Origin of the sequence: Pseudoalteromonas sp. G4, from assembly GCF_028875915.1 — a bacterium.
Classification (GTDB): Bacteria; Pseudomonadota; Gammaproteobacteria; order Enterobacterales; family Alteromonadaceae; genus Pseudoalteromonas.
Genome location: NZ_JAPEHW010000012.1, coordinates 1 through 57,671, shown reverse-complemented (window position 1 = coordinate 57,671; position 57,671 = coordinate 1). Strand labels below are relative to the sequence as shown.

50 protein-coding genes and 2 pseudogenes (1 of these 52 running past the window's edge) are annotated in these 57,671 nt (G+C 40.4%); 22 read left to right on the top strand and 30 right to left on the bottom strand.

Features of this window, described 5'->3' with window-relative positions:
- Positions 1 to 1,050, top strand: partial view of a PAS domain-containing protein gene (locus tag ON073_RS06360; protein WP_274761031.1) — the 3' end only. It extends 1,224 nt beyond the left edge of the window; 1,050 of the gene's 2,274 nt are visible here — the last part of the coding sequence; the start codon falls outside the window, past its left edge; the stop codon is at positions 1,048 to 1,050.
- Positions 1,051 to 1,066: 16 nt separating this feature from the next.
- On the top strand, positions 1,067 to 2,512 hold the full coding sequence (locus tag ON073_RS06355; RefSeq protein WP_274761030.1) for a putative bifunctional diguanylate cyclase/phosphodiesterase: 1,446 nt from the start codon (positions 1,067 to 1,069) through the stop codon (positions 2,510 to 2,512).
- A gap of 34 nt (positions 2,513 to 2,546) precedes the next feature.
- Here the strand turns inward: ON073_RS06355 and gpsA are convergent, their stop codons facing one another.
- The 4 genes from gpsA to ON073_RS06335 are packed head-to-tail and all read right to left on the bottom strand — an operon-like array spanning position 2,547 to position 4,756.
- Positions 2,547 to 3,560 (bottom strand): NAD(P)H-dependent glycerol-3-phosphate dehydrogenase, encoded by a 1,014-nt coding sequence (gpsA, locus tag ON073_RS06350; protein ID WP_274761029.1) that lies wholly within the window; start codon positions 3,558 to 3,560, stop codon positions 2,547 to 2,549.
- A gap of 6 nt (positions 3,561 to 3,566) precedes the next feature.
- Positions 3,567 to 4,046, bottom strand: coding sequence for a protein-export chaperone SecB (gene secB, locus ON073_RS06345; RefSeq protein ID WP_274761027.1), 480 nt, complete (start codon positions 4,044 to 4,046; stop codon positions 3,567 to 3,569).
- A 21-nt stretch (positions 4,047 to 4,067) separates the two neighbouring features.
- On the bottom strand, positions 4,068 to 4,322 hold the full coding sequence (gene grxC, locus ON073_RS06340) for a glutaredoxin 3 (protein WP_274761026.1): 255 nt from the start codon (positions 4,320 to 4,322) through the stop codon (positions 4,068 to 4,070).
- 2 nt (positions 4,323 to 4,324) lie between these two features.
- Complete coding sequence (locus ON073_RS06335; protein ID WP_274761025.1) at positions 4,325 to 4,756, bottom strand: rhodanese-like domain-containing protein; 432 nt, start codon at positions 4,754 to 4,756, stop codon at positions 4,325 to 4,327.
- Positions 4,757 to 4,960: 204 nt separating this feature from the next.
- Here ON073_RS06335 and gpmM point away from each other — a divergent pair, with 204 nt between their 5' ends.
- From gpmM to ON073_RS06315, 4 genes are all read left to right on the top strand, one after another.
- Positions 4,961 to 6,502: a 2,3-bisphosphoglycerate-independent phosphoglycerate mutase gene (gene gpmM, locus ON073_RS06330; RefSeq protein ID WP_274761024.1), complete on the top strand. Its 1,542-nt coding sequence runs from the start codon at positions 4,961 to 4,963 to the stop codon at positions 6,500 to 6,502.
- A 3-nt stretch (positions 6,503 to 6,505) separates the two neighbouring features.
- Positions 6,506 to 7,630 (top strand): murein hydrolase activator EnvC family protein, encoded by a 1,125-nt coding sequence (locus ON073_RS06325; RefSeq protein ID WP_274761023.1) that lies wholly within the window; start codon positions 6,506 to 6,508, stop codon positions 7,628 to 7,630.
- Positions 7,631 to 7,669: 39 nt separating this feature from the next.
- On the top strand, positions 7,670 to 8,851 hold the full coding sequence (locus tag ON073_RS06320) for a S41 family peptidase (RefSeq protein ID WP_274761022.1): 1,182 nt from the start codon (positions 7,670 to 7,672) through the stop codon (positions 8,849 to 8,851).
- 112 nt (positions 8,852 to 8,963) lie between these two features.
- Positions 8,964 to 9,677 carry a divergent polysaccharide deacetylase family protein gene (locus ON073_RS06315; protein ID WP_274761044.1) on the top strand — a complete coding sequence of 238 codons (714 nt, stop codon included), beginning with the start codon at positions 8,964 to 8,966 and terminating at the stop codon, positions 9,675 to 9,677.
- Between the two features lie 67 nt (positions 9,678 to 9,744).
- Here the strand turns inward: ON073_RS06315 and ON073_RS06310 are convergent, their stop codons facing one another.
- Positions 9,745 to 10,584, bottom strand: coding sequence for an HDOD domain-containing protein (locus tag ON073_RS06310; protein WP_274761021.1), 840 nt, complete (start codon positions 10,582 to 10,584; stop codon positions 9,745 to 9,747).
- A gap of 170 nt (positions 10,585 to 10,754) precedes the next feature.
- The gene (locus ON073_RS06305) at positions 10,755 to 11,153 is read right to left on the bottom strand and encodes an HIT domain-containing protein (RefSeq protein WP_274761020.1); all 399 of its coding nucleotides are present in this window, start codon (positions 11,151 to 11,153) and stop codon (positions 10,755 to 10,757) included.
- A 107-nt stretch (positions 11,154 to 11,260) separates the two neighbouring features.
- On the opposite strand from ON073_RS06305, the gene ON073_RS06300 reads away from it, so the two are divergent.
- Entirely contained in the window at positions 11,261 to 13,474 is a 2,214-nt protein-coding gene (locus ON073_RS06300) for a S9 family peptidase (protein ID WP_274761019.1), read from the top strand.
- 142 nt (positions 13,475 to 13,616) lie between these two features.
- The gene (locus ON073_RS06295) at positions 13,617 to 15,254 is read left to right on the top strand and encodes a methyl-accepting chemotaxis protein (protein ID WP_274761018.1); all 1,638 of its coding nucleotides are present in this window, start codon (positions 13,617 to 13,619) and stop codon (positions 15,252 to 15,254) included.
- Between the two features lie 49 nt (positions 15,255 to 15,303).
- Here ON073_RS06295 and ON073_RS06290 read toward each other — a convergent pair whose 3' ends face one another.
- Together ON073_RS06290 and dinB are read right to left on the bottom strand one after the other, a co-directional pair.
- Complete coding sequence (locus ON073_RS06290; RefSeq protein ID WP_274761017.1) at positions 15,304 to 16,830, bottom strand: M17 family metallopeptidase; 1,527 nt, start codon at positions 16,828 to 16,830, stop codon at positions 15,304 to 15,306.
- A 90-nt stretch (positions 16,831 to 16,920) separates the two neighbouring features.
- Positions 16,921 to 17,959, bottom strand: a pseudogene (gene dinB, locus ON073_RS06285) (DNA polymerase IV).
- Between the two features lie 220 nt (positions 17,960 to 18,179).
- Here dinB and ON073_RS06280 point away from each other — a divergent pair.
- The 4 genes from ON073_RS06280 (at position 18,180) to ON073_RS06265 (ending at position 21,771) form a co-directional block, all read left to right on the top strand.
- A complete protein-coding gene (locus ON073_RS06280; protein ID WP_274761016.1) occupies positions 18,180 to 18,545 on the top strand; it encodes a DUF3192 domain-containing protein in 366 nt (121 codons plus the stop codon).
- A 145-nt stretch (positions 18,546 to 18,690) separates the two neighbouring features.
- On the top strand, positions 18,691 to 19,443 hold the full coding sequence (locus tag ON073_RS06275; protein WP_274761014.1) for a LytR/AlgR family response regulator transcription factor: 753 nt from the start codon (positions 18,691 to 18,693) through the stop codon (positions 19,441 to 19,443).
- A gap of 54 nt (positions 19,444 to 19,497) precedes the next feature.
- Positions 19,498 to 19,881, top strand: coding sequence for a BlaI/MecI/CopY family transcriptional regulator (locus ON073_RS06270; protein WP_274761013.1), 384 nt, complete (start codon positions 19,498 to 19,500; stop codon positions 19,879 to 19,881).
- A gap of 9 nt (positions 19,882 to 19,890) precedes the next feature.
- Entirely contained in the window at positions 19,891 to 21,771 is a 1,881-nt protein-coding gene (locus tag ON073_RS06265) for a M56 family metallopeptidase (RefSeq protein WP_274761012.1), read from the top strand.
- A gap of 71 nt (positions 21,772 to 21,842) precedes the next feature.
- On the opposite strand, the gene nqrM is transcribed toward ON073_RS06265, so the two are convergent.
- From nqrM to ON073_RS06195, 14 genes and pseudogenes are all read right to left on the bottom strand, one after another.
- Complete coding sequence (gene nqrM, locus ON073_RS06260) at positions 21,843 to 22,055, bottom strand: (Na+)-NQR maturation NqrM (protein WP_010561776.1); 213 nt, start codon at positions 22,053 to 22,055, stop codon at positions 21,843 to 21,845.
- 162 nt (positions 22,056 to 22,217) lie between these two features.
- Complete coding sequence (locus ON073_RS06255) at positions 22,218 to 23,240, bottom strand: FAD:protein FMN transferase (RefSeq protein WP_274761011.1); 1,023 nt, start codon at positions 23,238 to 23,240, stop codon at positions 22,218 to 22,220.
- Between the two features lie 93 nt (positions 23,241 to 23,333).
- On the bottom strand, positions 23,334 to 24,560 hold the full coding sequence (nqrF, locus tag ON073_RS06250; RefSeq protein WP_274761010.1) for an NADH:ubiquinone reductase (Na(+)-transporting) subunit F: 1,227 nt from the start codon (positions 24,558 to 24,560) through the stop codon (positions 23,334 to 23,336).
- A gap of 20 nt (positions 24,561 to 24,580) precedes the next feature.
- Positions 24,581 to 25,169: pseudogene (nqrE, locus tag ON073_RS06245) on the bottom strand (NADH:ubiquinone reductase (Na(+)-transporting) subunit E).
- A gap of 10 nt (positions 25,170 to 25,179) precedes the next feature.
- Positions 25,180 to 25,809 (bottom strand): NADH:ubiquinone reductase (Na(+)-transporting) subunit D, encoded by a 630-nt coding sequence (locus ON073_RS06240; protein ID WP_054980658.1) that lies wholly within the window; start codon positions 25,807 to 25,809, stop codon positions 25,180 to 25,182.
- Positions 25,809 to 26,585: a Na(+)-translocating NADH-quinone reductase subunit C gene (locus ON073_RS06235; protein ID WP_274761008.1), complete on the bottom strand. Its 777-nt coding sequence runs from the start codon at positions 26,583 to 26,585 to the stop codon at positions 25,809 to 25,811. Before ON073_RS06235 ends, ON073_RS06240 begins: the two co-directional genes overlap by 1 nt.
- A complete protein-coding gene (locus tag ON073_RS06230) occupies positions 26,578 to 27,777 on the bottom strand; it encodes an NADH:ubiquinone reductase (Na(+)-transporting) subunit B (protein ID WP_274761007.1) in 1,200 nt (399 codons plus the stop codon). Before ON073_RS06230 ends, ON073_RS06235 begins: the two co-directional genes overlap by 8 nt.
- Before the next feature lie 4 nt (positions 27,778 to 27,781).
- On the bottom strand, positions 27,782 to 29,125 hold the full coding sequence (locus ON073_RS06225; protein WP_274761006.1) for a Na(+)-translocating NADH-quinone reductase subunit A: 1,344 nt from the start codon (positions 29,123 to 29,125) through the stop codon (positions 27,782 to 27,784).
- Positions 29,126 to 29,501: 376 nt separating this feature from the next.
- Positions 29,502 to 30,689, bottom strand: a complete 1,188-nt coding sequence (gene fabV / locus ON073_RS06220) for an enoyl-ACP reductase FabV (RefSeq protein ID WP_274761005.1) — start codon at positions 30,687 to 30,689, stop codon at positions 29,502 to 29,504.
- 133 nt (positions 30,690 to 30,822) lie between these two features.
- Positions 30,823 to 31,920, bottom strand: coding sequence for a TRAP transporter substrate-binding protein (locus tag ON073_RS06215; protein WP_274761004.1), 1,098 nt, complete (start codon positions 31,918 to 31,920; stop codon positions 30,823 to 30,825).
- 30 nt (positions 31,921 to 31,950) lie between these two features.
- Entirely contained in the window at positions 31,951 to 33,330 is a 1,380-nt protein-coding gene (locus tag ON073_RS06210) for a TRAP transporter large permease (protein ID WP_274761003.1), read from the bottom strand.
- Positions 33,330 to 33,872, bottom strand: a complete 543-nt coding sequence (locus ON073_RS06205) for a TRAP transporter small permease subunit (RefSeq protein ID WP_274761002.1) — start codon at positions 33,870 to 33,872, stop codon at positions 33,330 to 33,332. Before ON073_RS06205 ends, ON073_RS06210 begins: the two co-directional genes overlap by 1 nt.
- A 115-nt stretch (positions 33,873 to 33,987) precedes the next feature.
- A complete protein-coding gene (locus ON073_RS06200; RefSeq protein WP_274761001.1) occupies positions 33,988 to 34,296 on the bottom strand; it encodes a BolA family protein in 309 nt (102 codons plus the stop codon).
- Positions 34,297 to 34,324: 28 nt separating this feature from the next.
- A complete protein-coding gene (locus tag ON073_RS06195) occupies positions 34,325 to 34,936 on the bottom strand; it encodes an alpha-ketoglutarate-dependent dioxygenase AlkB family protein (protein ID WP_274761000.1) in 612 nt (203 codons plus the stop codon).
- A gap of 41 nt (positions 34,937 to 34,977) precedes the next feature.
- Here ON073_RS06195 and ON073_RS06190 point away from each other — a divergent pair, with 41 nt between their 5' ends.
- The 4 genes from ON073_RS06190 to ON073_RS06175 are packed head-to-tail and all read left to right on the top strand — an operon-like array spanning position 34,978 to position 38,743.
- Complete coding sequence (locus ON073_RS06190) at positions 34,978 to 36,147, top strand: methyltransferase (protein ID WP_274760999.1); 1,170 nt, start codon at positions 34,978 to 34,980, stop codon at positions 36,145 to 36,147.
- A gap of 2 nt (positions 36,148 to 36,149) precedes the next feature.
- Complete coding sequence (locus ON073_RS06185; protein WP_274760998.1) at positions 36,150 to 36,710, top strand: YajG family lipoprotein; 561 nt, start codon at positions 36,150 to 36,152, stop codon at positions 36,708 to 36,710.
- 12 nt (positions 36,711 to 36,722) lie between these two features.
- Positions 36,723 to 37,343: a peptidylprolyl isomerase gene (locus ON073_RS06180; RefSeq protein WP_274760997.1), complete on the top strand. Its 621-nt coding sequence runs from the start codon at positions 36,723 to 36,725 to the stop codon at positions 37,341 to 37,343.
- 35 nt (positions 37,344 to 37,378) lie between these two features.
- Positions 37,379 to 38,743, top strand: a complete 1,365-nt coding sequence (locus ON073_RS06175) for an AmpG family muropeptide MFS transporter (RefSeq protein ID WP_274761043.1) — start codon at positions 37,379 to 37,381, stop codon at positions 38,741 to 38,743.
- 44 nt (positions 38,744 to 38,787) lie between these two features.
- Here ON073_RS06175 and ON073_RS06170 read toward each other — a convergent pair whose 3' ends face one another.
- The 4 genes from ON073_RS06170 to erpA form a co-directional block, all read right to left on the bottom strand.
- Positions 38,788 to 39,027, bottom strand: coding sequence for a helix-turn-helix domain-containing protein (locus ON073_RS06170; protein WP_038642742.1), 240 nt, complete (start codon positions 39,025 to 39,027; stop codon positions 38,788 to 38,790).
- A 589-nt stretch (positions 39,028 to 39,616) separates the two neighbouring features.
- Positions 39,617 to 42,733 carry an efflux RND transporter permease subunit gene (locus ON073_RS06165; protein ID WP_274760996.1) on the bottom strand — a complete coding sequence of 1,039 codons (3,117 nt, stop codon included), beginning with the start codon at positions 42,731 to 42,733 and terminating at the stop codon, positions 39,617 to 39,619.
- 9 nt (positions 42,734 to 42,742) lie between these two features.
- Positions 42,743 to 43,831 (bottom strand): efflux RND transporter periplasmic adaptor subunit, encoded by a 1,089-nt coding sequence (locus ON073_RS06160; RefSeq protein WP_274760995.1) that lies wholly within the window; start codon positions 43,829 to 43,831, stop codon positions 42,743 to 42,745.
- A gap of 181 nt (positions 43,832 to 44,012) precedes the next feature.
- Positions 44,013 to 44,351, bottom strand: coding sequence for an iron-sulfur cluster insertion protein ErpA (gene erpA, locus ON073_RS06155; RefSeq protein WP_274760994.1), 339 nt, complete (start codon positions 44,349 to 44,351; stop codon positions 44,013 to 44,015).
- A gap of 218 nt (positions 44,352 to 44,569) precedes the next feature.
- Between erpA and ON073_RS06150 the strand changes: the two genes are divergently transcribed.
- The 4 genes from ON073_RS06150 to hemL are packed head-to-tail and all read left to right on the top strand — an operon-like array spanning position 44,570 to position 49,088.
- Positions 44,570 to 46,276 (top strand): chloride channel protein, encoded by a 1,707-nt coding sequence (locus tag ON073_RS06150; RefSeq protein ID WP_274760993.1) that lies wholly within the window; start codon positions 44,570 to 44,572, stop codon positions 46,274 to 46,276.
- Positions 46,277 to 46,288: 12 nt separating this feature from the next.
- The gene (locus ON073_RS06145; protein ID WP_274760992.1) at positions 46,289 to 46,723 is read left to right on the top strand and encodes a CopD family protein; all 435 of its coding nucleotides are present in this window, start codon (positions 46,289 to 46,291) and stop codon (positions 46,721 to 46,723) included.
- A 48-nt stretch (positions 46,724 to 46,771) separates the two neighbouring features.
- Positions 46,772 to 47,788, top strand: coding sequence for an aspartate carbamoyltransferase (locus ON073_RS06140; RefSeq protein ID WP_274760991.1), 1,017 nt, complete (start codon positions 46,772 to 46,774; stop codon positions 47,786 to 47,788).
- Positions 47,789 to 47,807: 19 nt separating this feature from the next.
- Positions 47,808 to 49,088 (top strand): glutamate-1-semialdehyde 2,1-aminomutase, encoded by a 1,281-nt coding sequence (gene hemL, locus ON073_RS06135; protein ID WP_274760990.1) that lies wholly within the window; start codon positions 47,808 to 47,810, stop codon positions 49,086 to 49,088.
- Positions 49,089 to 49,161: 73 nt separating this feature from the next.
- On the opposite strand, the gene mrcB is transcribed toward hemL, so the two are convergent.
- Entirely contained in the window at positions 49,162 to 51,444 is a 2,283-nt protein-coding gene (mrcB, locus tag ON073_RS06130; protein WP_274760989.1) for a penicillin-binding protein 1B, read from the bottom strand.
- 215 nt (positions 51,445 to 51,659) lie between these two features.
- Between mrcB and ON073_RS06125 the strand changes: the two genes are divergently transcribed.
- Positions 51,660 to 52,712 carry an aldo/keto reductase gene (locus tag ON073_RS06125; protein ID WP_274760988.1) on the top strand — a complete coding sequence of 351 codons (1,053 nt, stop codon included), beginning with the start codon at positions 51,660 to 51,662 and terminating at the stop codon, positions 52,710 to 52,712.
- A 1-nt stretch (position 52,713) separates the two neighbouring features.
- Here the strand turns inward: ON073_RS06125 and ON073_RS06120 are convergent, their stop codons facing one another.
- Positions 52,714 to 53,406 carry a hypothetical protein gene (locus ON073_RS06120; protein WP_274760987.1) on the bottom strand — a complete coding sequence of 231 codons (693 nt, stop codon included), beginning with the start codon at positions 53,404 to 53,406 and terminating at the stop codon, positions 52,714 to 52,716.
- Positions 53,407 to 53,536: 130 nt separating this feature from the next.
- Between ON073_RS06120 and ON073_RS06115 the strand changes: the two genes are divergently transcribed.
- The gene (locus ON073_RS06115; RefSeq protein ID WP_274760986.1) at positions 53,537 to 53,959 is read left to right on the top strand and encodes a DUF3429 domain-containing protein; all 423 of its coding nucleotides are present in this window, start codon (positions 53,537 to 53,539) and stop codon (positions 53,957 to 53,959) included.
- 27 nt (positions 53,960 to 53,986) lie between these two features.
- On the opposite strand, the gene hrpB is transcribed toward ON073_RS06115, so the two are convergent.
- Positions 53,987 to 56,383 (bottom strand): ATP-dependent helicase HrpB, encoded by a 2,397-nt coding sequence (gene hrpB / locus ON073_RS06110; RefSeq protein ID WP_274760985.1) that lies wholly within the window; start codon positions 56,381 to 56,383, stop codon positions 53,987 to 53,989.
- A 30-nt stretch (positions 56,384 to 56,413) separates the two neighbouring features.
- Complete coding sequence (gene arsJ / locus ON073_RS06105; protein WP_274761042.1) at positions 56,414 to 57,622, bottom strand: organoarsenical effux MFS transporter ArsJ; 1,209 nt, start codon at positions 57,620 to 57,622, stop codon at positions 56,414 to 56,416.
- Positions 57,623 to 57,671 lie beyond the last annotated feature (49 nt).

Sequence of the window (57,671 nt, the reverse complement as noted above, 5' to 3'; positions counted from 1 at the left end):
AAAAGCCCGCCATACGTTGTCACCACAAAAGGCATTTACCGAAACACTGGCGATGTTACATTTGCGTTTTTTAATACGCCTCAACACGTTGGCGAAATCACATCTGCTAGTTTTTATAACGGCCTGTTTTTCTTAGCAACAAATAACGGTTTTTGGCAAATCAAAAAAACGGCAAATGAATGGCATTATGAGCTTTTATTAAACAACCCTGTACACAACTTTACGCATCAGCAAGAACGCTTTATTTGGCTTCATACAAATGAGCAAGTGCTATTATTTGATGTCGAATTAAAGCAACTTGCTGCCAGGTTCGATAACACAGCACTTTTACATAGCAGCTTTAACTTTTACTACGATAAGCAGCAACATTTTGTTAAGGATAATCAAATTTTTTCTTACCCAATTTCAAATTCAGCTGCTATCTATCCACTTAACGGGCTAGCAGTTAGAGAAATCTATTTAAATGAACAAAGCACTCATTTAAAAACCGATACTCTTGCCCTTACACAGCAAGAAACAAATATCGTTATTTCTCTTTTTGATAACGATGTACCCCCTAACGCCCTCGCCCTAAGCTATCGGTTTTCAGCGGATATGCCTTGGGTAAACTTACCACAAGGTCAAGATACGATTGCATTTCTAGTGAATAATAAAGCATTGCAACAAATCTCAATTTATAACCGTAATGGTTTAATTAAGCAGCCCATATCAATTAATTTTTCACACCATTATTTTCAATTTAATGTTTGGCAAGCTGCCACACAATTACTGCTTTTTAGCCTGTTTATCATCTCGTTTCTTTGGTGGTTTAAACACCGCAAAGATGCTCAATATGGGCTAACATCTGCGCTTCTTGCTCAAACCCAAGAAGCGGTTTGGATCAGTGATGAAGCACTCAAAGTACTTAATGTAAACAAAACGTTTTACACCATTACCGGCTTTAGCCAAGCAGATGTGAAAGGAAAACAACTCAAAGTATTTGATGGCGAATCCCGTAATACAAAACTTGAGCAAATTATTAAACACGCAATAAAAGATAAGGAACGCTGAGCTAATCGCAATTTCATTGAACATAACCAAAATCAAGCTGCCGAGTAAGTTAGGCCTTGATACAGAAATTCATTATGTTGGTATGTTTAAAGATATAACTCAGCAAAAACAACAAGAAAAACAACTAATGGACTTAGCCACGCGTGATCGAATTACCGGGTTACTAAACCGCACAGTGTTTATTGAACAACTTAACTTGGCAATTAATGCAAGTTCAAGTAGCCAGCCTGAATTCTGCGTCTTAATTGTCAATCTAGATAACTTTTATAAGATAAATGATGCTCTCGGTCATAGTTACGGCGATAGAGTCTTAAAAATGGCTGCCCAGCGACTTGAACAAACAATTTCACCAAATTTCACACTAGCGAGCTTAGGCGGTGATGAGTTTGGTATTTTATTGCCACCTCATGTTTTCACACCATTAAATATTTTTAATATTAAGCGTCTTTGTGAAAAGCTTCTTTCTGAGCTGTCGCGCACCATGCTATTAGATGATTTGGATTTATGTTTATCTGCCAGTATAGGCGCTGCAATTTACCCCGATAATGGCTATGATAGCGAATCAATATTGCGTAGCGCTGACTCTGCACTGCAACATGCAAAATCTAACGGAAAAAATACCTTTCAAATATTTAATCGTGCTGTAAAAACCCATTCGCCTGCATCACTTTCAATCGAAAATGAAATTAATCGCGCTATTGTTGAGAAAGAATTTATCTTGTATTACCAACCCAAATTTAATACCCGAACCAATCAAATTTGTGGTGTAGAAGCACTTGCTCGCTGGCCTGATGGCAATCAAGAGATCCGCAGCCCCGCTCAGTTTATCTCCGTTGCAGAAGCCAATAACGCCATTATTCCATTAACTAGAGTATTAATTGAGGTGTGCTGCCAACAAATAAAACAATGGCAACAAAAAGGGATAAAGCTCAACGGTCGTGTGGCATTAAATTTATCAGCTATTCATTTTCAGCGCTCAGATCTAATTGAAGACTTAACAAATTACCTGCAAAAGTACCAGATATCAGGGGACACCATGGAGCTCGAGATTACCGAAAGTGTCATGATGAATGACCCTGAATTTGCACTGCAGCAAATGCTCAAGTTAAAGCGCTTAGGGTTTACCATAGCCCTTGATGATTTTGGCACTGGCCATTCGTCATTAAGTTATCTTAAACAGTTCCCGATTGATCGCCTTAAAATAGACCGTTCATTTGTGATTGATATCGAAAAATCAGAACAAGATAGAAATATCACCGCAACCATTATCCGTTTAGCGAAATATTTGAATATTGATGTTGTTGCCGAAGGGGTTGAAACCGAAGCGCAATCATATTTCTTGCATGTAATGGGGTGTGATGTTGTGCAAGGTTACTTTTTTAGTAAACCGCTACCCTGCGATCAGTTAGAAAAGTTTATCGAACAAACTAAGGTACTAATAAATCATCCTAAATCAAATTAAAAAGGCTTTAACCTAAGTTAAAGCCTTTTTTAAATTAAGCTTCTGCTTTTTTCTGTCGACCGAGCAAATTCATTGCGGCCAGTTTTACATCCTGCCCTTTATAAAGCACATTATAAATCTGTTCACAAATTGGCATTTCAATGCCTGTTCGCTCAGCAAGCAAAAACACTTCTTTGGTATTGCGGTAGCCTTCAACTACTTGACCAATTTCTTGTTGTGCTTGCTCAACAGTTTGACCTTTACCAAGTGCTAAACCAAATCGACGGTTACGCGATTGATTGTCGGTACAGGTTAGGATTAAATCACCGAGGCCTGCCATACCCATAAAAGTTTCTTGTTTTGCTCCTAGGGCAACCCCAAGACGAGTCATTTCCGCAAGACCGCGCGTAATTAACGCAGTACGTGCATTGGCGCCAAAGCCAAAGCCGTCAGAGATGCCCGCGCCAATTGCTATCACATTTTTAATTGCACCACCGAGTTGCACACCAACCAAGTCATCATTGGAATACACGCGGAAAGAACGACCACAGTGCAGCATTTCAGAAACATCTTCAACTAACTTAGTATCCGCTGAAGAAAGAGAAATCGCGGTTGGTAATCCAATAGCCATCTCTTTGGCAAATGTTGGCCCAGATAACACACCTAGGCTAACATCATCACCTAGCACTTCTGCAGCTAATTGCTGTAATAAACGACCAGTGTTAGGCTCAAGCCCTTTGGTTGCCCATAAAACTCGTGCTGTTGGTCTTAAATGCGGTTTAATTGCCGTTAATGTTTCGGCAAACGCATGGCTAGGTACAACCACCAGCACCACATCTGATGATGAAACTGTGCTAGCAAGATCATCATTTAATGCCAAGGTATCTGGAAACGCTGCGCCAGGTAAATAACGCTGGTTTTCACGTGCTGTTGCGAGCTCTTCAATTTGTGCCTTATTGCGCCCCCAAAGAACTACATCATGTCCATTTCGGGCAAAACAAATAGCAAGGGCGGTCCCGTAAGAGCCCGCCCCTAGTACTGCAACAGCATTATCTGCTGAAGTAGTCATAACAAATTATGCGTCAGCAGCTTGTGATGCTTGTTGTTGCACATATTGCGCAAATAATGCATCAAAGTTAACTGGCGCAAGATTTAACTGCGGGAAAGTACCACGGTTAACCATGTTTGAAACAGTTTCACGTGCATAAGGGAATAACACGTTAGGACAGAAAGCACCTAGCATGTGTGCAAGTTGACCTTCGTTAGCAACGCCAATCGCGAAAATACCAGCCTGCTGTACTTCACATAAGAACGCAGTTTCTTCACCAATTGTTGCGTGAACAGTTACAGAAAGAACAACTTCAAAAACACCATCATCAAGCTTGTTTGAACGGGTATCTAAGTCTAATTTAACTTCTGGTGCCCACTCTTTTTGGAAAATAGCTGGTGAGTTTGGCGTTTCAAATGATACGTCCTTTACATAAATACGTTGAACTGCAAACTGAGGACCTTCTGCTTGTTGTTCTGCGCCTAAGTTTTGATTCTCTTCTGTCATTTTAATTTCCTAAAATTTATTTTATACAAGCAAACTGTCAAGACGACCAGACTGTTCTAACGCCATCATATCATCACAACCGCCAATGTGTTGGTTGTTAATGAAAATTTGCGGAACAGTGTAACCACCGTTTGCTTTTTCAATCATTTCATCGCGAAGTTCAGGCTGAGCTGCAATATCAAACTCAGTAAACTCAACACCTTTTTGCGTTAAAAGCATCTTCGCTCTTACACAAAATGGGCATGTTGGTTTTGTGTAGATAACAATATTCGCCATGATTATTTTCCTGTTGTAAGCGGTAAGTTAGCGTTTTGCCAAGAAGTAATACCACCTGATAAAACATTCACCTGCTCATAACCTGCTTTAACCAGTCCATTTGCAATAGACTGTGCAGTCATACCTGAAACACATACCAAGATAATTGGGTCAGATTTAAACTTTTCAAGGCCTACAAACTCACCTTGTTTTGCTTTTTCTGCTGCAAGGTGAACACTGCCTGCAATATGACCTTGGTTAAAGTCTTTTAAGGCACGAATATCAACAACATGGCCGTTTTCACGGTTGACTAAATGCGTCAGTTGTTGAGGGCTAACCTGTTTCACAGCTGAAAAGCGAGATTTAAACCACCCAAGTACAATGGCGCCCAATAAGCCAACCCAAATTAAACATAAAATCAGGTTGTTAGTAACAAATTCGACAAATTGTGCCATCACTTTCTCAATTTTTCTTTACATTAAAAGTGGCCAAGTATACACGGATGATATGAATAAATTCTAGCTCTGCTAGGGTTTCAATTGAAAATTTTAAAAGCATATGGCTTAACTGCTGAATCTGTGGTGAAAAAATGATATAAAAGACGCGCTATTTTGTGCGCTGTGCTTATACGCGCAATTCTATTTGAATGAGGAATGAGAATGTCGTTACAGAAAAAACCATTAGTACTGATTATCTTAGATGGTTGGGGATACAGTGAAAAAACCGAGAGCAATGCTATTTTAGCAGCTAACACCCCGGTAATGGATCGCTTGTGGAAAGAATACCCAAGCACACTTATTTCAGGTTCTGGTTTAGATGTAGGCTTACCTCATGGTCAAATGGGTAATTCTGAAGTTGGCCATGTAAATTTAGGTGCTGGTCGCATTGTTTACCAAGACTTTACACGAATTACTAAAGCAATTGACGATGGCGAGTTTGCCGAAAATCCCGCCATTGTAAACGCGATTGATAAAGCCGTTGCTAACGACAAAGCAGTTCATCTATTAGGCCTTTTAAGCCCAGGTGGCGTGCACTCTCATCATGAACATATTGTTGCAGCAATTGAAGTAGCAGCAAAACGTGGCGCTAAGAAAATCTACGTTCACGGCTTTTTAGACGGCCGTGATACAGCGCCGCGCAGCGCAGAACAACCAATTAAAGATATCATTGCAAAATGTGAAGCACTTGGCGTGGGTCAAATCGCCAGCTTAGTTGGCCGTTATTTCGCAATGGATCGTGATAACCGCTGGGATCGCGTTGAAAAAGCCTATAACTTAATGACACAAGGTAGCACAGAATACAGTTTCAACTGCCCATTAGCCGCATTAAATGCTGCTTATGAACGCGACGAAAACGATGAATTTGTGTCTGCTTCAGCTATTTTAGATGGCGACAAGGCTGCAACAATCAATGATGGCGACGCAGTGTTATTTATGAATTTCCGTGCTGACCGCGCTCGCCAAATGACACGAGCATTTGTTGATGCTGACTTTACTGGTTTTGCTAAACAAAAAGCCCCTGCACTTGCTGATTTTGTTATGTTAACTGAATACGCAGCGGATATTAAAACCAGCGTTGCTTTCCCACCAGAAAAACTCGCAAATGTGTTTGGTGAATGGTTAGAAAAACACAACAAAACCCAACTTCGCATTTCTGAAACAGAAAAATACGCACACGTTACCTTTTTCTTCAGTGGCGGTCGTGAAGCTGAGTTTGAAGGTGAGGAGCGTGTTTTAATTCCATCACCTCAAGTTGCAACGTACGATCTACAACCAGAAATGAACTCGGCAATGCTAACTGACAAATTAGTTGAAGCAATCGAGTCTGGTAAATACGATGCAATTATTTGTAACTACCCGAACGGCGATATGGTTGGTCACTCCGGTGTCTTTGACGCTGCAGTTAAGGCCTGTGAAGCCGTAGATAGCTGTATTGGTCGTGTAGTTGACGCGTTAGAAAAAACAGGCGCAGAAGCGCTTATCACTGCCGACCACGGTAATGCTGAGCAAATGGTTAACCCTTCAACGGGTCAAGCGCACACAGCACACACTAGTGAGCCTGTACCTTTTATTTATGTTGGACGAAATGCGACACCACTTGAAGGCAAAAAACTGAGTGATGTAGCGCCAACTATGCTTCATCTGATGGGCATGGAGCAGCCAAGCGAAATGACTGGCGAAACCATTATGAAGTTGAATTAAGCCATGCGCTGCTCTGTTTTATTAGCTGTTATATTTGTATTAGCTTGCCAAGTGCAAGCTAATACCGAGCGTACCAAAGACGATCTCAACCAAGTTCAGAAGCAACTTAAAGACACGAATAAAGCATTCAAAGAGCAGCAAATTCTGCTTAATCAAATTGAACAAGACCTCAAAAATGCTGATGCAGCTATTGCTGCCAGTTCAAAAAAGCTAAAACAGCTTAAATTTGATGTTGAATTAAACCTCACCGAACAGGCAACCTTAAAAGACAAAATTAAATCGCTAGAGAAAGATAAAGCGAATCAGCAAGCGGCTCTTGCTGCACAGCTTAAAAGTGCCTTTATGACCGGCAATCATGACTATGGCAAATTATTACTCAGCCAAGACCAAGTTCAACATGTAGAACGCACATTAAATTACTATCAATACCTTAATAATGCACGCATAAAAGAGCTTGAAAAATTAAAAGCAACACTCATTGAACTAGAAAATAGCCGCCAACTGCTTGCACAAAATCAATCGCAGCTCGAAGCTTTGCTAAAAACACAAGAAGAGCAGCAAAACGCGCTGCTAGCAGCTAAAAAAGAACAAAAAGAAAAATACCAAACATTAAAAAATACGTTGCAAAAAACCCAATCACAATTGGTTTATCTCAAACAAAATGAGCAAGTTTTAAAACAAACTCTAGAGCAGCTCAGCCGAGATTTAGCGCAAAGTGAAGTTAAGCTTAATGGCTTACAAGCGCGTAAAGGCAAACTCGATTGGCCTTCTCGCGGTAAACTTACCCATCGTTTTGGCCAGAAAAAGCATGGTAGCCTTAAATGGAAAGGCGTTTTAATGAGCGGCAAAGAAGGAGCGCCGGTTAAAACTATTGCTGATGGTCAGGTTCTTTTTGCTGACTGGTTAAAAGGGTTTGGCTGGGTAATTGTGGTTGATCATGGTAAAGGATTTATGAGCCTTTACGGCCATAGCCAAGCACTTTTAAAAGAAGTTGGTGACAAAGTGAAAGCCGGTGAACAAATTGCTTTAGTCGGACAAAGCGGTGGACAATCAAATCCTAGTCTATACTTTGAAATACGGCATAAGGGAAGAGCGGTAAACCCTGTTAAATGGTGTAGACGAATTTAGGATTCAAAATTGGCTACACCTCATTTGAGGAGTGAGCCAATGACTTTTTTTCTTAACACATTAAAAATAAGCATATTGGTCTGTGTTATTTCGATAACACCTGCATGGGCTGAATCAAAAGCAGCCGCACAAGTTTCAATTGCTGAAGTTTTAGCAAATATTCAACATTTTTATGTTGATGATATTGACGCTCAAAAACTCAATCAACATGCAATTGAATCTATTTTCAAACAGCTCGACCCACATTCTGAATTTCTCGATCAAAACGAACTTGAAGCGTTATTTAATGTTGCCAATGGACGCTACACAGGTCTTGGCATTGAAGTTGAACAACGTGAAGAACACATTGTTATTGTCGCAGCAGTGGAAAACTCTCCAGCTCATACAGCGGGATTAGCCAAAGGTGATATTCTGTTAAAAGTGAATGGCACTTCGGTAATTAACCAAACCATTAAACACGTTTCACAGTTAATCAATCAAAAACAGCAGCCACAAGTAACACTGACAATCGCTCGAAGTGGACATGTGGACCCGCTATTTTTTGAGGTAGAACGTAAAAAAATCGACCTTAAAAGTGTACGCGGTAGCATCAATAATCAAGGTATCGCTTACCTTCGCATTATAAACTTTAACAACCACACACTTTACGATGTGGCAAAAGAACTGGCTCATTTGTCACAAATTGTGGCGGGAGATATAAACGGCCTCATTATTGATTTACGTGATAACCCTGGTGGTATATTGGATAGCGCTATAGAAGTATCTGATTTATTTTTAGAAAGTGGCGTAATTGTCAGTACCAAAGGGCGTTTTGCTGAAGCTAATCAAGAATACTATGCACAAGAAGGTGATGTATTAAGTGGCGCACCTATCATCGTTTTAATTAATGAAGGCTCAGCATCCGCTGCTGAAATATTAGCGGGCGCACTGCAAGACAATCAAAGAGCGCAATTAGTTGGCACACGCTCTTACGGTAAGGGATCGGTGCAATCACTTATCCCACTTGGCGATGGTCAGACAGCGTTGAAACTAACCACGGCTAAATATTATACGCCTAGTGGTCGCTCCATCGAGGGCACAGGCATCTCGCCGGATTACCCAGTTTTACAAAATGAATTAGCACGTAATGAACGTTTTTCTGCGCTAAAAGCTGACACTTTCGTTAATGCGAAAGTGCATGATCTTCAACTTGAAAAAGCATGGCAATTATTGGAAAAATAAGTCATCATAACTTAGGTTTCGAGAGGGGCTCAGGATGAGCCCACACTAAAATAAAAGAATAATAAGAATACGTGTGCGCCCATTTATTTACTTCATTTTACTAATATTAAACATATATAGTGTGCAATGCTTTGCTGCTCGTGTTGCCATTCTCATTGACGATATCGGCAATCATGCGAATGATCTGACGGCATTAGATATATCAGGGCAATTGTCATACGCTATTTTACCTTTCACGCCGTATGCTGATTCATTTTCAAAGCGTGCCGCCACACTCTCTCGCGATGTAATACTGCACGTTCCGATGGAAGCAATAAGCGGAAAAGCACTCGGCCCTGGCGCTTTAACTTCTAATATGGACAAAGATGCACTGCAAAAAGAGTTAAATGCCGCTCTAGATAACTACCCTCAAGTGATTGGCGTAAATAATCATATGGGTTCGTTTTTAACGCAGAAAGTTGTGCCTATGGCATGGACAATGGAAGTGCTGCGCGACCGCTCTTTATTTTTTATTGACAGCAAAACATCTAAAGATAGCCAAGCACAAAATATGGCAAAGCTTTTTGGAGTTGCTAATGCCTCTCGTCAGGTATTTTTGGATAATATTCCGAACGAAAAACAGATGATGTTTAGACTTAGGCAGTTAATTCATATTGCTAAAAAATCAGGTTCAGGCATCGCCATTGCGCACCCCTACCCTGAAACGATCAAGTTTTTACCCAATGCTATCACGGCATTAAAAGAAGAAGGTATTGAATTAGTGCCAGTATCAGATTTGATTGTAGACAAACCGATTAGACTTGCCAATCAGTCAAATGCTGATTAAATAAACTGATTAACAAGTAGGTAAAGCAATAAGCGTTTACCTTATTGCTTTATTTGAAAATTAAACCTTACGCAAACATCGTCTTCGCGTCATTTAGCAAATCTTTGTAAACATCGCTTTCTAAAACACTGATATCTGCGAGTACACCCTTATCAACATAAGTTTGAAGTGCAGCTTCTTGGTCAGTGACATTGAGTAAACCTTCGCTGATTGCTGCAATACGAATAAAATCGACATAACACGGTTTTTCTGGCTTATACCCTGGGCTTGCCCAAAGTTCCGCGACTTCAACAAAGTCATCAGTGAAATCCCAAGCACGCATAATCTGACCACCAATTCGGCCGCCCAGCTTTTGAATGGCTTGCGCTAAAAATTGCGGGTTTGCAAATACATCCTGATGTCGTTCAGCTTCGGTAAGAATTGGTAAAATACCAATGTTATACACAAGCGATGCCAACGTGATTGTGTCGATATTAAGCGAACTATGTTTATTGTCTTTCAAATGTAAGTTCAACAAGGTAATTGCTGATGACGCAACATCAACGGTTTTTTGCCAACTTTTAGAAAGGTATTCTTTTACTATTTTGTTTTTAGAGACAAATAGTTGCTCCATTGCCATTGCTGTTGCAATGTTTTTAATTTGTCTTAAACCAATACGTGTTACTGCCTGATTTAGCGTTGACACCTTAACAGTGCGGCCTAAAAAAGCGCTATTCGCCACTTTTATCATACGTGCTGATAGTGCCGGGTCATGAGCAATTACATCACTCATTTCAATCAAATTAATTTCAGGATTGTCTGCAGCCTCTCTTACCTTAACTGCAACTTCTGGAAGGGTTGGTAACACGAGCGTATCGTTGTTAATTTTCTCAACTAAAATGGTAAGTAATGCGTTTTCTGTAGACATATAAAAATCGTCCTTTTTATAGTTTTCTGTTTGCCCGAGCGAACTCGTTGCTCCAAGTAACCAACTGGTTTCAACCAACATATTTAAGCAAATTTTGATTATAGTTTTATGTTATATTTCAAAGCTCTTCAAAATAAGCTTAGCCTAAATATCGCACTGCGTTAAACAATTTATTCGGTTAAATTAAATTGTTCAATTAATTTAAGTAATTGCTCGTTACGGTATGGTTTTGCTGGAAAAGTTCCCCAAACCGGTTTTGGCCATGCAACATCATTTTGGTAACGCGCAATATGATGAATATGTAATTGTTCAACAACGTTGCCAAGTGCAGCAACGTTTAATTTATAAGGTGAGAATACGTCACGGATCAAATGCTGTAGTTGACGTGATTCATGTTGTAATTCATTTTGCTCTTCATCATTTAAATCAATAATATCTCGCGCACCTTCAACCTTAGGTACCAAAATAAACCATGGGTACTGACTATCATTCATTAAGAGCACTTTACAAAGAGACCAATCAGCTATTTCAATACAGTCTCTTTGCAATTCTTTTGCTAACTCAAACATTACTTTACCTTCTTGAATCTTTACGTCGTTTATAGCAATTAGTTGCCATTAGATCTATATCTTCATACCATCAGGCAATCACACATAACTGTAACTAAGAGTAAATAATGAATAAGACATTGATTGCTTTAGCAGGGGCAAGTTTAATTAGCGCTTCAGCGTTTGCTGAGCCGCTAACCCTTGAGCGCATTTTTTCAGACCCAAGTTTGGCAGGTAAAGCTCCTGTAAAACTAAAGTTTTCCCCTGATGGAAGCCGTGTTACTTACCTACAAGGTAAAAAAGAAGACTATAACCGTTACGATCTTTGGGAATACAATTTAAAAGACAAAACCAATCGTTTATTAGTTGATTCAAATAGTATTTTCTCTGGCCCTGAAACTTTATCAGACGAAGAAAAAGCACGCCGTGAACGCATGCGTGTATTTGGTAAAGGCATCATGGAATACATCTGGTCTAAAGATGGAAAAGCACTTCTTTTCCCACTAAACGGTGATATTTATTACTACGACCTTGCAAAACAGCAATCTCGTAAACTGACTAACACACCTGAATTTGAAACAGACGCTAAAATTTCACCTAAAGGCAATTTTGTTTCATACATTCGAGCGCAAAACCTATTTGTACAAAACTTAGCTACAGGACAAGAAATTCAATTAACCAAAGATGGCACTGATACCATTAAAAACGGTATGGCTGAGTTTGTTGCACAAGAAGAAATGAGCCGAATGACAGGCTATTGGTGGAGCGGCAATGAAGAAAAAATTGCATTTACACGTATTGATGAATCACCTGTTGCGGAAGCGATTCGTAACGAGATTTACGCTGATGAAGTAAAGCTCTTTAACCAACGTTACCCGTTTACCGGTACCAATAATGTCGATATTCAACTGGGTGTTGTAAGCCTTAACTCACAGCAAATTGATTGGGTCGATATGGGTGAAGATAAAGACATTTATCTTGCCAGAGCACAATGGTTAAAAGATGATAAAACACTGTCTTACCAATGGCAAAATCGCTCGCAACAACGTTTAGAACTGCGTTTTTATAATAGTGATAGCAAAAAACAAAAAACAGCTCTGACAGAAACAAGTAACACCTGGATTAACTTGCATTTTGATTTGCGTTTTCTTGATGATAAAAAGCACTTTGTTTGGGCATCAGAGCGTGATGGCTTTAAACACCTTTACCTGTACAAAGTAGATGGCACCTTAGTACGCCAAATTACCCAAGGTGATTGGATTGTTGAGAGTATCAAAAGCATTGATGAAAAAAATGGCTTAGTTTACTTTTCAGGTCGTGCAGATACACCGCTTGAAAGTCACTTATATTCAGTAAAACTATTTGAAAAATCAAAACCTCGTCGTTTAACTGAAACAGGTAAATTCCATTCAGTTGTCATGGCAAAAGATAACCAAACCTTTATTGACCGAAGCTCTAGTGTAAATCAGCCTGCACAAGTATCACTGCGCGATAATTTAGGTAATTTTATTACTTGGTTAGAGCCAAATCGACTTGATAATAATCACCCATTAACACCTTATCTGAACGATTTAGTTGAGCCTGAATACGGCACACTTAAAGCAGATGATGGCCAGCTAATGCATTACCGACTATTTAAACCTAAGTCACTTGAAGCAGGCAAAAAGTATCCTGTAATGGTCAATGTTTATGGTGGGCCTCATGCGCAGCGTGTTACTAATAGCTGGCGTAGCAAAAACCTATATTTCCAATATATGGCACAACAAGGCTATGTTGTTTTTCAATTGGATAACCGTGGTTCATACAATCGAGGTAAAAAGTTTGAAGATCCTATCTACAAACACTTAGGTGAAATTGAAGTACAAGACCAAATTAAAGGCGTTGAATTCTTACGTACTCTAAATTATGTAGATCCAGAGCGTATCGGTATTTACGGCCATAGCTATGGTGGCTATATGGCACTAATGACCATGTTTAAAGCGGGTGACTACTTTAAAGCGGGCGTATCAGGAGCACCAGTGACTGATTGGGCACTGTACGACACTCATTACACTGAGCGCTATTTAGGTCACCCAGACACAAATGCTCAAGGTTACGAAAAGAGTGCTGTCTTCCCTTATGCAGAGGGCTTATCTGGTCCACTAATGATTTATCACGGCATGGCCGACGATAACGTATTGTTTACCCATGCAACTAAGTTATTTAAACAATTACAAGATAACGCTCAGCAATTTGAAATGATGACTTACCCAGGCTCTAAGCACAGCCTGCGAGGCAAGAAAGTGCAAACACATTTGCATCAGACAATTACTGATTTCTTTAATCGCCACTTCCAAAAATAACGACTAAACAATTAGTCTTATGGATTAAAAGCGGGCTTGCCCGCTTTTTCTATTTCTTTTATAAAAAGAATGTCTTAGGTCAAATTATATTTCAAAAAATATAGTCTAATATTAAAACAATAAATCAAATAAGGGTGGCATTATGACAACACTTCGCCGCATCACTATTCAACAACGTTTAGCCATACTGGTTAGCTTAATCATACTCGGCTTAGCATTATTAAGCGCCGCCACATTGAACTCTCAGTATCATTTATTAAAAGATGAGTCATATCAAAAAACCCGAAGTTTAGTCGAAGCTGCGCACAGTATTATTGAGGCTTATCACAAACAGCAAATAAATGGTGAACTCACTGAAGATCAAGCCAAACAAGCAGCAAAATCTGCTATTAGTGAAATGCGTTATGAAGGAAACAATTATTATTGGATTAATGATACGTCGCCTACCATGATCATGCATCCAATGAAGCCCGAACTAAATGGCAAGTCATTAGCGAATGTAAAAGATCCAAATGGTGTGGCCCTATTTGTTGAAATGGCCGATATCGTTAGGCAAAAAGGCGAAGGCTTTGTACCTTACCAATGGCCGATGCCTGGCGCTAAAGATCCTGTTGATAAAATATCGTATGTGAAAGGGTTTAAACCTTGGGGCTGGATTATTGGCTCTGGTATTTACTTGGATAACCTCGACGAACTTTTTGCCGAGCAAGCAACAAAATTATTAATTCAAACCATAGTAATCATTGCACTTGTTGGCTTGCTTGCTTATTTAATCGGTAAAAGCATTATCCTACCAACCATTGAGGCAACCAAATTAATGAAAGATGTTGCTCGTGGCGAAGGAGACTTAACCCGTAAACTTACTTCCGATGGCAACGATGAAATCGCCCGTTTATCAGCATACTTTAATGAGTTTTCAGACAAAATGCGTGACTCACTTAAGCAAGTTGCAAATACATCGCAACAAGTGTTACATCAAGCAAATATGGTGGCACAAACAAGCGATAACAGCCAAGAATATATCCAAATGCAGTCAGACAATACCACACAAGTTGCTACTGCTATGGAGCAAATGACTGCACAAATAAGAGAAGTAAGCGATAATGCTAACGCAGCAGAGCAAGCTGCAAATCAAGCTCGCGAAAATACCCAAGCAGGTAAAGGTGTTGTAACCCAAACAATTAGTCAGATTGAATCTCTCTCAAATAATATTGATCATGTTAGTGAAGTGGTTGCATCACTGGCCGCTGAAAGCGACAACATAGGTGCAGTGCTTGATGTTATTCGCGGTATTGCTGAACAGACTAATTTACTGGCGTTAAATGCAGCTATTGAAGCTGCTCGGGCCGGTGAACAAGGACGCGGTTTTGCGGTAGTAGCAGATGAAGTAAGAACACTTGCAAGCAGAACAGGACAAAGCACTGAAGAAATTCAACAGATGATTCAAAAACTGCAACATGGCGCTCAAGAAGCTGTTTCAGCGGTAACAGCTTCACAATCCACTTCAAAAGAAACGGTGACTCAAGCAAGTCAGGCTGATGAAGTACTCAATCAAATTGATGAGCTTATGAATGTGATTTCAGAAATGAACAGCCAAATTGCTCGCGCCACAGATGAACAAAGCCAAGCCGCAAGTGAGGCTAATATGCGCATAAATGAATTAGCAGGCATGGCCGATGAATCATTAAACAATACCCATCAACTCAACGCTGCAAGTAGTGAGTTAATTGCAAGCAGCGAAGAAATGAGCGCAGTGGTCAATCGCTTCAAATTAGATTAAACAAAAAGGCCAAACACTGTTTGGCCTTTTTGTTTCGCTTCTAATCTAATTAAGCACAAAATGTCGCATAAATACTCGCTAGTGATGCAGCGGTTGGTTTGCCATGTTGCCAATCGCCACCTTCAACGCCACTTCCAGCAATGTCCACATGTATATATGGAATAGGTAATTCAGAGCTTGCACCGTGTTTGTCTAAACCAGAAGCCACAGCTAAAAATGCCATTGGGAATTGGTGTCCACGTGCAGTAATTGCTGATGGTGCATTGTTACTTGAAAGTACATCATCTGCTAATGTTTTAGGTGCGATAAAGCTGTAATCTTCACGACGCTCACGTGAAACTTCTGAGCCATCAGCCCATAAATCACCTTGCGCTGCGATATTGTGCGATAAGTTAAGTACTTTTGATGCTCCATTTTCAACCAGCGCAGTATAAGGCCCCATAGCGCGTGCGGCGTGACCTGTTAGTGTTGCAACAGTAAATACCACTGGATTCACTTCACCTTTTGCAACATCTTTAATTTCACTTAGTAAATCACCCATTGCTAAACGACCTTCAGCATCGGTGTTACCAATACGTACGCGCACACCTTCACGACTTGTAATAATCTCATCTGGCACAAAACAGTCAGAACCGATTGAATTACGAACAACAGCTAAGTACGCGATTACTTTAACGCCTTTAGGTTGATGTTCAGCAATACTCTTCATAAAACCCGCAACAGATGCCGCACCACCTTTATCGCGACTCATACCCGCCATTGCACCACCTACTTTTAAGTCAGCACCACCGGTATCATAAACAAGCCCCTTACCAACAAATAAAAGTGTTCTTTCAATATCACCTTGTGGTACATATTCTAGCTTAATCACTCGAGGGTGATGACGCTCAACTGCATATGAAGCACGAGCAACCGTGCTTAGCATCGGGTAATTTGCATCAATGAATTGTGTGTCAGAAATGACTTCAACCGAAACAGCAGTGTTCTCAAATAATTCTTCACAGTAATCAGCAAACCTTGGAGGAGCCATACGCTCAGGCTCTGTACCACATAGATCACGCGCGGCGTACTGACCCATTGCAATTGCATGCGCATAATGGCTATCGAATTCACCAATCATGGTAATAGACTGCACTGGTTCAATTTCAGCACCATGATATTCTCGTGCTTCGAGTGGTTGCCATAATGCTTGGCAGGCACCTAAATAAGATACACTTATTGCTTGCTGATAGCGCGCATCTTGATGGCCAAGCACTAGAATCGCTGGATTTATTGAGCCAGCTTGTTTTGCTTCTAAAATCCCTTGCTTTGCTGCATCAAAATAACGACGCACGTCATCATAATCACGGTTTAATGGACCCGTTGGCGCTAAAATTAGACGTTTACCTGGCGCTTCATCATTTACCAATAAAAGTGATTTTTTCCCAATACGTCTGTCGTATTGAGCCGTTTTTAATACACTTTCTTTAAATTCATCTGGTAAAAGAGATAAGTCTGGCGAAATAACAATTAAGCCATCAATGTATTGAGGTAAATCTGAAATAGATGCCGCTTGAAGCGCCTTAGGTGAAGTCATTTTTAAACCTTACTGAACGAATAATAACGCATTGTAATGTCGCGTTAGTTTAGAAAAGATGGCTTAAATATGGGGTTAAATTTAGAAAATTCAAGTTTCAAACATTGCAAGCTGATCTTGAGTGGATTGGTTCTCAGAAATACCGACACCAATACCTAATAGCCTGACCCCTTTGTTAGCTCCTCGTCGGTAAGCTTTTTCAATTAAACGAGAAAAAATAGTGTCGTCTAAACGGTTTTGTACTCACAAAGTCATTAAACTTTACTTTAACTGACAGCTTTGAAATTCTATTTAACAACCCTTTTGCTGCGAGTCTTGCATCAAGCTCTGCACGAAGCTTAGGAAGCTCTTCTAAACACTGTGCAAGTGTTGTTTTGTCATATTCGTAAGTATGCTCTACCGACAGTGATTTTCGAATTCGTGACATATTAATACTGCCAATCACTTCACCGTTACACTTTTTAAAAAGCTCAGCCCCCCAATTGCCAAACTTTACCTGCATTTGATTTAATCCCAAATTAAGTACGTCTTCCCCAACAAATAAGCCAGATGCATTTAACTTCTCCAGAGTCACTTTTCCTACCCCTGGAATTTTTTTTAGGTTGAGCGACTTTAGAAATGTATGTACGCGATGGGGCGGTATTAAACAATAGCCATTAGGTTTATTTTCATCGCTCGCGATTTTAGCTACAAATTTAATTGGCGCAATTCCAGCAGACGCTGTTAATCCCGTTGTTTGATAAATTTCGTCTCGAATAGCATTGGCAATTAAAGTTGCGCTACCAGAATGAAGTTTGCAATCTGTTACATCAAGATAAGCTTCATCTAACGACAGTGGCTCTATTAAATCCGTATATTTAGCAAAAATATCGCGCACTTGGCATGATACTTCTTTATAAACCGACATTCGACCTGGCACAATCAGTAAGTCTGGGCACAATTGCAACGCCTTATAGTTAGACATAGCAGAGCGCACACCATACTGGCGCGCAATATAATTTGCAGTAGCTAACACCCCTCTTCGGTGTTTACCACCTATAGCAATGGGTTTATCTCTTAAGTCGGGATTGTCACGCATTTCAACAGCGGCATAAAAACAATCCATATCGATATGTATAAATTTTTTCAAAATAAAAACACTGTTTATATATACAGTTTAATTATGAACTATTTAAATAACTTTCAGCAAGACTTTATTTTTAGTCAAAATCACTAACATTTAGTTTTAAACACTAAACACATCACAAAACCAAAAAACCAAACCATTGATAAATAAGACAATAATTTGTGGCACCGTTTCTGCTATAGAAATGAAAAATATAATATTTGAAATTTATTCAAGGATTTTTATGAAATACTTAGTTTTAGCATCAGCACTTACTCTTCCATTACTAACAGGCTGCGTTGTCGCTGTTGGTGGTGACGGTAAAACCAGCCATACTTCTAGCTGGGAAAGAACCCATGAGAACAATCGTAAAGCAATCGCAAATATGGAACTTGGTAAAGAGTACCAACAAGTAATAAATAAATTGGGCACACCAAGTTTTTCTGAGTTAGTTAAACAAGGCGATACTGAATTTCGTGTACTTTATTACGCAACAAACTCAATTCATTCTGATGGAAAAACCACTAAGGACGAATGTACACCGCTTGTTTTTAAAAATAATCAGTTAACTGGTTGGGGCGAAAATGCGTTAAACCAACTTAAAAACTAGTCAATTCAAAGGAGCAATTAAGTTTGCTCCTCCCTTCTAAAAACCAAAAAAACTATTCATTTATAAGCATTTACAATTAACCATTGACTATTACGATAAGTTTCGTAATATTAAATACGAAAGGCATCGTAATTAGGTGGATAAAATGGATAGATTTAATCTGGTAATTGGTCATAACGACCCTGCATTCAAAGACATTATCTCAAAACAAATTGATAACTCGCTTTTTGCATTAAGTAATGTTGAATCTTGTTTTACGAAGTTAATAAAAGCCTGTAAAGAAACAAGCGCCAAAGTGCTCTTTATTCAACATGAGCTCATCAAAGAAAACGATTGGATTACATTACAATCGTTGGCAAGTTCAACTGAAATAGTACTGTTATCTAATAATCGAATTGATGCCGCTAAGGCATTTGAGTTTGATTTATTTGACTTTATATTGGAGCCTATTGCGAGCTCGCGTCTAGGCAAAACATTCGATAAATTATCGCGCTTGCTTTCCCCTGAGAAAAAGCAGTTTGACCTTGTGAGTTCATTAATGCAAAAGCTTACCCCAAATAAGCCAGATGATCGTCAAATTGTTCTAAAAGACGCTGGTCGCATTAAATTTTTAACACCTGATGAAATTTCATGGGTCGGCGGTGCTGGCAACTACGTTGAACTGCATTTAAGTGAAAACGAACGCACGATTCTTCATCGTCAAACATTGTCTTCAATGGAACAACAGCTATTGCCTTACGGGTTTATACGAATTCACCGCTCTGCAATTATTAAGAAGCAAGCTATTCGCGAAATACGCCCAACTGACAACGGTGACTATATTGTAACGCTTAAAAATGGGGCTAATCTCAACCTGTCTCGACGTTACAAACAAAATATGCACGAGTTAATTTGTTGACAAATTAACTCAATCACTTAGAGTAAAGATTAATCTACGAAAAGTGACGTAATTATGAATAAAAATAAACGCGTACCTACCAGTGCTGAGCTAAATATTTTAAATGTGCTTTGGCGTATTCAGCCTGCTACTGTACGAACGTTACATGAACATATCAGTGAAACGCAAAAAATTGGTTACACCACTGTTCTAAAAATGCTGCAAATTATGCATGAAAAAGGGCTTGTCACCCGTGATGAATCAACCCGAGCTCATGTTTATTCTGCAGCTAACTCTGTGGAGCAAACACAATCTTCTTTGCTGTCTGATATTGTCAATAAAGCATTTGGTGGTTCACGTTTTGACCTTGTTATGCGCGCACTTGGCGACAAAGCAAGTTCAGAAGAAATCAGTGAAATTCGTACTCTTTTAGACTCTCTTGAAAAAAATAATAAGTAAGCAAACACTATGGATATATTGCCCTCATTATTAGAAAGTGACCTTCTGCATTCTATTTCTCTAACTCTTTTACACTTTTTATGGCAAGGCTTAGCAATTGCTGGCATTCTTTTGTGTGTTAAAAAACTCACAAGCAATAAACACAGCGAACTTCGTTATTTAGTTTCGTTATTAAGTTTAACACTGTGCGTTATTGCCCCTACAATTACCTTCTTGCTTATATCACAACCTGAGCAGACAAGTTTCGCAACTCCCCCCCTTGCAAGTTCAAGCGTGATTTCCGTTGCAACTCAAGCTGATGTCATAGGTCAATTGTACCTATCCGATTTCACACCGCTGATTGCTGTCGCTTGGATGTGTGGTGTTGCCTTGCTAAGTGTGCGACTTGGCTGGCAAATGTTGCAAGTTCATAAATTGACTACAACTAACATCGTGCAGCCTTCAGATAAACTGGAACAGATCTTTAATCAACTTAAGCTGCAACTATCTGTTGCTAAACGCTCGCGCTTAGTTATTTCATTAACAGCACAAGTTCCTATGGCTATTGGTTGGATTAAACCTGTCGTACTTTTACCCGCGAATTTAGCGAGTGGACTTACTATTGCCCAACTAGAAATGTTAATGGCACATGAGCTTGCTCATATTAAGCGCTACGACTACTTGGTAAATTTGATTCAAACGTTTGTCGAATTAGTATTATTTTTCCACCCCGCAGTAAAGTGGATCTCAAAACAAATTCGTATTGAACGTGAATATTGTTGTGATGATATTGCGCTACATCATTGTGGTAATCATTTACACTATGCACGCGCGCTTACCGAAGCCGAAGTGCTGAGACAAAACATTCCAGAGCTTGCCATGGCGGCTACTGGCGGTGATCTGAAGTCACGTATTCACCGCGCAGTTGGTCAACATAGTTGTGCACCGCGTTATGGTAATCAGTGGCTTGCAGCTTTAGCTGCTGTACTTGTGATCCCAAGCATTTTCACTGCTTCAAAAGTAATTGCAATGACTCAAGCTGAGCCTATCAAGACAACCCCGCTTGAGAATCAACATGTAATGGTACTCGATGCAAAACCTGTTGAAACTAAAAAGGTCGAAGCATCAAAGCCGTTAATTATAAGTGCACAAGTTCCAAGCAATACCTTTTTAGATAGCAAAAATAATAAAACCGAATTGAAAGAAACTGTTTCTTCGCAGGTAACTCAATCTGCTTCAAACGAACTACCAGAACCTGAATCTGCCGACCCAATTGCACAAGCTGACATCGTAAATAAACAAACTGTTTACGAACAAGAAGAACCTATCGAAACACCAGAAATCGTTTCACTTGCCACTAAGGATGCTGTTAACACAGAAGTTGAATTTGTAGAGTACCAAGAGCTTGCTATTGAAACTCAAGATTCAAACGAAGAAACACAAACGTCAGTTAACTTAGAGATGACTAATGTGACTACACGTGCCTTTGAGCAATCACAGCCTGTAATTATTGAAGAGCAAGCAATAACACCATCTGAAATAACAGAAACAGAAGAGTTAACTAAGGCTGTTTCAACTCCTATTGAGAAAACAAAATTTGTCGAGGCAAAACTACTTGAGTCAGTAATGCCAGAGTACCCGAGAGTGTTTTCTAACTTACAAGGCCAAGAAGATATCTCTGTTACATTCACTGTTGATGTAAATGGTAAAATTACAGACATTGAATATCAATCTGGAGTGCCTAGAAGCTTTAAGCGTACAATTTCTAGAGCGTTACAAAAATGGCGTTTTGAACCTGCATTACAAGGTGATACAAAGGTTGAAACTAAAGTTAGCAAAGTCTTCAGTTTTAATGACCCAAGCCAATTCTTAAGACCTGTTACTGGAAGTAGAATTGCAAGAAGATATTGATAATACACTTCAAAATAATAATAAAAAGGCCATCATATGATGGCCTTTTTATTCATTAAAATTTTAATCTTTTAAATAATGCGGTCTTTATTCCAGCGACGCTCTTTTGCTAAACGCTGTTTACGTGCTTCGCACGGATCGTCACAGTCACATACCTTGTCTATACCCATTGCACCTAAACCACCACAGCTACTCGCCATTGATTTCTTTTGCACAATAACACCTACAGCCATTGCAAGTGCGATAATAACTAATAATCCAAATGTAAGAAAAAAGATAGACATAGTTGGCCCCTTAAAAAAGTGGTTCAATTATACGACTTAATAGTAAAAAATGTAATAAAGAATTGGTGAATAGTTGAGCCAAAGCAAGCTCTGAAAACACCTAGCATTAAAGAAGAAAAGTTGAGCAGTTTAAAAATCTAAACTACTCAACAGAAAAACAACTTATAGATATGGCTCAAACGCCTTACTTGCGAAAGTTACAAGACCTTCAGGAGTCTTACTAATTAAGTAAACAGGAAGGTTATGCTGCTCAGCATAGAGTTTAGCCTGCTCTGTCCCCATCACGGTGAGTGCTGTAGCAAGTCCATCAGCTGTCATTGCAGATGAATGTAGCACAGTAACCGAAACTAAATCTTGACGCACTGGCTTGCCTGTTTCAGGGTGAATTAAATGAGAATAATGCACACCATCAACATCATAAAAAATGCGATAATCGCCAGATGTTGCCATAGCAATATCATTTACTCTAATTAACTTATGAAACTCACGAGTGCCAGGTGCTGCATCTGGTTGTTCAATTGCCAACACCCAAGGAGAATGATTTGGTTTGTGGCCTGATGTTCTAATTTCACCGCCAATTTCAACCATATAATTAGTTAGCGAAAGCGAGTCTAAATATTCAGCTACCTTATCAATACCAAAACCTTTCGCTGTCGCAGAGTAACTAACTTCAAGTCCATCTACAGTCTTCATTAGGCCATTAGGTGTCAATTTTAGTTTATCAACACCAATACGCTGCTTTATTTCAGCAATTATTGCATCACTTGGAATCGTTTCAGGGCGATTATCAGGACCAAACCCCCACAAATCAATTAAAGGGCCCATAGTTACATCTAGCGTGCCCGTACTTACCCCTAAGCGAATAGACTCTGCGGTTACACGGCGAAAGTCTTCAGAAATAATAAAGTTCTGCCCGGCAGGCAAACGATTGAACTGATTAATTTCCGAATCAGGGATATACGTAGACATTGATTGATTAACGTCTTTCAATATCTTAGTAACATCACTAAATAAGCTTAGCTCAGTTACTTTTTCTTCAGGCACAAATACCTTAATTGTAAAGGTGGTACCCATTGTTTTTCCTTGAAGTAACACTTCTTGCATCTTTGATTGATTAGGAGCCTGATCACAAGCTGCCAATAAAAAGAGGAATAAGAAAAATACTGAGTAATAAAATCGTTTCATAAATTTTCAATCTTGCATAAAAAAGCTCCTAAACCATTATAGCTGATTTAGGAGCCTGAATCGTATCGTAAAAATTTATCTTTTTACGTAAAATTAACCACCGAAGTCATCAAGTAGGATGTTTTCATCTTCAACACCCAAGTCTTTCAGCATGTTAATTACTGCCGCGTTCATCATCGGCGGACCACACATGTAGTATTCACAGTCTTCCGGTGCTTCATGATCACGTAGATAGTTTTCATAAAGAACGTTATGGATAAAGCCTGTGTAACCTTCCCAGTTATCTTCTGGTTGTGGATCTGATAATGCACAATGCCATACGAAGTTATCATTCTCAGCCTGTAGGCCGTCGAAATCTTCAACGTAGAACATCTCACGCTTAGAACGCGCACCGTACCAGAAGCTCATCTTACGGTCAGATTTAAGACGCTTAAGTTGGTCGAAAATGTGTGAACGCATTGGTGCCATACCTGCACCACCACCTACGAATACCATCTCGGCATCAGTGTCTTTCGCAAAGAACTCACCGAATGGACCAGAAATAGTAACCTTGTCACCTTCTTTAAGTGACCAGATGTAAGATGACATCTTACCGCAAGGTAAGCTTAAATCACGCGGTGGCGGCGTAGCGATACGCACGTTAAGCATGATAATGCCTTCTTCTTCTGGGTAGTTAGCCATTGAATATGCACGGATAGTCTCTTCGTCAACTTTAGACTCAAGCGCAAAGAAGCCAAAGTGCTCCCAATCACCACGATACTCTTCTGGAATATCATAGTCTGCATATTTAACGTGGTGAGCTGGCGCTTCAATCTGGATGTAACCACCTGCACGGAAAGGTACAGATTCGCCATCAGGAATTGCAAGCTTAAGCTCTTTGATGAACGTTGCTTTGTTATCGTTAGAGATAACTGTACATTCCCACTTTTTAACACCGAAAATTGACTCTTCTAGTTCAATTTCCATGTCGCCTTTAACAGCAACCTGACATGCTAAACGACAACCTTCACGCGCTTCACCTTTCGTAATGTGGTCAAGCTCAGTTGGTAGAATATCACCACCACCTGAATGAACGTCTACGCGACACTGGCCACAAGAGCCACCGCCACCACAAGCTGAAGATACGAAGATACCCGCATCAGCAAGTGCGCCTAACAACTTAGAGCCAGGCTGAGTAACGATCGCTTTTTCAGGATCGCCATTAATTCCAATTGTTACGTTGCCGCTTGGTACTAGCTTAGATTTAGCTGCAATAATCACTAAAACTAACACTACAACAATAGCGACGAACATGCTTACGCCTAATACAACAGTTTCCATCGTATAGTTTCCTCGCTACCTTAAAGTGAAATACCAGAGAATGACATAAAGCCAAGACCCATTAGACCTACAGTGATAAAGGTAATACCTAAACCACGTAAACCATCAGGAATATCAGCATACTTCATCTTCTCACGGATACCTGCTAATGCAACAATCGCAAGCGCCCAACCCACACCAGAACCAATACCAAATACCACTGATTCTGTGAAGTTGTAGTTACGCTCAACCATGAATGCTACTGCACCAAAAATCGCACAGTTAACAGTGATAAGTGGTAAGAAGATACCCAGCGCGTTGTATAGCGGCGGGAAGAACTTATCAAGTGCCATTTCAAGGATTTGCACAAGTGCTGCGATAACACCGATGAATGTTAGGAACTTAAGGAAGCTTAAGTCAGCTTCAGGGTAACCTAACCACTCAAGTGCACCTGGTGCAAGCAAGTTGTGGTAAACCAAGTTGTTTACTGGTACTGCAACACCTAATACGAAGATTACAGCAACACCAAGACCTAAAGAGGTAGTAACTTTCTTTGATACCGCTAGGAATGTACACATACCTAGGAAGAAAGAAAGCCGCTTTGATAAATAGATTAATATAATGTTCCATCTCTTACCTCTTATGCTTTCTCTACTTGGTCTTTCTTATAAGTACGAAGTACCCAAATGAATAAACCAATGATGAAGAAAGAACTTGGTGGAAGAATTAGAAGACCCATTGGCTGATAGAAACCACCCTCAGAAACTAACGGTAAGATTTCAACATCAAACAGTGTACCTTTACCGAATAGCTCACGAATGAAGCCTACTGTAAGTAGTACTACTGAGTAACCAAGACCATTACCAATACCATCTAGGAAAGACATCATTGGTGGTGACTTCATTGCATATGCTTCCGCGCGGCCCATTACGATACAGTTTGTAATAATTAGACCAACGAATACTGAAAGCTCTTTCGCAGTTGCATAAACAAACGCTTGTAGCGTTTGGTCAACAACGATTACTAACGATGCAATAATCGTCATCTGTACGATAATACGTACACTTGATGGAATGTGGTTACGGATCATCGAGATGAATAAGCTCGAGAAAGCCGTTACTAATGTCAATGCGATTGACATGATAAGCGCATTTTTAAGGCTTGAAGTAACTGCTAGTGCAGAACAAATACCCAGTACTTGAAGTGCAATTGGGTTGTTCGCAAAAACAGGACCAAATAAGACTTCTTTCATTTCTTTTGAATTAGCCATTAGTTCAATGCTCCTTCACGTACTTTCGCAAGGAATGGACCAAACGCTTTATCGCTTGTCCAGAACTTGAATGTGTTATCAACACCAACCGAAGTAAGCGTTGCACCAGATAAACCATCCACTTTATGCACATTGTTACCTGCTGTACCTTTTACAATATCAACTGGTAATTGCTTGTCTTCCCAAGTCGCTGTCCACTTCGGGTTTTGGATTTCACCACCAAGACCTGGAGTTTCATTGTGCTTGTAGAAGTTAATCGCTTTAACTGTTTTAGTATCAGTATCTAACGCTAGGAAACCATACATAATACCCCAAAGGCCGTAACCTTGAACTGGTAGAATAATAGTTTCAACTTTACCGCTGTCATTTTTTGCAAAATAAACTGGCGATTCAGTCGTCATACGCTGAACACCAGCTAAATCGTTTGCTTTTTCAAGTTTAAAGCTACGTTTAGCATCGAACTTAGTCATTTCAAAATCAAACTTATCGATTTCGTTATCAACATCTAATCCAGATAGCGACTTGTCTGTAACAAATTCACCTGATTCAAGATTAACTAAACGCGCTTCAATGTTGGCATTGAATGTTTCCGACACATTTTTAACGTCAGTAAAACCAGCTGCAGCTAGAATATTACGCTGAACGTCTTGTGTTTTGTTTGCTTGCTGTAGAGGACGAAGTTGAACAGCTGCCATAGATACAACAACCGCACATACTAAACATAGGCCAACTACAACACCAAGTGTTTTACCGATAGATTCGTTATTACTAGCCACGAGCCAATCTCCTCTTGATGTTCGACTGAACTACAAAGTGGTCGAATAACGGCGCAAACAAGTTAGCAAATAGAATCGCTAGCATCATACCTTCTGGGTATGCAGGGTTTACTACACGGATTAAAACAACCATTACACCAATAAGAATACCGTATGCCCACTTACCTTTATCTGTGAAAGATGCAGAAACTGGGTCGGTCGCCATGAAGAACATACCAAATGCGAAACCACCTAGTACAAGGTGCCAATGCCAAGGCATTGCAAACATGTTATTCGTTTCAGAACCGATACCATTTAGTAGGAATGACGTAGCAACCATACCAGCAAACACACCTAGTACGATGCGCCATGAAGCGATACGGAAATAGATTAGTGCTAAACCACCAATCATAAGCGCTAGCGTTGATGTCTCACCCACAGAACCTTGAATAAAGCCGTAGAATGCATTTAACCATAGTTCCATGTTGTTGTAGTCGATGCTACCAACAACAGCTTGACCTAGGTAAGTTGCACCTGAGAAACCATCTACCGCAGTCCACACAGTATCACCTGAGATTTGTGCTGGATATGCAAAGAATAAGAACGCACGACCCGCTAATGCCGGGTTTAAGAAGTTACGGCCTGTACCACCAAATACTTCTTTCGCCATTACTACACCAAAGGTAATACCTAGTGCTACCTGCCAAAGCGGAATTGTCGCAGGCAAGATAAGAGCGAATAGTACTGATGTTACGAAGAAGCCTTCGTTAACTTCGTGTTTACGTACTGATGCAAATAGTACTTCCCAGAAACCACCTACTGCAAACACAGTTGCGTAGATTGGTAGGAAGAAACAGGCACCATAGAACATTTTCGCGCCCCAACCAGAAGTAGCGGTTAAATCACCACCAAAAAGTTGGAATAACGCAACCTGCCATGAATCACCTAAAGCAAAACCATTAGCAAGCGCGATTGACGCTTGATGACCAATGTTAAACATACCAAAGAACATAGCTGGGAATGTTGCCATCCATACTAAGATCATAATACGTTTAAGGTCGATATTATCACGTACGTGAGAGCCAGCTTTTGTTACATGACCCGGTGTGTAGAAAATAGTAGCTGCAGCTTCATATAGCGCATACCATTTTTCGTGTTTACCACCTGGTTCAAAATGCGGCTCGATATCTTCAAGAAACTTCTTTAAGCCCATGGGATTAACCTTCCTTCTCAATAGTAGTCAGGCGTTCACGAAGGATTGGACCATACTCGTATTTACCTGGACAAACGAAGGTACATAGCGCTAAATCTTCTTCATCTAGCTCAAGTGCACCTAGCGAAATCGCACCATCTAAATCACCCGCGATTAAATCACGCAGTAATAAAGTAGGAAGGATATCTAAAGGCATAATGCGCTCATAGTTACCAATTGGCACCATAGAACGGCTTGAGCCACCTGTTGATGTCGTCATTTTAAATAAACGACTAGGCGCTAAATGCGATAGGAAAGTACGTGTTACAGAGAACTTCTTCGAACCTGGAGCAATCCAACCGAATAATTCTTTCTCACGACCTTCTAACAATGCAGTGATCTGAGTGTGGTAACGACCTAAGAAAGCATGAGGGCCGCTTGCCGTTGTACCCGAAAGTACAGAACCAGAAATCACACGGTTTTCGCCATCTTCTAACTCACCTGCAACGATGTCATCTGTAGATGCACCTAGTTGAGTCTTAATTAAACGTGGGTTTTTAACTGTAGGACCAGCTAAAGACACAACACGATCAGTGAAGATTTCACCTGTTAGGAATAGCTTACCGAATGCAATCACATCCTGGTAACCTAAGTGCCATACTTGCTTGTTAGCAGAAACAGCATCTAAGAAGTGAATGTGAGTACCAACTAGACCTGCAGGGTGCTTACCACCAAACTCATGTACTTCTACTTGAGCTACAGATGAAGAAGGAACTGTTGCACCAGGCGCTTTACAAACAAACACTTTACCGTCAGTTAAGCGAGAAACAACCGCAAGGCCTGCTTCAAATGCTTCAGCTTGCTCAGCAATAACAATCGCTGGATCCGCTGCTAATGGGTTAGTGTCAATTGCAGTAACAAAAATCGAGCTTGGCGTTGCATCCAAAGCTGGAACTTTGCTAAATGGACGGGTACGAAGCGCCGGCCATTGACCTGATTCAACCAGTACTTCTTGCACTTTTGCACGGTCAAGGTTCGCTAGCTCACCTGCCGAGAAAGACGCAAACGTCACTTGCTCACTGCCGTTAACTTCAATAACAACAGATTGCAAAACACGCTTAGCACCGCGGTTGATTTCTTTAACAACACCAGAGGCTGGTGCAGTATATTTAACGCCAGGAGTCTTTTTGTCTTCAAAAAGAACTTGGCCTTTTTTGACTTGGTCATCCACACGAACATGCATGGTAGGACGCATACCAATAAATTCTTCACCTAGCACAGCGACTCGTTTAACGGCAGAACCGTCATGAATCACCTGCGAAGGTGCGCCTTCAATTGGCAAGTCCAGACCTTTTTTTATGTTGATCATACGCACTTGCATTACATTAATGAAAAGAAACTGAAAAATCTAACCATGTACCACCAAACATTCACAAAAGTGCAAATATTAGGCAATACAATCGAATCTATACATATTCCCCGAATTTTAACATTAATTCGGTTGACTATGCGAGTCTAAATTGAAATTTATGCTTACAAATTAAAGCCTAAAATTTGTACTTTACAAGTATCTAAACGCACTAATCTTCTGGGTCGATCACCAATCTGAGGAAATCAATTAGCCAAAAGTGTTACGTGAGAAATTTTCAGCAGGGAAAAGATGAACAGAATTGAGAATTAAGAGTCCAGAATATCGGCGCTCTACAACACCAACCTTCTGAACTCTAAATAAGAGAGTCTGAGTTTTACACTAACTCGATATCTGCAACTGGGTTTACATCAGCGTCATAATCTACGCTATCAATACCAAAACCGAATAGTTTTAAAAACTCATTGTGATAGCTTACGTAATCCGTAAGTTCGTCAATTGAATCGCTATCTACAGTATCCCAAATAGTTTGTACGCGTGCTTGAACGTCATCTTCCAATTCTTTGTAATTTTGGAATAAATGGCCGCCTTCGTCAAAACGTGGGTTATCACCGTAAAGGTTTTCACGGAATAAGCCATTGATCTGCTCAATTGTACCTTCGTAAGTGCCATCTTCTTTCATTACTTTGAAAAGACCAGAAATGTAAAGTGGCATAATTGGAATTGCAGAGCTCGCTTGCGTTACAACAGCATTTAGTGAAGAAACATACGCTTCACCATTTAGGCTCGCTGTTTTATCTTTAATTGCTGCGGCTGCACGATCTAAGTCTTCTTTTGCTTTACCAATTGTTGCATGACCGTAAATTGGCCATGTTAATTCTTTACCAATATAGGTATAAGCAGATGTTTTAAAACCATCAGCAAGAACGTCAGCCTGTTGTAGCGCATCAAGCCACATTTCCCAGTCTTCACCGCCCATTACTTTTACAGTATTTGCGATTTCTTCTTCGTTTGCTGCTTCAACCGTCACTTCATCAATAACACGCTTAGAAGTATTTAAGTTTTTGGTTGTTACAGAGTTACCAATTGGCTTAAGTACTGATGAATAGGTTTCACCCGTATTAGGATCGGTACGACGCGGCGACGCTAAGCTGTAAATTATAAGGTCTACTTTGCCAAGCTCTTCTTTAATGGTTGCAATCGTTTTTTCTTTTAATTCATTAGAAAATGCATCGCCATTAATATTTTTTGACCAAAGACCTGCCGCCTCAGCTTCAGCCTGAAACGCAGCAGTGTTATACCAACCCGCTGAGCCTGTTTTTTTCTCTGTACCTTCTTTTTCAAAAAAGATACCTAACGTCTTCGCACCAGCACCAAATGCAGCTGTAATACGAGATGCAAGGCCGTAACCTGTTGATGCACCGATCACAAGTACATTTTTAGGACCATTTTCTAACTGCCCTTGTGACTTCACATATTCAATCTGTTCTTTTACATGAGCAGCACAGCCAACTGGGTGTGCATTTGTACAAATAAAACCACGAATTTTAGGCTTGATAACCATAAGTTAATTCCACTTTTACCTAATAAAATCTTTTAAAATTGTTGCTAGTTTAAAGCAAAGCACTGATAAACAGGTCTGATCAGCAAATAATTTTCATAAAAAAGGGGCTTACGCCCCCTAACATCTTATCTTGTTATCGATTCGAATAATATTCCATTTCCGAAATCTGATGATAGGCTTTCACCTGTTGTAAGAATTCAGAGTAAGAGCGCCACACTTTGGCAACCGCTTCATCATTGCGCGCTTGCTCGCTAATAACTTCCATAGTGGCTGCTTTTAGCGCCTGCATTACTTCTGGCGAGAATTTACGCAGCTTCACATTGTGCTTGTTTTTCAGCTGATCAAGCGCTGTGTTGTTGCGTGCAGTGTATTCATCAAGCATATCCTGATTAGCAGTTCGCATCGCTGAGGTCACAATAGCTTGCAAATCACTTGGTAATGAAGCAAACGCCTCTTTGTTAATTAAAAACTCTAAATTTGCGCCTGGCTCGTGCCAGCCAGAATAGTAATAAAACTCTGCTGCTTTATTTAAGCCAAATGCTAAGTCGTTGTATGGACCAACCCATTCAGTCGCATCAATAGCACCAGTTTGCAGCGCAGTGAAGATCTCTCCGCCAGTAAGCGATAATGGCACGCCACCGAGTTTTTCCAGCACTTCACCACCTAAACCTGGAATACGCATTTTTAGGCCTTTTAAATCCTCAACGCTATTTACTTCTTTTTTAAACCAGCCAGCCATTTGCACACCAGTATTACCACCAGCCGCAGGAATTAAGTTATAAGGAGCATAAAGCTCTTTCCATAACTCCATACCACCACCGTGGTGCAGCCAACCGTTAACTTCTTGCGCGTTCATACCAAATGGGATTGCCGTAAAGAATTGCGCCGCAGGAATTTTTCCTTTCCAATAATAAGCAGCACTATGACCCATCTCAGCTGTACCACTTGAAACCGTATCAAAGACCTCAAAACCCGGTACTAACTCGCCCGCGCCATAGACTTTAATTTTTAAGCGGCCATTACTCATCGCTTCTACATTTTCTGCGAAACGTTCAGGAGCGGTACCTAGACCTGGATAATTCTTTGGCCAACTGGTCACTAGCTTCCATTTAAAGCTTTGTTGTACTTCTGCTGTATTTGTTGTTGCATTACTTTTTTGTTGTTCTTGACCACAACCACTTAAACCAATTGCCAAGGCAATCGAAGTGATTAATGTACTGAGTTTTTTCATGCTTCCTCCGTGCGTTCCATTGCAATAATTTTATGCATAAAGCTGACTAGGTAACCAAGTTACTAAACTTGGATACGCTGCCATTAACGCCAATAAAATCAATTGAATAATAATAAAAGGTATCACGCCTTTGTAAATTTGCGAGGTTAACACCGATTTTGGTGCAACACCGCGTAAATAAAACAGTGCAAAGCCAAAAGGCGGGGTTAAAAATGAGGTTTGTAGATTTACAGCAATCATAATGCCAAGCCAGATTGGATCAGCCCCCATCATTAATAAAATCGGCGCAACGATTGGCACAACTACAAAGGTGATTTCAATAAAATCCAAAATAAAGCCAAGTAAAAACATCACCAACATTACAACAAACATCGCGCCAAATAAGCCACCGGGTAATGCTTCAAACATTTCAGCAATCAGTTCTTCGCCGCCAAATCCTCTAAAAACCAGTGAAAACAGTGATGCACCGATTAAAATCATAAACACCATGGCGGTGACTTTGGTGGTGCTTTGCATTACCGCGTTTAGATTTGTGAGGTTAAACTGCTTTTGCCAAATAGCTAACATAATTGCACCAAATGCCCCCACTCCAGCTGCTTCTGTTGGTGTAGCAATACCAAATAAAATGGAGCCAAGTACAATAAAAATCAGCATAAGTGGCGGCACAAGCGCTACAAATAGCGATACTTGCTTACGCTTTTTAATATGCTCAATATCTTCATCAAGTAAAGCTGGAACTTGCTCAGGTTTAACTATCGCAACAAACACTGAGTACAGAATATAAAGCCCCACTAAAATCATGCCGGGGATCACAGCACCTGCGAACAAATCCCCTACACTGACATTTTCAGGTGAGAAAATCCCCATATTAAGTTGTGCTTGCTGATAGCTACTCGATAAAACATCACCTAACAATACCAGGGCAATTGAAGGTGGAATAATCTGACCAAGCGTGCCCGTTGCAGTGATAATACCGCAGCTATATTGCTCGCTATATCCGCGCTTTAACATCGTCGGTAGTGCCAATAGACCCATAGTTACAACGGTTGCACCCACAATGCCTGTACTTGCAGCGAGTAACATTCCAACTAAGGTTACCGCTATGCCCATGCCCGCTTTGCGTTTACCCATAACCACGGCCATGGCATCCAGCAGATTTTCAGCAACTTTCGATTTTTCCAGCATCACCCCCATAAATACAAATAACGGCACGGCAATTAAGGTGCTATTAGTGACTATGCCAAATAAGCGATTTGGTAGAGCGTGTAAAAACGCGCCATCAAAAATACCAAAAAGGCTGCCAATTCCGGCAAAGATAAGTGCAGTACCGGCAAGTGAAAATGCCACAGGAAAGCCTAATAATAAGACCAAACACACACACACAAAGAGAAGAATAGCCATGTATTCCATTAGCTTTCTCCCTTTTTAAGCAGCACATTTAAACTTTTACAAAGCTCACTCACACTTTGTATCAGTAATAAAATACTCATCGCTGGAATTAAGCTTTTAAGAAGATAGACAAAAGGTAAACCGCCAGCCTCTTGAGACTGCTCTTTAATTTGCCAAGACACAGCGACATAATCAAAACTCACTAGCAAAATAAAAATAGCCACAGGCCAAAGCAAAATTAAATGACCAAGTAGATTCACTAGGGCTTTTTTGAAGGGGGAAAAACGACGGTAAAACACATCAACACGCACATGTTCGTCATGTTTAAGTGCATAACTACAGCCAAGCATAAACAAATAAGCATGGAGATAAAGAACAGATTCTTGCAGTGCAATCCAGCCAAGGCTAAAACCATAGCGTAAAAGCACAATGGCAAACATTAATATCACCATAGCAAAACTAAACCAAGCAATACTGCGCCCGATAAATTCAATAAAATTATCGAGCTTATTGGCTATTTTAAGTAAGTTTGACGAAGGCGAATTGGAACTGACTGCATCCATGTTAATTATTGTTATCGTTTCAAAAGGGAAAATGTAACACTTAATTAACAGGGTTAAAAGTCCAACCTGTTGAGCATACACGGCTGGACACAAGCATATTAATAGTATTTTTTAGTTACATATCAAATTTAGAGCCGCCTAAACATTTTGGCGAATTGGGAATGTCAGCATTTTGCCACTGAGTCGGAGTGTAAGTATGAATTGCTAACGCATGGATATGATTTGCTAATTCATCCGCCAATACGTCATTGATCATACGATGACATTGCAGTAGACGCTTACCTTCAAAATCATTGCTGACAAGAATCACCTTAAAATGAGATTCAGTGCCACGGCTGTGCATATGGCTTTCATTAATTACCTCTAGGTGATCATACGTAAACGCATTTTTCAGTTTTGATTCGATTTGCTCTAACATCGACATAAGTGTGCCTCTTAAATATTTTTCGCCATTATACGCCACAAACATTGCGAAACGTCAGGTTTATTCGTCCATCAACAACCCGTTTTTGCACGGGTAATGAATGTTGATAATTCTCCTGACTACGTCCGGTCATTAACAAACAACTACCATTAGCAAGCGGTAAGTCAGTTACTTGTTTTGTGCTATTTTCTCGTATCTTAAACTTTCGTACAGCACCAATTGAAATCGACGCAATAATTGGTGAGAAATCCAGTTCGGCTTCATCATCAGCATGCCAACCCATTTTATCTTCACCACTGCGATACCAATTAAGTAACACAGCATTAAATTGTGTACCAAACCAATTATTTAAGGTGTTTTTTAAATTAAGCACACTGGCATGCCAAGGTTCTGGTAAAAACAACTGGTTAGAATAGCGATATCCAGTGCCTTTATCCCCCATATAAATTTGCTTGCGGGGAATGGTATGCGCTTTATTAAATATGGTTAATGTTGGTTGCTGCCAATTGAGTGATAGCAATTGTTGATATAGCGCATTGGCTTTGGGCTCAGCAATAAAGTGCTCAAAATAGTAAAAATCTGGCAATACGCACTTTGCCTTTTTTATTCGCTCAATGCTGTTAGGATCATTCCAAGCCATGATAAACTATGCACCTTTACAACTAAATTAATAACGTCGTTATGTCGCAATACCCTTCAGACCAGCAGGTAAATGAAATCGCACAGCTTGGCGAAAAAACCTTTACTCTTTCTCGCTTTCCGCTAAAACAAAAAAATGCGAGCCTTCAAGCATGGGACGCTGCAGACGAATATTTAGTTAATTATATTGAAGAACACCATCAGGTCACAAGTAACACAAAAGTACTTGTTATAAATGATGGGTTTGGCGCGCTCGCTTGTGCATTTAATAATGCATATATTTACCACTTGAATGATTCTTTTGTAGCTGAACAAGCCGCGCAATACAACTTAGAGCAAAATCAGCTTGATAGCGACAATACCGTTTTTCTAAAAAGTTTAGACACTCTGCCAAACGACATTGATTTGGTGCTGATAAAAGTACCAAAAAACGCAGGCTATCTAACTTTTTTACTCAGCCAATTAAGCAAAGTTTTATGCCAAGACACGCCAATTATTGCAGCGGGTAAAGTAAAAGACATTCACTCTTCGACAATTCAATTATTTGAGCGTTTTTCTGGGCCAACAACAACCTCATTAGCGGTAAAAAAAGCCCGTTTAATTTTAACTAAGCAACATAATAAAGCCCAAGATTGTAAATTCCCTGTAGTTTGGCCATTGGAAAAATCATCTTTCACTATTACGAATCACGCGAATGTATTTAGCCGTGACTCGCTAGATATTGGTGCTCGCTTTTTTATTAATTACTTACCTCAAGGCAATAAAAAACAGCGTATCGTCGATTTAGGCTGTGGTAATGGTGTAATTGGATTAACAACTCTTGACCGCTGCCCTAACGCACTTGTGACCTTTGTTGATGAATCAGCTATGGCGGTTGCTTCAGCTAAGCACAATGTCACAACAAATCTGCCAGAACAGCTAGAAAACTGCACTTTTTTACACAATGACTGTCTGACAGGCGTAGAAAGTAACAGTGCCGATTTGATTTTATGTAATCCACCATTTCACCAACAACAAGCCGTTACAGACCATATTGCGTGGCAAATGTTTGTTGATAGCTTCCGCTGTTTACGTGAAGGTGGCGAATTACGTATTGTTGGCAACCGTCATTTAAATTACCATGAAAAGTTAAAACGCCTATTTGGTGGCTACAAACTATTAGGCTCAAATAAGAAATTTGTCGTTTTAAGCGCTAAAAAGAGAGCATTATAACTATGAACTCAAAACATAAAATTACCCTATTCGCCATTACTCTCGGATTAATGTCTGGCTGTAGCTCAACTTCACAGCAATTTATTTTCAGCCCAAATTACACGCAAACACACCAAAAATCAGCACAACAAGATGTGAGCTTATCAGTCAATGATAAACGTGCCAGCTTTACTACGGTAACTATCAAAAACAGCGATGGCACAAAGGCACTTGCCGATAAGTACATTGCAGATTCGATTAAGCCAGCCATTGAGCAAGCATTAGCACAGGTTGGCGCTAACAACAGTGGCATGGGCAAAGCGCTCGACGTTAATATTCAGCAACTTAATACCATCATTAATCAGCAATTGCACAAGCATACTACCACCACAAAAGCTGAGTTAGAGGTTGTGATTGAAACGACCGAGCATCGCTTTGCAAAACGCTACAAAGGCAACAAACAGAGTGAAGCACCACTTGGCTATGATAAAGCCAAAATAGAGCAGCAAGTAAATCGCTTACTTGAAGAAATGATTACTCGTATTGTAACCGACCCTGAATTTATTAACGCAATCAACCGCTAGGAGTAAAGGTTAATGAAATATTTAGTATCACTATTGATTGCGCTAACAAGTTTTGTCAGTAGCGCCAACCTTGTTAAAAAAGGCGAATTTGTTCAAAAAGATAACGCTTACCCAATGGTCAAACTCACTACCACTATGGGTGATATTGTAGTTGAACTTGATCGCCGAAAAGCACCTATCACAGTAAATAACTTTTTAGGTTATGTGGTAGATGGGGGTTACGAAGATACCGTTTTCCATCGTGTTGAACATGATGCCGAACAAGAGCGCGACTTTGTTATTCAAGGTGGTGGCTATGATAAAAAATACGATGGCGCTTATATGGGTCCTGAAATTCCCAACGAAAGCGGTAACGGTCTTAAAAATGACATGTATACCATCGCGATGGCTTACCAAGACCGTAAACCACATTCAGCCACTCGCCAATTCTTTTTTAATATGAATGACAATGACCATTTAAACCCTGGTCGTGAATGGGGTTTTGCAGTATTTGGTTATGTTACTGAAGGTACTGAAACCCTTGATAAAATAATGCGTGTAGAAACAGGATGCCACGATAAACTTGGCTGGTGTTTTGTTCCAAAAGAACCCGTAGTTATCTTAAAAGCGCAAGTACTTGAACCAGCTCAATAAACACGTAATTTAATAATAAGAATAACAGGTTAAACATAACAACTATGGTTACAGTGTCAGAGTATCTTGGCTATTTTAAAGACCGCCGATTAATCAATATTTTTGCCTTTGGTATTACCAGTGGATTTCCTTGGGTATTAATCGGCTCAGTTATGTCTGCCTGGCTGAAAGATGAAGGCCTTTCACGCTCAATGATTGGCCTTTTTGGTATTGTATTTGTTTGTTATAGCGTTAACTTTTTGTGGTCACCTTTAGTCGACCGCGTAAAACTCCCTTTGTTACACAAACAGCTCGGTCAACGCCGTAGTTGGATTTTACTAAGCCAAGTATGCATCTTGTTTGCAACGCTGTGGCTAAGCCAAGTAAATATCCAGAATCAGCTGTATTCTGTGGCACTGTGCTGCTTTGTTATTGCGCTGGCAGGGGCAACGCAAGATATTGCTATCGATGCTTTTCGTATTGATACGCTCGATGAAAATGAAACCCACAAAACCACAGCGGCCGCCACAATGGCAACTTCTGGTTGGTGGACAGGCTATGCATTATTAGGTGCTTTGCCATTTTACATTGCTGACTTACCCGATTGGCAATGGACACAAGTTTACTTGGTTTTAGCCCTGGTTATGTTGACGTTGATGTTAGGTGTATTTTTAGCAAAAGAACCCAAGTCCAATCGTGAATACGTACATAAAGCATTGGAAGCAGAATTTATTCAAAACGATTCGTCTCTAGTTAAACGCGTTGGTGCTTGGCTTTGGGTGACAGTTGCTGCACCAATCAGTTCATTCTTCAATCGCAACGGTGTTAAAACTGCCCTTGCCCTGCTGGCGTTTATTTTTCTTTTTAAAATTGGTGAGGCCTTTTTAGGGCGTATGTCGATTGTATTTTACAAAGAAGTTGGTTTTTCTAATTCTCAAATTGCCACTTATTCAAAACTTGGCACCGGCTTAATTACGATAATTTTTGCCTTTCTTGGCAGTTTATTTAACTCACGCTATGGCATTGTGAAAGGCTTATTTATTAGTGGCATTGCTATGGCTGCATCGAATCTGATGTTCTCATTAATAGCCATGGTCGGGCCAAAAGAAAGCCTCTATGCAATGGCTATTTTGGTGGATGGTTTTACCCAAGCTTGGTCACTGGTTGCTATGGTCGCGTTTATTTCAATGCTATGTGATCGTGCCTTTAGTGCTACGCATTATGCATTATTAGCATCACTTGGTAATTTAGGTAGAACGTTATTGTCGGGTTCTTCAGGGTATCTGGTCGATTTTCTTGAGGGTAATTGGGCGCTGTTTTTCTTAATTACAGCCTTGATGGTGATACCATCATTGATATTTTTATATTTGATAAAAGATCGCTTAATGGCATTAGAAGCTGACTTCTATAAAAAGCAATAATGCATCCATGCATCATTAAAAATCTATTTTATTGAAGTGAATGATTATTCACTTTTTAAAATAGTTAAGCCTTCAATTGGGTCAATTTCAAGCGCTTGGCAGTAACGAATAAATTCAACTACGTCTAATCGACGCTCTTGATTTTCAATTTTACCAACAAATGAATGCGGTGTACCAAGTACCTGTGCAAGGCTGCGCATAGTGTGGCCTTTCTCTTGGCGTTTGACTTTAAGCCATTGTGTTAGGCGCGAATTCTCTTCAGATGCAACAGTTTTCCCCATCATGATTACTTCTCCTATTGATGATTGGAAATACTTTTTCTATCTACCAAACAAAACCACACTTAGAATATTGATTAAAATATACAATATCTAGTATAAATTTTAGTTAAGGCATTCTACCTATTTTGAGTAATTGCCCTATAAAGTTTGCGGTTAATCCACAAAGAATAGCGACTAAATGCAAAAAACAGAAATATTTAATATAAGTAATTATTAAAAGTGCATAAAAATTTAGTATTATTATTTTTCTTTATAACCCTTATTAACTAGCTCTTAGTAAGCAACAATTTCCCCCCACTGGCACCATTGAGTTTTTTGCTATACCCTATTAAAACAATAACTAAGTATTCATCTATATGATTAGACTGTTTTTTATACTCCCTATTCTATTGTGCTTTGCGTGGTATTACTTTTTAAAAGTGAACAACATCCCTTTAAAACAAGGTAAGAAAGGGTTTTTCTATATTTTGGCCTTAAGTTGCGTGATTTTAGGCTTCTTTACCTTAATGCTACATATCACAAAAACGAACTGACAAAAAAAGAGCATCAAATGATGCTCTTTTTTAGTTATGTGCTTTTTTACTTAACCAAATTAGCTTGCTAGTTTGTGTTCCACAATTTCAGCTTCGTGGTATTTAACAGGCTTTTTTCGAAGTGCTAATAAACAAGGTGTTAAAACCAAAGTAAGCACGGTAGCAAACGCAAGACCTCCTGCAACGGCAGTTGAGAGTTGTACCCACCATTGCGTTGATGGTGCACCAAATGCAATCTCACGGTTAAATAAGTCAATATTTACCTGAAGCACCATAGGCATTAAACCCAAAATAGTGGTTACTGTTGTAAGCAATACAGGCCTTAAGCGCTGTGCCCCTGTACGAAGTATTGCTTCATGTTGTGCCATGCCTTGCTTGCGAAGTACATTATAGGTATCAATTAATACAATGTTATTGTTCACCACAATTCCCGCAAGCGAAATAACACCGATACCTGACATCACAATACCAAACGGTTGCTGCAAGACGATTAATCCTAAGAACACGCCTACGGTTGAGAAAAGCACCGCACTTAAAATAAGCATGGCTTGATAGAAGCTATTAAATTGCGTTACCAAGATTATGCCCATCACAAATAACGCAACTAAGAAGGCTTTTTCTAAGAACACCATAGATTCATCTTGTTCTTCATTTTCGCCACGCACTTTAAGTTTTACACGCGGATCTAAGCCTTGTGCTTCTAACTGCGCTTGCAAACGAGGCAGCGCCTTGGAAAGCTGCTCTCCCGCTTTAACATCTGCATTTACCGTTACAACACGATGGCTATCAACACGGTTAATGGTATCCACTTTTTGTACCGCTTTACGCTCTATAAAGTGAGTAATTGGCACTTGGCCGTGCTGAGTTTTCACTCGCAGCGTTTCAAGTCTGCCTAAATCACGTTTATCTGCTGGAAAGCGAACGCGAATATCAATTTCATCGTCCACATCATCAGGGCGGTATTCACCAAGCTTAAGGCCATTTGTCACCATTTGAACATTGGCACCAAGCATGGTTGCATCCGCACCAAAACGCGCAGCATCTGCACGGTTAAGTTTCAATTGCCACTCAATGCCTGGTTTTGAGCCTGAGTCATCCACATTAATAAACGCACCATCATTTTCTATCGCATTACGAATTCGACGCGCTTCTTCATTAAGTGCATCGGGGAATTTAGAACTGAGTTCAATTGATAAATCTTTACCACCACCTGGACCGTTCTCATCCTTGCGAATTTCAATTTCGACGCCAGCTAAATCTGATGTATTGCCAAGAACTTCCTCGATAATTTGATCAGCAGGACGACGTTTATCCCAGTCTTTTAGATTCATGCGAAGTGAACCTACAATGTCCTTGCCACCAGAGCGGGAGTAAAGCGTTTTAATACCTTCGACAGGTAAAATGCGTTGCTCAATATCTTTCATGATTTGGTCTTTTTCATAAATCGACAAATCACCGTAACTACGCACTTTTAAGTTAATACCATTGGGTTCAACATCAGGGAAAAACTCTACACCAAGACCAGACATACCGTAGCCAAAAAACACTAAAATTGAAAAGCCGATAGCAGCAAACAAGCTTAGAAGTGGACGTTTTATTGCGCTATCCAATAGACGAACATAACGCCCAGTTACACCCTCTAATTCTGTTAAGTTACCCTCTTCCGAACGTAATAAGTTTTTCTTTTGTTCATCCGTAAGCGGACGTACTTTACCAATCAAACTACCAATGGTCGGAACAAATACAAGCGCCATGAGTAAGGATGCTGATAAAGTGGCAATTAGGGTAATCGGTAAGTATTTCATAAACTCACCCATCATCCCTGGCCAAAAAATTAACGGTGCAAATGCAGCTAAGGTAGTAGCAGTTGACGCAATAATTGGCCACGCCATGCGTTTTGCCGCAACCGAATAGGCTTTTTTACGCGGCATGCCTTCGCTCATCATGCGATCTGCAAATTCACTCACTACGATGGCACCATCAACCAGCATGCCCACAGCCATAATTAAAGCAAAAAGCACAACGATGTTGACGGTTAAGCCAAAAATCGCAATCACTAAAATACCCGTTAAGAAAGAGCCTGGAATTGCTACACCCACTAAAAACGCCGAGCGTGTGCCAAGAATCGCAATAATCACAATCACCACTAAAAGCACGGCAGAAAGTACATTATTTTGTAAATCAGAAAGCATGTCTTTTACGTCTTTACTCATATCACCGGTGTAAGTCACCTTAATATGATTCGGCCAAATGACTTTGCTTTCTTCTACTTTGGCTTTTACTTGATCAACTGTGTCGATAATATTTTCACCAGCACGTTTTTTAACTTCCAGTGATACGGCTTGTTGACCATTAATACGAGCAATTGAGTTTGGATCTTTATAAGAACGTCTAATTTGCGCTACATCCATAAAGCGCACTACTTTATCGCCCGATACTTTAACCGGTTGTTCCATAACATCTTGAATGGTTTCAAAAACAGAGGGGATTTTTACCGCAAAACGGCCTTTACCTGTATCTAATGTACCGGCAGCAACTAGGCGGTTATTATTTGTCAGTAAGCTATAAATATCACTTTGGTCAAGACCATACGACTCCATCAAAAGTGGGTCGACAACAATCTCAACCATATCTTCACGCTCACCACCAATTTCCACTTCAAGTACGCTCGAAATAGATTCAAGTTCGTCTTTTAAATTACGTGCAATGGTCAGTAATCCGCGCTCTGGAATATCGCCCGATAGCGTTAAAGTAATCGTTGGTTGCTGATCTTCCATCAGTACTTCATGTACTTCAGGCTCTTCCGTTTCTGAAGGCAGCTTGGCTTTTGCCAACGACACTTTATCGCGCACATCGGCAAGTGCCTCTTTCGGATCTGTACCGGCAAAAAATTCAAGCGTTACAGACGCATGTCCTTCACTTGCCACCGCGGTCATTTCCTTCACACCTTCAATAGCTCGTAGCTCGATTTCCATTGGACGAACCAACAGGCGCTCGGCATCTTCAGGCGAAATACCATCGTGCACTATCGACACATAAATAAACGGAATGGTTACATCTGGGTTTGCTTCTTTTGGAATATTTTTATAAGTCACCCAGCCAGAAATAATTAACAATATAAAAATTGATAATACTGTACGGGTGCGACTTAATGAGGCATCAATCAGGGTACGCATAGATAACCTCTACTCTTGCTCTGTAGCAAAAACCGGCTCAACTGTGTCACCAATGCGCACAAATCCCTGCCCTAAAGTAATCACATTTGCTTTGTCGCCAAGACTTGCCATCCATACGCCGGATGCTTCTGATTTAACAACATCAATTGGCGAAAACACAACACGGTTTTCACTATCAACCGTTTTTACGCCGATATTGCCATCTTCATCAAGCGCCATAAATGCTGGACTTAAATGAATCGCGTTCACTTCATCATAGGTAATATCAAGTTGGGTTGAAAACCCTGCACGATATTGCATATTTGGGTTTTCAAATGCGGCTTCAATTTTAAATGTATTAGTATTGTCATCAGCGACAGATGCAATATAACGAATTTTACCTGGGTACGTTTTGTTATTAATAAATAAACCAGAGACGTCTTGCCCTACTTTTAGCCCCATCACTTCTTTTTGTGTAACGTTGGCGCGCACAATTAAAGGGTTTAAATCTGCTAGCTCTAGAATTGGGTCGCCACGGCCTAAGTAATCACCAAGTTCAACTAAACGCTGGTTAATTACTCCTGAAAATGGTGCGCGAATTTCGGTGCGTGCTAACGAAAGCTCTAAATTAGCTAAATTGGCTTTTGCTTGCTCAAGGCTCGCTTTTGCTCTTGCTAATGCTGATTGATCATTTAAGCCTTTTTGCTTGAGTTTTAACGCACCTTGATATTCAACTTCACTTTGCGCTAAAGAGGCTTTTGCAGCTGTGATTTGCTGGTCTAAATCAGATTTATCCAATTTAAGAATCACCGTACCACGCTCAACGAATTGGCCTTCTTTTACTAAAATTTCAATTACTTCACCTTCTTGGCGTGCAGCAACACGGGCAACTTTATTTGGTTCAGTGCGACCATAAAGTTGAAGCGAGCGATTAATTGGCTTGGCATAAAGGGTTTCTACTTTCACCTTAGCAATGCGTTGCTCTGGTTTTGCTGTTGATTGTTCGCTTGCGTTTGAGCCACCCGACATCATCCACAAAATAATAAAAATCGTAATAAACACAGCAATAATGTAAGGTTTTTCGTTGAGCTGAGTACTCAGTTTTTTGAATAGGTGCATTCCCTTCTCCAGCACATATAGGCAGCAATTTCTTAATAGATGATAATCTTTCTCAACAGTATATGTAAGTTAAAAAATGTAACATCTTCAACATATTTACTTCATTTTATTTCCCAAAGCCTAAAAACAAAATGCCACTGTAAAAGTGGCATTTTTAAATTGAGTTTATAAACCAATTTCGTTAAACACTAAACGATGCTCCACAACCACAGGTTGTTGTTGCATTGGGGTTATTTACGAAGAAACGAGAACCTTCTAAACCTTCGGTATAGTCAACTTCACCGTCAACTAAGTACTGCAAACTCATAGGATCAACCACAAGAGTTACACCGCTTTTCTCTATTTCTAGGTCACCCGGATTGGTTTTCTCATCAAATGTAAAACCATATTGGAAACCTGAGCACCCACCACCTGTTACATAAACACGTAATTTTAATGCTGGGTTTTCTTCTTCCTCGATAAGCTGCTTAACTTTATTTGCAGCTTTGTCGCTAAATTTAATTGGTAATTGATCAGACATACTTCGACCCATCTATATGAATAGGCGAATTATCTAATACCTGACCAATTTAATCAAGTTTAGCGCTATCGCCTTTTGTACTAATTAAGTCGTTATGTATCTAAACCATTTTATTGCGTTAGATCATTAACTATTGGGTAAATTATCTTATTTTTTATTACTATTATGCTGTTATAATTAGAGCACTATTATCCCACTGAATTTCCGACAACAAGCGCATGACATTTAGCCAAAAAGTAACTAATAATTTGGCGACCTTACGTAGGGTCGTGGCTCGTCCTAAATCGAGTATTCAATTAGCGTTACTTGGTGTTCTTGCCGGACTTGTTGCTGCGATGTTGATTATTATGTTTCGCTTAGTGGTATTAATTGGCCAAAGCGGCTTTGTTAGCGAATACGATAACTTCACTCAACTTCCTGAAACTGAAAGATTAATATTGCCAATTCTCGCCGCGGTATTTATTGCAACTTTCGCTTACCTAACTGGCTTTAAGCACTATCGCTTAGGTATTCCCTATGTTATTCACCGCATTAAACAAAATTATGGACAAATGCCCATCTGGAATGCGGTGAACCAATTTGTTGGTGGCGCGGTAGCGTTAATTAGTGGCTTTTCGGTTGGCCGTGAAGGCCCTTCTGTTCATATGGGTGCCGCAGGTGCCAGTGTTATTGCCAGTTATTTACACCTACCTTATAACGCAATGCGTACCTTAACTGGTTGTGGTGTAGCTGCTGGTATATCCGCTTCATTTAATACACCGCTTGCTGCGGTTATTTTTGTAATGGAAGTAGTACTTAGAGAATATAAAGTACATATTTTCGTACCGGTTATTCTGGCATCGGTAACAGGTGCCATTACTACACAGTTTGTATTTGGTTCGGACACTGAACTTGCGCTGATCCAAGTTGAGTCTATTCCGCCTTGGCATTACCCCTATTTAATTGTTTGCGGCATTGTGCTCGGTGCTGTTGCTTATGGTTTTAACAAAAACTTGATGCTGATAATTCGTACGTTTAAATCGGTAAATATGTTCCCACGTTTAATCTTGGCGGGCATTATTACTGGCGCGATTGGCTACTTAGTGCCACAAGCAATGGGGTCAGGCATGAGCGCCATTGATATTGCTGTCAGTTCGCCTGAACAAGTGCAACTGCTAACCACTATTTTAATCGCAAAGTTATTAGCGACCTTATTTGCATTAGGTTTAGGTATTCCTGGTGGCATCATTGGCCCCGTAATTGGATTAGGCGTTATCTTGGGCTCATTAATGAGTTATTTTGCGCATTTTATTAATCCAGAAGTAAATATTACTGGCACCTACGCAGTACTTGGCATGGCGGGTTTATTGGCAGCCACTTTAAATGCACCACTTGCAGCACTGATGACCGTAATGGAGCTAACCGCAAGTCATACTATTATCGTGCCAGCTATGCTAGTCATTGTGTCGGCTTATTTAACGGCACTACAAGGCTTTGGCAACCGCTCTATATTTTTGCAACAGTTGGATTTCCAAGGTTTAAAATACCAAGTATCCCCTGCGGTTGAAGCGCTGCAAAAAGTCGGTGTAATTGAGGAAATGAGTGATAAATTCAATTTACTTTACAGCGATGATAAAGCACTTATCGCAGAGTCTTTGGATGCGGCTGATGCGCAAACACCACTTATAGTCTTTGATGAAGAAAATGGCTATCGCCTTGCAGAGTATGACTTAAACTTAACAGCAGAAGAAAGCGTTACTATTCGCTATATTGAAATGCAAGGCGTATCTAGTCAAGCCACTTTAGGTGATGCCTTTGAAATACTGAGAGACAACCGTTCTGGTGTTATCTACGTATATGATCAACTTAAAGACAATGATATTTTGGGCATTATTCGCTGGGACGATATTCGCCAGATTTTAATGATCCGCAACGCACTGCTTTAGGACATAACAATAATGAACACCCTTTTACTAATTAAAGCACTACATATCTTTTTTATGGTGGCTTGGTTTGCCGGCATATTTTACCTTCCCCGTTTATTTGTTTATCACGCAATGACTGAAGAACGCAGCAACAGCGCCATGCTTAAAATTATGGAGCGACGCTTACTATTTTTTGTAACGCCGTTTGCGGTTTTAACCGGTGTATTTGGTATTGCCCTTATGCATATGTACGGTATGGAGTGGGTAAAATTGAGTATTTGGCTTCACATTAAACTGAAGCTGGTACTTCTGCTTTATATCTATCATGGCTATTGCTTTAAATTACTTGCTGATTTTAAGCATGATAGAAACAAACGAAGCGATAGGTTTTATCGCATTTTCAATGAATTACCTGTTTTAATATTGCTAGCGATTGTGATCTTAGCAGTAATGAAACCAAGTTTTTAAAAAATCTGCTATATTAGCGCCCGAAAACAACTGCTCAGGACCTAAATCATGTCAAACTTTGTTGGCCAACATATTCTGTCTGTAAATGAGTTAAACCGCGATGCGATTGAAACCATTTTCGATGTTGCGCGAAAAATGGAACCCTATGCGAAAAAGCAAAAACGTACAAAGGTACTTGAAGGTGCCATTCTTGCGAATTTATTTTTCGAGCCAAGCACGCGTACTCGTGTAAGTTTTGGTACAGCATTTAATTTACTCGGCGGACTCGTTCGTGAAACAACGGGAATGCAATCTTCTGCGCTAGCAAAAGGTGAGTCACTTTATGATACTGCCCGCGTAATCTCATCATACGCTGATGCCGTTGCGATGCGCCACCCAGAAGCACACTCCGTTGCAGAGTTTGCTGGCGGTTCGACGGTGCCTGTTCTTAATGGCGGCGACGGTCCAAATGAACACCCAACACAAGCGTTACTTGATTTATTAACCATTGATAAAGAACTTGCCCGTTTTGACCGTAAAGTTGATGGCATGCACATTGCCCTTGTCGGTGATTTAAAATACGGCCGTACCGTACATTCGCTATCAAAGCTTTTATGTCACTACAAAGATATCAAGTTTTCACTTGTTGCCCCTGATGGTCTGCAAATGCCAGATTACATTGTTGATGCAGTCACTAATGCTGGCCACCAAGTTGATATCGTGAGCCAAATGGAAGGCAATCTTGCTGCTGATATCGTGTATCAAACACGTATTCAAGAAGAGCGTTTTCCTTCACAAGAAGAAGCAAATAAATACCGCGGTGGTTTCCGTATCAGCCAAGCAATTTATGACGCCCACTGCAAACCTAACTCAGTATTGATGCACCCACTACCGCGTGACAGCCGTGGTGATGCCAATGAGCTTGATAACGACTTAAATAGTAACGATAACCTAGCGATTTTCCGTCAAGTACAAAATGGTGTACTGGTACGTATGGCGCTGTTTGCATTAACGCTAGGTGTTGACGGTCTCGTCGACAAATATGAAACCGAAGTGCCATGGTTTAGCCGTAAGCAAAATACCTAACCCTTAGCTGGAACAAATTATGACAATTAGCCAAGATTTATTTGATAGAGCACAAGCCTCTATCCCAGGTGGTGTTAACTCACCAGTGCGCGCATTTAATGGTGTAGGTGGCACACCACGCTTTATCACTAAAGCTGAAGGTGCATTTACGTATGACGCCGACAATAACAAGTACATTGACTATGTTGGCTCTTGGGGCCCAATGATTTTAGGCCATAATCACAGTGCAATTAAGCAAGCAGTGCTTGAAGCCGTTGAAAACGGTTTAAGCTACGGCGCGCCTACTGAAACTGAAATTCTAATGGCCGAGAAAGTAAAAGCACTCGTGCCATCAATCGAAAAAGTACGCATGGTAAGCTCAGGCACTGAAGCCACCATGAGTGCAATTCGCCTAGCGCGTGGTTTTACCGGCAAAGATAAAATCTTAAAGTTTGAAGGTTGCTATCACGGACACGCTGATTCACTCCTAGTAAAAGCGGGCTCTGGCGCTCTGACTATGGGCGTGCCAAATTCACCGGGTATTCCTGAAGATTTTGCTAAGCACACACTTACTGTGTCGTTTAACAAGCTTGATGAAGTAAAAGAAATTTTCGCTAAATTTGGTGATGATATCGCGTGTATTATCGTTGAACCTGTTGCAGGTAATATGAACTGTATCCCACCCGTTGCTGGCTTCTTAGAAGGTTTACGTGCAGTTTGTGACGAGTATAAATCAGTACTGATTTTTGATGAAGTAATGACTGGCTTCCGCGTTGCAAAAGGCGGTGCACAGGCTTATTACAACATCACACCTGATTTAACCTGTTTAGGTAAAGTGATTGGTGGTGGTATGCCGGTAGGTGCATTTGGTGGTAAAACTGAAATCATGGATTACATCGCACCAATTGGCCCTGTTTATCAAGCGGGTACGCTTTCTGGTAACCCAATTGCGATGGCTGCTGGTTTAAAAGCTCTTGAGCTATTAGATGTTGACGGTCTTCATGACGAGCTTGAAGCGAAAAGTAAGCGTATTTGTGAAGGCTTTAAAGCTGCTGCTGAAAAAGCAGGCATTCCGCTCACGACTAACTACGCTGGCGGCATGTACGGCTTCTTCTTTACATCTGAAGAAACAGTAACCACTTACCAGCAAGCAACAGAATGTGATTTAGAACGCTTTAAAAAGTTCTTCCACTTAATGCTTGATGAAGGTGTTTATCTTGCACCAAGTGCGTTTGAAGCGGGCTTTGTTTCTACGGCACACGGTGATGCTGAAATTGAAGCAACTATCGCAGCTGCAGAGCGTGCATTTGCTAAGCTTTAAGCAAATAAGTTAGATTTAATTTATAAAACCACGCACTTGCGTGGTTTTTTATGGTCAATAAACCGAGTTAGGGTTAATTACAGCGCGGCCGTGAATTAAATAACTCTGCTGGTATCGGCAATTTAAGCACAGTGCCACAGCCTGGTGGTGCTTGCTTGCCTGTTTCTGTATTTACAAACGCCCATTTAATTGACGGTGGCCTAGGTGTTGCGATTGATTCTGGATTGAGCTGTCGCAAATAGCGAATATAAAGCTCTAAAGCACCAACGCTACCAGTTAACTTCGTCGGTTTATTATCATCACGACCAACCCAAGTAACGGTTACCGTATTTTGGTCAAAACCGGCAAACCAGCTATCACGCAAGTTATTGGTTGAGCCCGTTTTACCCGCTAACTGAATGGTTGGGAAATGTAATTTTAAGCGTTTCGCGGTGCCTTCACGTGTTACCTTTTGCATTGCGTATTTGGTCATATAGCTAGTGGCTGGTGAAAAACGCCTTATCGGTGTGCTTTGATGCTGGTAAATCAACTCACCAACCGCATTCGTAATTGCTGCAACAGAGGTGATATTGCGGTAGTCACCATCAAATGCAATGGTTGAATACATCTGTGCAACATCAATAGGCGAAAGCTCTTGCGCGCCTAGTAATAACGACGGGTATTGATTAATAGACTGCTCAACCCCTAAGCGTTTAATCGACTCAGTGACAGCTGGTAAGCCAAGATCTAAACCAATAAACGCCTGATAAAGTGGCATTTTACCGCGGAATCTTTGGTCAAAATTAGACGGTGACCAAGTGTGACCGGCTTCATCACTAATCTCCATAGGCTCGTCATCAACTAAGCTGCCGAGGGTATATTTGCCTGACTCAAATGCAGTCATATAGATGGCTGGCTTAACTAATGAGCCAATATTACGCTTGGTATCAAGCGCTCGGTTAAAACCATTAAAGTCGCTATCGCGAGCGCCTACCAAGGCAGACACACCGCCATATTTCACATTAACCGACAACATTGCTGCCTCAAGCTTAGAAGTCGATTTTAAACGTTCTAAATAAGGCAACCCTGTTTCAAACGACTTTTCCATCGCAGCTTGTTTTTGTAAATCAAAATACGTAAATACCCGTACCCCAGCATCAATAGTGTCTTTCGAATCAAGAATATCTTTTAGTTCGCGGCGCACTAAATCCATATAGCCTGGATGCTGGTTTATATCAAACCGTGATAGCGGCTCAATTTTAATGTCGCGCGCAAGTGCCAGTTTGTAGCTTTTCGTTGAGATTAAACCGTTTTCAACCATTAAACGCAGCACCAAATCACGCCTTTCCATCGTACGTTCTTTAAAGCGACGCGGATTGTAGTAACTCGGCCCTTTAACCATCGCAACTAATAAAGCAACTTGGTCGTATTCAATTTCATTAAGCGGTTTACCAAAATAAAACTCACTAGCAAGACCAAAACCGTGCACCCCTTGCGAGCGCGACTGACCAAGGTATACCTCATTTAAATAGGCTTCTAAAATCTCATCTTTGCTGTATCTAAAATCTAAAATTAAGGCAATTAACGCTTCGTTAATTTTACGCGTTAGGGTGCGGTCACGGCTTAAATAAAAGTTCTTAGCTAATTGTTGCGTCAGCGTGCTGCCGCCTTGTACTGTGCGACCAGCACGGATATTAGCCACAAGGGCACGGACAATTGACCATACTGAAACACCATGGTGCTCGTAAAAATTACGATCTTCAACCAAAAGTAAGGTTTCTTGTACGACTTTAGGAATATGACTGAGCGGCACAAACTCACGATCTTGTTTGGTTTCATTTGCTAAGCGCGCCAGTTGCACTGGCTCTAATCGCGCCATAGCCAAGCTTTCCCCCTGCTCACCTTTAATCGCCGCAAGCTTTTTAGGGCCGAAGATTAAGTCAAATCCCATTTGCTGCTCAGAACCATCATAAAACTCAAAAGCGCGACGATAAATGCGGATAGAGTTGCCTTTAACAACATATTGCCCAGTATTATTAATACGATTAACTTCAGAGTAATTTAGACGCTGCAATTCCCAAATCACCTCATCTTTTGATAAATACTGGCCCGGGTAGAAGGTCATCGCACGCGCGTAAATTTGCGCTGGCAACTGCCATTTGTTGCCTTCGAATTTGTGGCTTATTTTGCTATCTAAGTAAATCAAATAAAGGGCAAGTGCCAAACATAGGCCAATACCAAGCTTAAATGAAAAAACGGCAATACGTTTAATCCAACTCGGTTGATTACGAGTTGGAGCTTGTTTTTTCGCGCGAGGTTTCTTTTTGCTGGCCGTTTTTGCTGTTGTGGCTTTAGCTGGTTTCTTTTTATCTGTCATTGCACTTAGAATTGAGAAAAATCGTGTTAATCATACCGATTTTTGTATCGCATTTCATTGCCAATACCACTTTAAACCCCCATTATAACTTTCAAATGATTCTTTGTTGTGCATTAAACAAACTGCGCTTGGTAACAGGCTCAGACAAAATCATCAGAATTAATAACAGCAAAGCGTTACTCTAAAAACTCATTCTAAAAATCAGAAGGATAGCTATGAAATACGCAAAATTAGGCAGTTCCAATCTTGATGTTTCTCGTATTTGTTTAGGCACCATGACATGGGGTGTGCAAAACAACCAACAAGATGCCGATCAGCAAATTGATTTTGCCAGTGAATGTGGTATCAACTTTATGGATACAGCTGAAATGTATGCTGTGCCCCCCACACCAGAAACTTACGGTAAAACAGAAGAAATCATTGGTAATTACTTTGCTAAAAACCCACAAAAACGAAATGACTGGGTGATTGCAACCAAAATTGCAGGCAATGGTTTACCTTGGGTAAGAAATGCCTCTGACATCACTGGTCAAGCGGTTATTGACGCTGTTGATGCATCTTTAAAACGCCTACAAATCGATACCATCGACGTATATCAGTTACATTGGCCAAATCGTACTTCACCGCATTTCGCAAAGCATAGACCAAATCAGATTAGTTTTACTGATGTCGATACAAAGGCACATAAAGCACAAATGCTCGATATTTTGCAGGGGCTTGACCACTGTATTAAAGCTGGGAAAATCCGCCATTTTGGTCTGTCAGATGACACCACTTGGGGTATTCATACGTTTATTGAACTTGCCAAAGAACATAATTTGCCAAGACCAGTATCGATTCAGAATGAGTTTAATTTACTGCACGCAAAAGATTGGCCGTATTTAATTGAGCACTGCGTGCACGAAGACATTGCCTATTTACCTTGGTCGCCACTGGCAACTGGCATGCTAAGCGGTAAATACCTCAATAATGCACGCCCTGAAGGCAGCCGCTGGACACTTATTCAGCGTCAAGGGTTATTTAGGGATACAGAATTTTCACAGCAAGCCGTTGCAGAATACTGTCAACTTGCCAAAAAGTTAGGCATTACACCTAGCCAACTGGCACTGGCTTGGTGTGATAAAGTTGATGGCATAACATCGACCATCATTGGCGCAACGACACTTAACCAATTGCAAGAAAACGTGGCAGCATTTGAACTCAACCTGCCAGCTGACTTTATGGCACAAGTCGATGAAATTTGGCGTAAATACCCGCTGCCTTACTAGTCTACTTAAAAAGCGTAAGCACTAACTGCTTTAGGTTTACGGGAATAATAACAAACAACGCAATCCCAGATGCAAAGTCTGGGTTTGCCTTACAATAAAACGTAATTTCAGGTTTATCACTTGAAAAAAAGGCGTCCAACTCTTGTGCATTGTAATTACTGCTGCGCCCTGTTTTCACTAAGCAGGTGGTTTTTGTATAGCGACTTTCTATGCCTGAAGCGTTAAACAACGCAAACAAAGATTGCCCAGCGTCTAAAAACTGCTTGCTGGGATAGGCTATTGCCACACGTTTAGCTATTGCACGATACATTGCAGGGCTGAGCATAGTATCGGCATAATAAATTTGCTGCCAAGGATGCGTTAACCAGTATTTAAATGCCTGTCGAATAGAAAACCCTAACGTATTGCCACCTTGTCGGAATTTAGGATAAAACCCCGCAGATGCACGAATTAACACCTTTTTATTTGAGCGTTCAAAGGTAAGTAAGCAATAACCGACAATACGTTCATCAGCATAATAAAGGCGCAGCACGCGCTTAAACGCTTTGCTATCTTCAAAGTATTTTAAATAATACTCATCGCATGAAATGCCTTTAAAACAACTAGCAAAAATTAATTTTAGTTCGCTAATATGTGCATCATTAAGCCAGTTATTTGGCCAGCTAAAATCTTGCGTTTGTTGAAGAGTACCCACTTAACCGCCAAAATAGAGCTTAAACTCTAAACAGCATAACAAAGCTAGTTTATCTAAATCCATAATAAACTAAACAAATTCGATTATTCTCGCGTACAATCACTATTAATCTCCATTGCGAAGTATGCTTATGTCTAAATACAACAATCAAACATTTTTGGGCTATCTTGGCTTAGTGCCATTTTTATTGTTAGTAGGTGCCCACTTTTTATTTGAAAACCCATTATTAAGCCAAGCGTTTTTATTTTACAGCATTAGCATTATGAGTTTTGTGGCTGGCAGCCTATGGCGTACATCAAATAGCAATAAGTTTAACTGGCTGGTAGTGTTACCGACAATTCCAACGCTGGCACTTGCCCTCTTCGACACTAAACTCGCCCTACTCTATTTAGGTGTATGCTATGTGTTTATATTGGCATTACAAAAACGCACAGAGGATTGGCCGATTTTAGCGCCTGATTATCAGCGCATGCGTGAGCGCATTACTGGGGTGGTATTAGTGTGTCATTTATTCTTTGCAGCACAACTGCATCATAACGTGACCCAAATTTAACTTATACCGCAAAAAAGCAGAGTGAAGTTACATTCTGCTTTTTACTTTGTTAGTTGCCTTAGCATTAGCGGGATCATCCGGCCAAAAATGTTTAGGGTAGCGTCCTTTCATTTCTTTTTGCACTTCACGATAGCTCGATGCCCAAAAACCTGCTAAGTCCTGAGTAATTTGCAGTGGCCTCATGGCGGGTGACAGTAACTCGATAGCAAGCGCTAAATGACCACCAGCAAGGGTTGGCGTAGTGGCAACACCATACATCTCCTGCATTTTCACTGCGAGCTTTGCTGGTCCATCAACTTGATAGTGAATTTTTAGTTTTGATCCCGTTGGTACAACAAGACGTTCGGGCAACAGCTCATCTAAACGCGTTTGCTGTTGCCAATCAATTAGGTTTTCAAGCGCAGGTAAAATCGCTACTTTTTTAAGTGCCGTAAGGCTATTTACGTCGCGTAGATAAGGTGCCAACCAGCTTGCCAAGCTCTCAAATAAAAACTGTTTATTGATGGCTGGAAATTCATTTGGCAAATATTTATGCGCAAGCGTTAGCCTCACTATATATTGCTCAGCATCTTCATCTAAGGTAATTAATTGCCAGCCTTTTTTAGCGATAATGGCGCACCACGCAGCGGCTTTTTCATCAGCACTTACGGTTTTACTGCTTGGTTTTCGCGAAAGTACGAGTTGCCCCAAACAGTAATGGGTTTCAGCAATAAAGCGCCCAGCATTTTCATCAAACTGTGCAATATTTTTATTCGAAAACAAATAAGGTAGTGCACTTTCAATCAGTGTTAAATCACATTTACAGGCATTAAATACATGCTGCCCAGTGGCACCACCCATATCGCCTATACAAAGCAAAGGGTCTTGCAGCGGAAAATCGGAATGTAACGTGGCACCTGCACCGTTAGCTAAACGCAGGCCATTTCCGCGCTTTTGTGCAATTCTATCAGGAAATGCAAGTTTTAACTTTAAGCGTTTAAGCCAAAGTGTCAGTTCTTTTTCAAAACTCCCATGCGGCGTATTAAGTTGCAGGTTAAGCCCTGTTGCAATATCACTGCTGCGATTCGTTTGACTGGTAAAAAGTGCGACCAAGTAAACAGCTAAATGATAAATACCAGGGTAATCCGCATCGAGCTGCTCGGCTTTAATCAACATATGGGCAAAGCGAAGTTCAGTACCATAACTTAAAATTTTTCTGCCAAGCGAAGTGATTTTGCCATCACCGTCTATCGCCTCAAGCATCAGCAATAACTCAGTTGCTGCAGCTATTTGTTTTGCGCTTGGTTTATCAAGCAGCACTAAATCATGGATGTGCGTCCCCCAATTAGCGCACTCTAAAACAAGTTGGCTAATATCGCTTCGTAATATTTCTGGGGTTGTGTGATTAGCACGGCGTTCAAACAGCTCTTTACTACCAAGGCGATAAACAACACCCGCTTCGATTCGACCGGCACGACCCGCGCGTTGAACTGCAGAAGACTTAGCAATATTTACAGTAAGCAATTGGCTGATGCCATTTTTTACATTGTATTGGGTAATTTTCTCTTTACCAGAATCCACCACAATTCGAATGCCATCAATGGTCAAACTGGTTTCAGCAACATTCGTGGTCAGCACGATTTTGCGTTTATCACCTTCACACGGTTTTAGCGCTGCTTGCTGCGTTTTTTTATCTTGCTTGCCAAAAAGCGCATAAATAGCGGTATTTTGCTCAATAAGCCCTGCATTTTTAGCATCAAGTAAGGCGCTTTCAACGGCTTTAATTTCTTTCACACCCGGTAAAAAAACTAAAGCACTGCCCGTTTGCTCAGCCATCGCTTTAAGTGTAAGCGGCGCAATTTGTGACAGCCAATCAGCTTCATTAGTAAGCGGTGTATAAACTTCAGAAATTGGAAACTGACGACCTTCACTTTGTACTAAAGGCGCATCAAACTCTGCTGATAGCCGCTCACCATCTAAGGTTGCAGACATGATCAGCAATTTTAAATCATCGCGATACGCCAGTTGCACCTCAAATGCCAGTGCCAATGCTGTTTCAGCCTGAATTGAGCGTTCGTGAAACTCATCGAAAATAACTAAATCGACCCCGTTTAACTCAGGATCGTCTTGTAACATGCGAGTGAGCATGCCTTCGGTGACAATTTCTAAGCGCGTTTGTTTGCTAACAATACTTTCACCGCGAATGCGTAAACCTATGGTTTGCCCTAATGGTTCATCTAAGCATTCAGCCAGAAAGCTTGCGATATTTCGCGCAGCGAGCCTACGTGGCTCAAGCATAATAATACGTTTAAAGTGGTTATCTTTGATTAGCTGTAACGGCAACCAAGTTGATTTACCGGCACCCGGTGGCGCCTGCAATACAACTCGCTCGTTATTTGATAATTCAGTAACTAGTGTGTGATAAACACTTTGAATAGGTAGCAAAACTAACGTCCAACAATTTTTTGCTGAAGTTTAACTGTTTTGTGTTAATTTCGCAGTAATCGGCAAGCAAATCGCAACAAATAAGCCGCTAACAATCAAACAAGCCACGAGTCCGAACTGCTGATAAATCACTCCAGATAACACAGTACCAAATAACCTGCCGCAAGCATTCGCCATATAATAAAGCCCAACATCCATTGATGCACCTTCATCACGGGCATAATGCACAATCAAAAAAGAATGAATGGCAGAGTTAATGGCAAAAATAATTGCAAAGAGTATCAGTCCTAAGATGGCGATATCAACTAATGGCATTCTCAGGTAAGCTGCTAACAGCATTAGTAAAATCACCATTAACAGCGCTATTGCCGCAATCAATGCAGCGCGCGCATTGGCTTGCTTATTCAATAGCTTAAACGCTTTTGGCGTAGTTGACTGAAAGATGCCATAAATAATGACCCAAGCAGCCATCATGGTGCCCACTTCAGTACTTGTCCAACCGGCTTGCATGGTTAAAAAAACGGGTAATGCAACAACAAACCATACATCGCGACTGGCAAATAAAAAACAGCGGGCAAACGAAAGTAAGTTTACTTTGTTGCTTGATGAAAATATGTGACTGAATTTAGGTTTATACGCTTTTGCTTCTAGGCTCCCTTTTAGTTGCAAAGCCACCAGCAATGAAATTACGCCAAGCCCCGCTGCTAAAATATATAAACTGTGTTGATAACCAAATACCGCTAACAACAACCCACCTAAAAAGAAGCCGCAGCCTTTTAACGTATTCTTTGATCCAGTTAGCAGTGCAACCCATTTAAATAGCGTGCTATTTTCGTTTTTAGGTACCAACTGTTTAATTGCGGTTTTAGCACTCATTTTATTGAGATCTTTAGCAATACCCGATATGGCCTGCAATGCCATGACATAAGCAACACTCAACCACTGAGTTTGCGCCAGTAATAACAGCGCACTTATTTGCAAAAATAGTCCACTAAACAAAGTAACCTTCAAACCAAAGCGCGCACCTAACCAGCCGCCAAAAAGGTTTGTCACAATGCCAAAAAATTCGTAAAACAAAAACAGCATGGCAACTTCAATTGGTGAATAACCAAGTGTGTGAAAGTAAAGCACCACCAACATGCGCAGCGCGCCATCGGTTAACGTAAACCCCCAATAAGCAAAGGTGATTTGAATATAGTCTTTGATACCCTGATTAACTGTTTTTGTTGCTGCTAACATAGTTTTAAGTTTGAGATATAAGAAAGTTTTAGCGCCTAAACCAAGGCGT

Bases quoted from the DNA above. Each gene is read 5' to 3' on its own strand.
- ON073_RS06180 (WP_274760997.1), top strand. From the start codon at position 36,723: ATGAAATATTTAGTATCACTATTGATTGCGCTAACAAGTTTTGTCAGT.
- ON073_RS06225 (WP_274761006.1), bottom strand. From the start codon at position 29,125: ATGATCAACATAAAAAAAGGTCTGGACTTGCCAATTGAAGGCGCACCT.
- ON073_RS06270 (WP_274761013.1), top strand. From the start codon at position 19,498: ATGAATAAAAATAAACGCGTACCTACCAGTGCTGAGCTAAATATTTTA.
- gpmM (WP_274761024.1), top strand. From the start codon at position 4,961: ATGTCGTTACAGAAAAAACCATTAGTACTGATTATCTTAGATGGTTGG.
- ON073_RS06205 (WP_274761002.1), bottom strand. From the start codon at position 33,872: ATGGATGCAGTCAGTTCCAATTCGCCTTCGTCAAACTTACTTAAAATA.
- ON073_RS06165 (WP_274760996.1), bottom strand. From the start codon at position 42,733: ATGCGTACCCTGATTGATGCCTCATTAAGTCGCACCCGTACAGTATTA.
- ON073_RS06230 (WP_274761007.1), bottom strand. From the start codon at position 27,777: ATGGGCTTAAAGAAGTTTCTTGAAGATATCGAGCCGCATTTTGAACCA.
- gpsA (WP_274761029.1), bottom strand. From the start codon at position 3,560: ATGACTACTTCAGCAGATAATGCTGTTGCAGTACTAGGGGCGGGCTCT.
- ON073_RS06255 (WP_274761011.1), bottom strand. From the start codon at position 23,240: ATGAAACGATTTTATTACTCAGTATTTTTCTTATTCCTCTTTTTATTG.
- mrcB (WP_274760989.1), bottom strand. From the start codon at position 51,444: ATGACAGATAAAAAGAAACCAGCTAAAGCCACAACAGCAAAAACGGCC.
- arsJ (WP_274761042.1), bottom strand. From the start codon at position 57,622: ATGTTAGCAGCAACAAAAACAGTTAATCAGGGTATCAAAGACTATATT.
- nqrM (WP_010561776.1), bottom strand. From the start codon at position 22,055: ATGTCTATCTTTTTTCTTACATTTGGATTATTAGTTATTATCGCACTT.
- ON073_RS06275 (WP_274761014.1), top strand. From the start codon at position 18,691: ATGGATAGATTTAATCTGGTAATTGGTCATAACGACCCTGCATTCAAA.
- ON073_RS06240 (WP_054980658.1), bottom strand. From the start codon at position 25,809: ATGGCTAATTCAAAAGAAATGAAAGAAGTCTTATTTGGTCCTGTTTTT.
- grxC (WP_274761026.1), bottom strand. From the start codon at position 4,322: ATGGCGAATATTGTTATCTACACAAAACCAACATGCCCATTTTGTGTA.
- ON073_RS06335 (WP_274761025.1), bottom strand. From the start codon at position 4,756: ATGGCACAATTTGTCGAATTTGTTACTAACAACCTGATTTTATGTTTA.
- ON073_RS06215 (WP_274761004.1), bottom strand. From the start codon at position 31,920: ATGAAAAAACTCAGTACATTAATCACTTCGATTGCCTTGGCAATTGGT.
- ON073_RS06150 (WP_274760993.1), top strand. From the start codon at position 44,570: ATGACATTTAGCCAAAAAGTAACTAATAATTTGGCGACCTTACGTAGG.
- ON073_RS06195 (WP_274761000.1), bottom strand. From the start codon at position 34,936: ATGGCTTGGAATGATCCTAACAGCATTGAGCGAATAAAAAAGGCAAAG.
- hemL (WP_274760990.1), top strand. From the start codon at position 47,808: ATGACAATTAGCCAAGATTTATTTGATAGAGCACAAGCCTCTATCCCA.
- ON073_RS06140 (WP_274760991.1), top strand. From the start codon at position 46,772: ATGTCAAACTTTGTTGGCCAACATATTCTGTCTGTAAATGAGTTAAAC.
- ON073_RS06160 (WP_274760995.1), bottom strand. From the start codon at position 43,831: ATGCACCTATTCAAAAAACTGAGTACTCAGCTCAACGAAAAACCTTAC.
- nqrF (WP_274761010.1), bottom strand. From the start codon at position 24,560: ATGGAAACTGTTGTATTAGGCGTAAGCATGTTCGTCGCTATTGTTGTA.
- ON073_RS06210 (WP_274761003.1), bottom strand. From the start codon at position 33,330: ATGGAATACATGGCTATTCTTCTCTTTGTGTGTGTGTGTTTGGTCTTA.
- ON073_RS06145 (WP_274760992.1), top strand. From the start codon at position 46,289: ATGAACACCCTTTTACTAATTAAAGCACTACATATCTTTTTTATGGTG.
- ON073_RS06170 (WP_038642742.1), bottom strand. From the start codon at position 39,027: ATGATGGGGAAAACTGTTGCATCTGAAGAGAATTCGCGCCTAACACAA.
- ON073_RS06115 (WP_274760986.1), top strand. From the start codon at position 53,537: ATGTCTAAATACAACAATCAAACATTTTTGGGCTATCTTGGCTTAGTG.
- ON073_RS06325 (WP_274761023.1), top strand. From the start codon at position 6,506: ATGCGCTGCTCTGTTTTATTAGCTGTTATATTTGTATTAGCTTGCCAA.
- fabV (WP_274761005.1), bottom strand. From the start codon at position 30,689: ATGGTTATCAAGCCTAAAATTCGTGGTTTTATTTGTACAAATGCACAC.
- ON073_RS06280 (WP_274761016.1), top strand. From the start codon at position 18,180: ATGAAATACTTAGTTTTAGCATCAGCACTTACTCTTCCATTACTAACA.
- ON073_RS06295 (WP_274761018.1), top strand. From the start codon at position 13,617: ATGACAACACTTCGCCGCATCACTATTCAACAACGTTTAGCCATACTG.
- ON073_RS06305 (WP_274761020.1), bottom strand. From the start codon at position 11,153: ATGTTTGAGTTAGCAAAAGAATTGCAAAGAGACTGTATTGAAATAGCT.
- ON073_RS06125 (WP_274760988.1), top strand. From the start codon at position 51,660: ATGAAATACGCAAAATTAGGCAGTTCCAATCTTGATGTTTCTCGTATT.
- ON073_RS06185 (WP_274760998.1), top strand. From the start codon at position 36,150: ATGAACTCAAAACATAAAATTACCCTATTCGCCATTACTCTCGGATTA.
- ON073_RS06190 (WP_274760999.1), top strand. From the start codon at position 34,978: ATGTCGCAATACCCTTCAGACCAGCAGGTAAATGAAATCGCACAGCTT.
- erpA (WP_274760994.1), bottom strand. From the start codon at position 44,351: ATGTCTGATCAATTACCAATTAAATTTAGCGACAAAGCTGCAAATAAA.
- ON073_RS06265 (WP_274761012.1), top strand. From the start codon at position 19,891: ATGGATATATTGCCCTCATTATTAGAAAGTGACCTTCTGCATTCTATT.
- ON073_RS06200 (WP_274761001.1), bottom strand. From the start codon at position 34,296: ATGTCGATGTTAGAGCAAATCGAATCAAAACTGAAAAATGCGTTTACG.
- ON073_RS06290 (WP_274761017.1), bottom strand. From the start codon at position 16,830: ATGACTTCACCTAAGGCGCTTCAAGCGGCATCTATTTCAGATTTACCT.
- ON073_RS06300 (WP_274761019.1), top strand. From the start codon at position 11,261: ATGAATAAGACATTGATTGCTTTAGCAGGGGCAAGTTTAATTAGCGCT.
- secB (WP_274761027.1), bottom strand. From the start codon at position 4,046: ATGACAGAAGAGAATCAAAACTTAGGCGCAGAACAACAAGCAGAAGGT.
- ON073_RS06310 (WP_274761021.1), bottom strand. From the start codon at position 10,584: ATGTCTACAGAAAACGCATTACTTACCATTTTAGTTGAGAAAATTAAC.
- ON073_RS06320 (WP_274761022.1), top strand. From the start codon at position 7,670: ATGACTTTTTTTCTTAACACATTAAAAATAAGCATATTGGTCTGTGTT.